Below are 53,879 nucleotides of genomic sequence, written 5' to 3'. Positions count from 1 at the left end.
CAGCTGCTGCTGAACCTCTTCATATGCTGCTTCGATTGCGCGCTGGTCTTGCTTGTCCAGTACTGCTTCGAAACCGGTAATCAACTGCCCTACATGTTCACGCATTTCACCAATGAGTGATTCATACAGCCGCTTGCCACGTGAGATAACTGCGGAATTTCTCGTTTCTTTGCGCGGATGTATCTTTAGTTTCTCTAATATTTCGCGCCGCGATTGCAGTTCGTTATCATCGAGAACGTCCTGGCCAATCAGCATCTGTTTGGTTTGGCCGGTTTCTGGAACGGTTACGTCCACTTCCAACAGACCGCTGACATCATAACTAAATCGGCACTGTATCTCGATTTCGCCTGCCAATTTGGGCGGTACTTTCATGTCAACCATGCCAAGCTTTACATTATCAGCAACGTTCCTGGCTTCGCCTTGATAAATACCGAAAGTAACCTGACGTTGATTATCTTCCAACGTTGAAAATGGACGAACAACACTGCTGGGAATAGGACGATTGCGTTCGATAATTGGGGCAAAAACGCCAAAATGCATACCACCAAATTGATCACGCTCGGTGGTGTCAACTCCCAGAGTAAATGGACAAACATCCGTCATTCTTAATTCTTCCAGGGCGGAATCTTTGGCGCGCAGCCCCGCTTGTACAGCAGCACCAAGTGCCACCGCATGGTCTGGATGCAAGCTATGGTTGGGAAAGCGACCAAACAGGCGGGTTATAACCTTCCGGATTATCGGCATTCGCGTTGCACCGCCTACGAGGATCACTTCTCCCAACATATCAGCACGAAGATTACCGTCCCGGAGTGATCGAAGAATTGGTTCCTTTAGCCGAGTCAACAAAGGTTCAGCATTTTTCTCAAACTCTAACGTGGTGATGATCTCGGAATATTCTTTGCCCTGCCAAACAAACCTAAAAGTAGCCTCATCGGCATCACTCAGCGTGCGGCGAGTGCGCTCACTGGCTTCCATCACAATTGTTTTTAGGGCCGGATCATTCATAGATTCCGAAAAGTCTTCATCAAATTTGTTCATGCCGATAAATGCAATCAGCTCATTAAAATCAATTCCCCCCAAACGAGGATCACCAGATGATGATCGAACTTCAATTATACCCTCAAATATTTCAACGATGGATACATCAAACGTCCCACCGCCCAAATCAAACACCAAAAATGGAGAGTCATCATCCAGCTTATGAATCCCATATCCCAGCGCAGCCGCAGTTGGTTCATTTAGCAATCGACCGACTTTCAACCCAGCCATATCGGCAGCCCGCTGAGTCGCACGTCTTTGTTTGTCATTAAAATATGCAGGGACGGTAATTATAGCTTCATCGATAGTCTCCCCTAGTGCAATTTCCGCGTCCGTTTTGAGACTGTGCAGCAGTCTGGAAGACAAGTCCTCAGGTGTATAGGATCGGCCGGCCAAATTGAATTTGTGTTCAGTGCCTATCAGACGTTTGAAACCGGTTGCTGTGCAATCAGGGTGGGTCGATTGGCGTTCACGAGCGATCATTCCAACAAACAACTCGCCATCTTCGGAAATGCTCACAGCTGAAGGGGTTAAAAGATCGCCCATACTATTGGGTATCAATTCTGATTGACCGTCCCTCCAAACAGCCACTGCGCTGTTAGTGGTGCCCAAATCAATTCCTACTAATGCCATTATTGTGCCCCCACACTAGTCTATTTCTTTATACTGTCAGAATTAGCTGTAACTTCTGTTAGACCAAAGAATTTTAATCAAGCAACAGAAACTTTTATCCTTTCTAATGGGTCAAAGGTTGTTGATCAGCATTCCTAATGTCCGCTTTCGGGATATAGCAGCCACAACGCTAATGTCTGTTATGGGCGCAAAAGCTGACATTGGAATGATCCGTGCAGGGGCTCTTTGGTGTTCTTTTTCATCCTTATCATTTCAATTGGAGAAACCCCGCCTTGAACAGCAGCGCTTTTGCAAGTCTTGCAGCGGTTAGGGCGCAATCGCCATGTCCCTTGTTACCAAACGGTTGAAAGCGTATGCTGATTTTACATGAGGCCATAAAGTGGCTTAACGGGGTACAAGCTGGTGGCATCACATACTGTTTTCCTGAGTTACTCTCGGAAAGATCAAAAAGACGCTCTTTTGATTGTCGAGGCTCTGGAGCAAGCGGGATTTTCCGTTTGGTGGGACGGCTTGCTTGAAGGCGGTGAGCGATTTGCCAATACCACGGAGGCAGAACTGGCAGGCGCTCAGGCGGTCGTGGTCTTGTGGTCAAAGACATCGATCACATCCCACTGGGTTCATGATGAAGCCACGCGCGGGCGCGATAGCGGAAGACTCGTTCCGATCTCTCTGGATGGCAGCGATCCGCCACTGGGCTTTGGGCAGTTTCAGTGCATTGATCTGTCCCGTTCCAAGTCCAAGCCCGACAGCCCCGGAATGCAAAAAATCCTGAAGGCGGTTGCCGCTCTTCATGACGGCGAAGATCAGCCAGATGCGCCGCTCGTATCGTCACCCCCACGGATAGGGCGGAGAAATGTATTGTTGGGCGGCGGTGCGGTTGCATTGCTGGCTGGAGGTTTGTCAGTTTGGCAGAGCGGCATTTTGAGCTCTGGTGATGCAGCCACACCCAGTAGCATTGCAGTATTGCCGTTCGCCAATCTGAGCGGTGATCCTGAACAAGTCTATTTTTCCGATGGCCTAACCTCCGAAATTCGCGCCCAATTGTCCCGCAATCCGTTGCTGCAAATTGTCGGTCAGACATCATCCAATAATTTTCGCGATCATCAAGTCGATGCAAAAACTATCGCGCAGCAACTGGGCGTGTCCTTTTTGCTTGATGGCAATGTGCAAAAGGCGGCAGGCCAATTCAAAATAGCGACCGACCTGATTGATGGACGCACGGGATTGAGCCAATGGACTGAAACCGTTGAGCGGCCAATTGCCGACATATTCAAGGTCCAGTCGGAAATAGCCGCCGCCGTCGCGGCTGCTCTTTCGGTCACGCTAGGCAATGATGCCGATGCCGACCCAGCGAAGCAAACGGGCGGCACAGAAAATATCGCGGCCTTTGATGCCTTCCTTCGAGGTCAGGATCTGTTCGAGCTTCATATAGATGAAACGAGCGAACGCGCGGCTCTGGCAAAATTTGATGAGGCAATTGGCATCGATCCGGAATATGCCGCGCCGCGTGCTGCACGGGCCAGAGTATTAGCTGTCATCGCCAATCAATATGCAAACAGCATCGAGCGTGTGAAGCTATATGACGAGGCGGTGGCCGAGGCGACACGCGCCACCAAAATTGCACCTGAATTTGCTGCGGGATATAATGCCCTGGGATATGGCCTGTTCTATGGGCGTCTGGATGTAAAAGGGGCGCGTACGCCATATGAAAAGGCCTATTCCCTGGCCAAAAGCGACGTTGATGTATTTAGCCGATATGCCATCTATTGCGCGCGAACCGGTCGTTTTGAAGAAGCGTATCGCGTCATCGAACAGACCTCAAAACTTGACCCGCTCAATGCCACGATATTTCGGTCTATGGGCGGCATAAAATATGCAGGTAAGCGATATGATGAAGCTATTCAATCGGCCAGACGTGCGTTGGAAATCAATCCCCAGAGAAATAGCGTGCATGGCGATATCGGGGATTCCTATCTCATGCTTGGCGATCTGGACAAAGCACGGGAAGAGTATGAACTGGAACCCAATAGCCTGATCGCGTTTACCGGGAAAGCGATACTCGATCACCGAGAAGGGAATCAGGCTGGGGCCAAATTGAATTTTGAGAATCTGATTACCGCCCATGGTGACAACGGACTGTACCAGCAAGCCGAAGTGCTGGCGCAATGGGGCAAGGTTGACGAAGCTTTTCAAACATTGGCAGAAGCCAAGAAACTTGGTGACTCAGGCTTGATCTATTTGCTGAACGATCCGTTTCTCGACCCGCTGCGGGATGATCCAAGATTTAATGACTTGCTATTACAGCTTGGGTTTATATGATTTGAGAACAATTTTTGGGGGATGAAAAATGCGTAAGATTTTAGCAACCGGAACAATTACAGCTCTGTCATTGAGCCTTGCGGCCTGCGGCACGCCTGCAGAAGATGCGACGGTAGAAGAGGTGGCCGCAGATGATGCCATGGCGGCTGACGAGGGCGGCGCAGAGGCTTCCAATGATCAAGGAGGGTCAAACGATCAGGGACCAAGTGATCAGGGTTCCAACGATCAAGGTTCCAACGACCAGGGCTCTAATGATCAGGGATCGAATGACCAGGGTTCTAACGACCAATAAGGTAAGATAGACTCGGATTTGAAAGGGCTCGTTAATCGGGCCCTTTTTTATGGTCTAGCGGTGCGTCACGACATCCCCTTCCAGTTGGCTAATGCGTCGTTTTGCTGTGTTTATCCAGTTGGTATATTGAGCCAGATCGACAAATAATGAAGGGTTTTGCTTGCCGTTTTCAATGTCGCCGCACCCGATGCCCCAGACGATTATGCCCACCTGAACTTTCTTCCGGCCAAGCCATCGGATCACCGGGCCACCGCTGTCGTTGGTGCAGCTGAAAGCAGTCTTGCGTCTCTCCGGTGTCCTTGGAGTTTCTGCGCATAGTTTTTTGACCACGACATTACGATAGCCCCTGCGTCCCCGACATTCTGATGATCCCAATATGGCGAGTTCAGCAATTCTGAGCTTTGCCTCATTGGCTTGCCGGCTGCCATCTTCCGCCACCAGCCGGTCATTGCCCCTTACACCTCTTTTGATGACACCAGTATATCCCCAGCCCAGTATCTGTACCCGATCACCCGCGCCAGTTGAGCGGAATCCACGGACGTCACCCGTCAACGAAATAGGTGTTTGCGGTATTCTTCTCGATTTGGGCGTGATCCGCACAAGCGCAATGTCATCCTTGGGATTGCCGGGTCTATATCCCGCATGGACGACGACCGACACGATCCTGTATTTTTCTCCGCCGCGGTCCAGATTCTGAGTTCCTACCAGCACTTCACGCACTTTTAGAACCTTTTTGCCCGCTGTCGGTCCCTTTGCTACGCAATGGGCTGCGGTCAGGACAATATTCTGAGCGATCAACGTACCGCCGCAGCGATGATAGCGCTGAAACGGCTTTTGCTTCCAAAGAAGCTTGCCCCGCGACCCTAATTGTTTGTCGGCCGCGATCTGGGATGCAGTGTAGGTCTGGTTGGAGTAAATCTGAACTTGCCATGGCGCAAACCCATCACCCGCAATTTCTCCGCCGCCCACTGCCTCCGTAGGTGGCCGATAACCGAAATATCTGCTGCGGGTTATGCTCCAGCCCGATTCCGTATCCAAACTGATAACTTTCGGAAGTGTCGGATCATAGACGCCTGTGATGGCTTCGCATAACAACTTCTCCAACAGGCTTGAGCAGGCATTGGGATCAATTGTCCCTGTCCCAGCCGACGCAAAGAGCGCGGGGTTTAGTGGATCGTTCGAGGATATCGTCAGAAAGTCATGGCGGCCCGGGGCCTCGAAGCGGAAACCCTTTTCCCCATAGTCCACATAGAATCTTTGAGCGGGATTGATCGGATTATCGCTAGCGGTCTCGAAAACCCATTGGAGTTCATTGTCGGGTTTGATCATCAGCACATAGACAAATTGTGGCTTTTCGTTACCGCCAAGAACTTCCACCTCCATTGAAAGAGGAATTTCGGTCAGCAGCCTTACGAAGCGTTCCGGTTCAGGGTTTTCGCTCGTCGGTTTATAACGAATGTCTAAAGAGGCTCCGCTCCGGAATGCCGGGCGATTCTCTATCTTTGCCAAGGCTTTACGCCTCTTGATTTTCCGCACTTCGGCGTCGAGATCTGTGGCGAAACTTCCATCATCCAGCCGGCCGACAAAAATGGGCGTGCGGGTATTCAGCCCGTCGGTTGAGGGGCCCTGATCCCATTGCCGATAGGTCTCGCTCGCAGCGTAAAAATCCATGTCGATAAGATAGAAATTGTCTGGCGATTCAGGATCTGCGCTCACCTCATACTCGCTCGGCCAGCCAACCCGGACATGCGGGTTTTCCCGCAATATCCTCTCGATCTCCGGAGCGTTCTCACCCAGTTCTTCACGCAACCCAATGGTGATCTTTCCCGCAGTAAGGTTCGGGTTGTCTTTCGCTATTATGATCGCCGAGGCTGGTGATATCCAGGACATCGCGAGCAGGGCGCAAAGGCCCGCCAGAAACCAGATTTTCAACCGGCCGCCCGTTTCTGCACAGAAGGTGCCTGCTTGCATTCCCATATCACGCCCCCTGGCCACCATAATGGATGTTGCGCAACCCCATCCTCCTTGATGGGTATCACATATTGCAACAGGTTGTAAAATAATAAGAAATTGGAGCGAAGCCCTGCGTCCCGTCGGCTCAGGGCGGTGCTGGCTATCTGTTCAAACAGGGACGGTGATATTCTTCCCGCCGAATACGGCCTGCCAGTTTTCAATTTCTGACGTGACCACTTCGTCGGCAGCATGAACCAGCGCGGTCACGCGGCCATAGTCGAGCGCGCTGTCGGGAGCCTCCAGAAGCAAGCTGGCGCGACTATGTATGGCATCCAGCTTCTCCGCCGTGACCTCGGAAATCGAGGCAAATCTTTCAAAATCGCCAAAATATCTTATGCCGGCCACGGCAGCACCAAAAGTGGGAAAGAATACGCCCAGGACGGTGAAAGTCTTGGAAAGCTTTAGCGCGATTCCACTGTCGATCAGGTTCATCGCTGATGCGCCTTTCAACACCAGATAGATCGCCACTGAAAGCACCGCCAGGCCGAACAGGAATTCGGACAACCGGTCGAGATTATGGTGCACGGCCTTGAGGCGTTTTGATTTATCAGAATGATAATCGCGCTGCTGAACCACATGACATTCCAGAAGGGCGGATAGCGTTGATCGCAAATAGGGGGCAGTGATCTTGGCCCGGGGAAGCCCGATGGTGCGGAGCGATTGGCGGACATACCATTCAGGCCAGGATGTTTCTGTGCCCCGAAGCCATTGCCCCGGTGCCCGCGCCGCGCCGAGTATCAGCAGGAGCGGGCTGTGCCGAAAATATTCCGCCACCCGGCGGGTTTCAAACCAGCGCCCATGCCAGCGATATTTCTGCCCGCGAAAAGTAATGATCACAATCCCCAGCAACAGCAGGAACTCGAACAATGCAAATATCCATTTCTGTTCTGGCGAAACCAGTGGAAGATAGAGAATGCCGCCGACAATTGCGAAGGCTGACAATATGAAATTGACGATCATTCCGCCGCGATAGTGATCCGACAGACGCGACGAGATCCCATCAGCCCAGGCAAAATTCTGCATCGCCATATTGTCTATTTTTTCCGGCAGTTCCGGATCTGAAAAGGGAAGACTTTTCGTCACGTTCAGCAATTGTGCGCCGCTCCCGCTCGCCACCTCATCCGGTTTCTCATAGCGCTGGACCAGTTTTCGGAACGGGTTGCCGCCGCCATCGAACATCGCCTCCACGCGCCGGAAGGCATGGGTCAGACGGGCGCTTTTATCGTGCCACTTTTCATCCAGAAAAGCCGACAGGCCAGCTTCCGGAATATCCTCAGGGCAGACGATATTGCGCACGATTTGCATCAGTGTCTCGCTTCGATCCTGCACATCGCTGTGTTGGGATTGGACCGCAAGAGACTCCGAACTGTACAAGATTGTCCAGTCTTCCGGACTTTGCGGATTCACCCAGATCACCGGTGAGCCGAGGTCCAGCGCCTTGGCCACGGTATAGCCCGTCCCGCCGACATTGGCGGTGCTTTTTCCGTCCCACACGGCGATGATAAGATCGGACTGCTCGATGAGTATCTGTCCGGCAAGAGCGGCGCGACGAGCGCTCTCCTGTTCAAAATCCTGTGCCTTGCCAAAATCATCCGGGGCATCCAGTTTTGCCAGAAACAGAGCGCTTATCTTTTCATCCTGGTCCGCAAGCTCGAATATATGCGCCTGTTCGGATATTGCCCTGATCTCGGCAGCACGCCGATTGGTGGCTGTATCCTCTGCCGGGCCGCCGGTCAGCAAAGCCCGCGCATCGCTGGCATTTTCAGGCAGTGCATTGATCGCCAGATTCAGGTTTCTGCCGAATGGCAGCGGATTGATGACCTCCCAGTCCCGTTTGATGGCGAGATGCGCGGCAACCTGATCAGTTCCGTCAACCAACAGCGTATGAAGCCTTATCGGTGCCGGCGATTCAGGGGCCAACAGCAGAGGCGCAGTTTTGCTTGCCTCTGTAATCACATCCATAATATCGGCCATCACGGCCTCGACCTGTGCGCGATTAGCAGCATAGCCATGATGGGCCTGACGATGACCAGTGACGCCGACACTTACGCGAACCTGTGGAGGGTCGGGTGGCGCAACATCGCTCATGATCCGCTATCTCCGGATCGTATCTGGTGACCGTTTACTCTTCCTGAGGAGACCATATGCGTTCCATCGTGAGGTAGGTAAATGACGCGCTCCAGGCGATCAGGAGTAGACCGGTCAAGGCCTCAATTCCCGCGACAAGCCGCATCGCACCTTCCGGCGTGATATCTCCGATGCCGAGCGTCGTATATGATGCTATCGAAAAATAAAGATAGTCTGCCGCTGTAGAATTATGTGCACCGTTCAGGCTTCCCAGTCCGGTTACGGCCATTATCCAAAAGGCAATCGCGAACAAGACGATCTCGACCAAGTGGGTTACGAAGATCACCGTCATGACGATTAAAATGGGGTAGCGTATATTGTCCTGCAATTGCGGAATTTCTCGTGACGCTTTGCGTAAAACCTTAAAGTGCAGATAAAGACACATCGCGATCAACAGCGCCGAGACGACAAGAGGAACAAAGAGCTCTTTCATGATAACGGCATTGATTCATATGGAGTTTTTGTCAAGCGCGCTGAAAACGCGGCGATTTGAACTGAGTATCTTTGGAAAGCACGTGGCTACTGATCATGATGTGGATACTATAGGCATCTAATGTCCGCTTTCGGGATGAAGCGGACTAGTGAAAGGACCCACTACCCGTGGCCCGATCACCCCTTACTCTTCATCATTTGGATAAGTTGCTGACCAGTTCTGCAGCCAGCGCGGTTCGGCCTGCATGACGACATCTTCCTTGATGGCGTAAACCCGGGGATAGAAGCCTGTACTGTCCAGTTCTCCATTTTTGATCCTGACCAGTTGATCGCGGAGGATTTCGATATCTGCACGAGACTTTATGGGTAACTGGCCATCGTCTCCCGCATGGGCACCGCGCAAGGCGATATCGGGATTGTCGGCTGTGGCCCGGATGATTTTCCGCGCGGATTGCAGATAATCTCCCATGCTGGCGCCGGGATAATAAGCGGAAATATTACCGGCTGACATAAAATCACCGGTAAACATCATGTTATTTGCGTTATCCAACAGGGATATCGAATTGTCGGTATGGCCAGGTGTATATATCAGGGTCAGCTTGCGGTCTCCAAGATCGATTTCCGATCCCGGTTGGACCCATTCGTCAATTTTCCAAGCGGTTGGTTCCAGCCCTTCCGCAACGCCCAAATGTTCGCCCCAGCTGGGTTTGAACATGTCTCCTGTTGCACGTTCCCGCAAATGGGGGAGGTCGACAAGCGCGATGCGTTCGTAACTGCCTTGTCCGGTATGGTCATAGTGCAGATGTGAAGGAATGAAGGTTACCGGCAAGTCAGTGAGTTGCTCCACTATCGGCCGGATGTCATAAAAACCCACGCCTGCATCCAGCAACAACGCACGGTTCGTTCCGGCGATGAGATAGTTGACGTTCTTTGGCCAGGAATAGGGTTCGGCAACAGCAAAAGTGCGTTCATCCAGTTGCACGACATAAAAATAGGCATCCTGTCCAACGGGTTTGCCATTGGCCGGAAGACTGGCTTCTTCAGATGGCAATATCCGCTCACCCGATGTAGCGAGTGGAACCAGAATTCGGTGGCGTTGCCAGATGCCGACAACAAGCAGCAATACGACAATAACTAACGCGATTCCGATTTTCTTTGCCATCGCAGTCTCCTTGGAGCTTTGGATCACTTATTCCGATCGCGACGTCAATGTCTGCTTTCAGGATCACCCCGCCTTTGGCCAGCCCTCACAACCGCCGCCCGGTCCAAACAACCCGGCCGATGATATTCACCTCTTGTGGTTCCACATCATCCCAGTCAGGATAGCGATCATTGTCGCTACGGATCGACAATTTTCCGGAGGGGCGCAGGGCAAGCCGCTTTACCAGCAATACGTCATCCATGCGCAGGACATAGATTCCGTCTCGTAACGGTCGTTCAGCGGCGCTGTGATCGACCATGATATCGTCGCCGTCGCACAAAGTCGGGTCCATGGAATCGCCGTCCACCGAGATAAGCGATAATTTGTCCGGGGCGCTGCCGAGCTGTTTAAGCCATTTTGCACCAAAGGCCATGCTATCTTGCGGCGCTTCATCATCCGCCAGCGATCCGGGACCGGCAGATGCGCCCAGTTGGAGTTGTCGGATTCGCACCATATTAGCCGTGTCATTTTTCAGCGGACTGAAGTTGTTTTTGGAAGCAGCAGCGGTTGCGCCCAGATATTGCTCGTCGACGGCATAAAACTCCGCCAGTTTCCGGCGATCATCCTCGTCCAGTTTGCGCGGCGTACCGCGCTTTATATATTGCTGGATGTAGGCCGGGTTCTTACCCAGCATCCGTGACAACGACGAAAAATCATCGCCATTTTGCCGGATCAACTGCTCCAGATTAGCACGTGGATCGCCACTGGATATGGGTTTTGCTTGAGCCATCACCGGGACTTATCCGTTTTGGCCGAAAATGGCAATAGGAAATATCCTAGACATGTAGGAAATTACATTTCAAATAGGATTTTACCTATCCTTGATCGAGTCGGCGGCGCTGATGAGCAGGATGGGACAGCCAGTTCCAACCGGAGAGAAGCAATGCATTTGTTACGCGAAATCGAAAAATTCATGCGGGAAACCGACATGCCTTGGACCAAATTCGGCCGGCTGTCAGTCCGTGATCCCCGCTTTGTGGAGGACTTGCGCAATGGTCGTCAACCCGGCGAAAAAATTTCGCGGCGTGCGGAACATTTCATGAACAATTGGAGAAATGACCATGCTGCATGAGTCAAATGGATCGAGGAAATTGCTTATCAAACAACGTAGCGATATCGGGGCGCTGCTGGTTGACCAGATTCAATCCCGGATCGGTTCCGACTACAGGGTGAAGATCATACGAGAACGCCCGTGGGCCAGCATTACCTTTTCCGGAACACGGCACAATATCAGTATCACCGGCTCTGTTTCCAATGATATCGAATTTCTCTCCTCATTTGCCACCCAGCTCCAGGAATATAACTTTCACTTACCCGGCCATTTTGTCGCCGATTTGGTGGCGAATATTCCCTATATGCCGCCCCCGGATCATCTTGCACTCGAAATACTGACGATCAAAGACCATGTCGCAAGCTATGACCGGTCGGTCTAGCGCCAGACAGCTTAAGACGGCTCAGCGCTGCGCAGTCATCTTCTCCAGCGTACCCAAAGCCGCTTTCAACGCAGCGTCCATATCCGCTTGACGAACGGCCGCCATGTCTTGCGGTGATTTCTCTACCTCTGAGAGCGGTGGTGATGCCATTACGGGCGCTTCACTGATCGGGCCGGCAGCCGGCTGCGTTTCAACTGTCGGTTGTGTTGACGTCATTTGAGATGACGTCATGACGGTTTCAGCTGGAGCGGGGGTCGCCGCAAAAGTTCCGGCCTCCAACTGCTTGAGACGGCGTAGCCCGGCCTCAAGGCGATCAGTCAACTCGGCAATATTCAAATCCGACAAATCTTCTGCCGGAGGCTGCGCAGCTTCTGCTGGGGCCGCCACGGGCTGCTCCACCGCAGTTTCTTCTGTAACTGCTTGCGGGGTTTCGGCCACGGTTTCGGTCGGGTTGAATGGAATGTCAGCCAGTACCGGCTCTGCTGGTTCTGCTTCTTCAAAAGGCTGGATCGCTTCTGGCAGGGGCGATGGTGCCTCGGCTTCGGCAAATATCGGAGGGCGTTCTGGCGCATCGGCCTCGCTATCGACTTTCCGCAATTGCGGCAAATCGGCAAGGTCCATCACTCTGGCCTTGTTCTTCTTCGGCTTTTTCAGAAACTTGGTCAGCGATTTTGCGTCGAATTTCGGCAGGCTGAACCGGCCCTTCTTGGCACTCGCCTCTTCTTCCAGGTCCAGTTCAATCGGACTGGCGGCATTAATTTGTTCTCGAAGTGCAACGCCCATGTCAGAGCTCCCTTTGCGATTTAGAAAGAAATATATGGCTGATGCGGAGACCAGACCTGCCATGACGGCGATCAGCCCGCGTGCGGTATTGCCCAGCGGCGGTGCTGCTGCCGGAAGGATTTCGGAAAGTCCGGTCGCACCGATAGCGCTTTCCAGATAGACGTGCGGCAGCGTGACAACGACCAGCGCGGCACCAACGCCTGCTGCAATCGCCATTACCGGCTCTTTGAACCGTGCCAGTTTCTGATCCGTGTCTTCCACGCTGTTCTCCGCCATCTCAGGCCGCCCGCTCATAGGATTTATGCGCGATCAACCTTTGGTAAACAGGTTTGTAACGCAAAATGTTTGACGACCAGTTACGATCTGCCTCAACAAATTTTCGTGCTGTCTCAATGGTTTGTGGCCAGAGGGCACGATTTTTCAGCAATTTGTCCAGTTTTTGGGCGATTTTTTCCGGTGAACCGGCCGGAAACAGGGTCCCGGTGACGCCATCCTCAATCAACTCGCGATGGCCGCCAATGTCCGATGCTGCAACCATCCGTCCCTGCGCCATTGCTTCCAAGGGTTTGAGCGGTGTTACCAGTTCGGTCAGCCGCATCGATTTGCGCGGATAGACCATAACATCCATCAGGCCGTAATAACGCTCCACCTCTTCATGCGGCACCCGACCGGTAAAGGTAATTGCTCCGCTTGCGGATGAAGCGTCTACCTGCTCTTTGAGCGCTTGTTCCATGGGACCACCACCGACCAGCAACAAGTGTGCATCTGGAGACAGTTTTTTGAGTGACGGCATGGCGGCAACAAGGTCATCCAGCCCCTCATAATCATAAAAGCTGCCAATAAAGCCCAGCACGGATTTGCCCTTCAGCCCCAATTTGCTGCGCAATTCTTCGTCCGGAGTGCGCGGTTTGCCGAACAGGGCCATATCCACGCCATTAGGCGAAACGGTTATTTTCTCATTGGCAACACCGCGCGCGACCAGATCTGATTTCAGTCCCTCACAAATCACCGCCACGGCATCGGCACCATTTACGACATGGTTTTCAAGCTGCCGCGTCAGCCAATAGCGCGGACTAGCCTCACGGCCCGTCCCGTTACCGACCGCGGCATCTTCCCAGAATGCTCTGATCTCATAGAGCAACGGTAGCCCCGTCTTTTGGGCCACCCGCAAAGCGGCCAATCCATTTAGCGCTGGGCTGTGGGCATGCAGGACATCCGGCCGCCACTCCTGAACCACCTGAGAAATCCGGTCGGAAAAGACCGATATCTCGCGCCACTCACGCACCGGAGATGGACCTTGCACATCCGTCAGAGTGCGAAAGAAATCCAGCCCGTCGGCTTGTTCTAGAGGTGTTTTCGCCTCAAACCCGTGCTGGTCCTGGCGCACGCCGGTCACGCCGGCGACTTGCAGGCCGCTCGCAATCTGGGCCTTCATGATCGCCCGGGTGCGAAAGCAATATCCGCTGTGCAGGGGCAGGCTATGGTCCAATATGTGCAAGATGCGTGTCATCGCACAAGTCCTTGCCTGAAAAGGATTAACGTCCCGTCAACCCAAAGCCTGTATCGCGTGCAGATGTAGATATGAATCTGATGCGTTAGTTGAGGCCGCCAAACTCCATATGATCGATAATTTTTCCATCGCTCTGACGCACGGGTTGCTGTTGATTGCAGTATGGCGGCTGATTCACCGCCCGGACCTCGACCATGAGGACCCGCCTGAACCCGACGCAGAGCCCGAGGGCTTTCACGCCGCCAGAAACCAGTCGCAAAGCCCATCCGATGCGTGATCTGGTCTTTGTCGCCTATCTGCTCGCCCTGCTCTTTCTGGCGTTCAAGCGGCCGTTCATCTTCACTTTGGTCTATGCCTATATCGACATTGTCGCACCCCAGCGGCTGAGCTATTTTCTGCTCAATTCCGTGCCGCTTTCGCTGATCGTGTTCGGCATGGCGTTTCTCGGGTTCATGGTGGCTGATGACAAGAAAGACGTCCGCTTTTCGGTGCGGCAGGGCGCGATGGTCATTCTGCTTATCTATTGCGGTTATACCAGTTTTCAGGGCGCTTTGCCGGAAGATGCGATGGAAAAATGGGACTGGGTCTGGAAGGCCCTGGTTTTTGCCATTTTCCTGCCGCTTACGCTCAGAACCAAGCTGCGTATCGAGGCGCTGACCCTGTTCATGGTGCTCTGTGCCGCGACACTCATCATCACCGGCGGTATCAAGACACTGGGTTCGGGCGGCGGTTATGGTGCACTGGTGCTGCTGATTGACGACAATGCCGGGCTTTACGAAGGCTCGATCATCTCGATGGTGGCGATTGCCATCATTCCGCTGATGCTCTGGCTTTCCAGACATGGCACGATCTTTCCTCCTGACTGGCGGGTCAAATATTTCACTATGGCGCTGGTCTTTGCGGCGCTGCTGATCCCCGTGGGCACACAGGCGCGCACCGGGCTGGTGTGTATTGCCGTGCTGGCGGTGTTGCAGCTGCGCTTCGTCAAATACCGGTTCCTCTACGCCGGGCTGGCGGTGACCGTCGGTTTGATGGCGATCCCTTTCCTGCCGCAAAGTTTTTCCGAGCGCATGGGTACGATCCAGAATTATAAGGCCGATGAGTCCGCCTCGACCCGCATCGCTGTGTGGGAGTGGACAATTGAATATGCCAATGCCAATCCGATGGGCGGCGGGTTCAACGTCTACCGGCTTAACAAGCTGCGTTATGAACTGGCGCCCGACAAAAAAGCCGACGAGCCGGAACAGGAGTATGACTACGAGCTGGAGGATCAGGGCCCGATTGAAGTGGTCGATGAAGCCCGCGCCTTCCACAGCAGCTATTTCGAAATGCTCGGTGAACAGGGCTATCCCGGTCTGGCCCTGTGGCTGTTCATTCACATAGGCGGAATCTGGCGCATGGAGGTGCTACGAAGGCGCTATCGCAAGACGACCAAGGAAAGCGAGATGTGGGTCGCCCCGCTCGCCATCGCGCTGGAAAATGCGCATATCATCTACATGGTCGGCTCGCTTTTCGTAGGCGTCGCGTTCCAGCCGTTCGTCTATATGCTGGTTGCCCTGCAAATCGGTCTCGATACTTACCTTACTCGCCGCTCGCAGGAAGCGAAATGGAACCCGATTGCGAAGCGTGTTCCGGCCGGCAACTGGTCGCAAGCTGCCTCCTGATCTCTGGCCGATCATATCCACCACCACAAAGCAGATGACAGGCGCGCCCCGTCCGCTACGATCATCATATGACATTGCCCGCCGCTCCCCTTTCTGTGTCCGCCAGTGCCGAGCGCTGGCCGGTCAACGGGTCTTTCGTCATAAGCCGCGGGGCCAAGACCCATGTTGATGTCGTCATCTGTACGGTCAGCGACGGGACGCATCAGGGTGTCGGCGAGGCTACCCCGATCTATTATGAGGGCGAAACCGCAGAAAACTGCGTCGCTGCCATAGAAGACTTCGCCAGCGCCTATCCCCAGTTTGACCGGCTCACCCTGCTTGAACACATGCCAAGAGGTGCGGCCCGTAATGCGCTGGACTGTGCGCTTTGGGATCTGGAATGTCGGGAACTTGACCAGCCGCTGTGGCTTCATGCCTCTCTGCCGGAACCCGGGCCGTTGACCACCGCCTTCACCATCTCGCTGGGTGATCCGGCACAGATGGAGGTCGATGCCCGCGCGGCCGCCGATACCCATAACCTGCTCAAGCTCAAGCTATCTGGCAGCGACGACCACGCCCGTGTTGCCGCCGTTCATCGCGGTGCGCCAGATGCCCGCCTGATTGTGGATGCTAATGAAAGCTGGAACGATCTTGATATCGGCGCGGAGGCCGCAGCCTTGGCCCAATGGGGCGTCGAGTTGATCGAACAGCCGGTCAGTGCCGGACGCGACGACCTGCTCGCCGGTCTTCGCTCGCCGATACCGCTCTGCGCCGATGAAAGCTGCCACACCAGCGCCGACATTCCAGCGCTTGCGCCCTACTATCAAGGCGTAAATATCAAGCTCGACAAGGCCGGCGGCTTGACCGAGGCGATACGCATCGCCGATGCCGCAGAGCAGGCGGGGCTGAAACTAATGGTCGGCTGCATGCTCTCAACCTCGCTCGCCATTCGTCCGGCCTTTGCGCTGGCGCAGCGGGCTGACTGGGTGGATCTCGACGGACCGCTGCTGCTTGCGCAGGACCGAGCCGACGCCATGCATTTTGCGGGCGGAGAGGTGATGTTGGGGCCCTGAACCGGGCTAAAGAGGCGACCGGATGTTGGCCGATGGAGCGAGGAAGCGCATCATGGTCGGGACCGTTATATCGCCGCATCACGACCAAAGATCGCGACCCGGTTTTTATGCCGCCCCCAACTGATTAACCCCACTGCGATCATCATTTGTACAACCCCATAAAATAGTAACGAGAACAGCACCATATCGCCAACCGGATCAGGTTCGCCCACTATCGCCGGGAACAGCGATGCCTTGAGCATGATCCCCAGATTAATGTTGCGGACAACCACTTCCATATCAATCGCCGTGGAATCGATGGAGGATAAGCGCAACGTTCGACAAATAAGCCAGCTTGACACTGCCAACACCAAAATCAGCAATATGATCGTCAGCATATTGTTCACGCCGAACGTGCCAACATCCAGCCGTCCGGACATGGAGGAGCCAATGACGATCAATATTATTCCCAATAGAGAGCCCCGCACACACCATTTGGAGAATGTCGCTGCAGAACGCGGGAACAGACGCAAATAAACCATGCCCGCCGCCAGCGGCAGCAAAAGGTTTAACGTGATTTCCATCATGATTTGCCCGCGCGGCATAATAAAGTCATCGGGCATATATTGAGCGATAAGAAATTCGAGGATCAGCGGTGTCGTCACCAGACAGGCTATGGTGGTTAATGCCGTGATGGTGATCGATAATGCCACATTACCCTGGGCAAAGTGCGTAAAGATATTGGAGGTCGTGCCACCCGGAATAGCGGCGATCAAGGCAATCCCGAATGCAACTCCGCCTGCGATGCCAAAAGCGTGAATAAACATAAAGGCCACGGCCGGCACTAGCAGCAGCTGTATCAATGAACCGCTTGTTACGGCTTTTGGTTCGAACAATATCTCTTTAAAATCCCGAAGCGTAAGCGTCGCGCCCATGCCCAGCATCGCAAGTACCAGCTGAAATACGGCGAACCAATATTCGTGCTCGATATAGAAAGTAGCCATTTGATCTCCAGGCTTTGTTGACGCGAGTTGTAGTCGTCAATGACCTGCTTAGCGCAAGTTTGTTTCAAATATCCAGCTATTCAAATCCATCGTCATCAGGTCAAAAAGAATATCAACCGACAGGCCATTTCCATTTTTCACAATTTACTTGGAATGAAGAATTCATGTGATAATATTCTGTTTATGGATGATATCATGAAAAATATTGATGACAACGATCGAAATATCCTGAAAGCTTTGCAGCAGGATGCGAGCTTGTCGCTGGAAAATCTGGCGGCGCAGCTTAGCCTGTCGACCAACGCCTGCTGGCGGCGGGTCAAACGGCTGGAAGCGGACGGCATTATTGCACGGCGGGTGGCGATCGTTGAACCGGAGGCAGTTGGCCTTGGCATGACCGCCTTTGTTGCTGTGCGCACCAATGATCATAGCGACAAATGGCTGGAGAAATTTGCCGCTGCCGCATCTTCGATTGATGAGGTGGTCGAGTTTTACCGCATGGCCGGAGAGGTGGATTATCTGCTGAAACTGCTCGTGCGCGATATGGCGGACTATGACCGGGTATATAAAAAGCTGATCAAGGCGGTGCCGCTGTCCGATGTGTCCGCGAGCTTTGCCATGGAGCGGATTAAATACGAGACGGCGGTGCCTTTATAATTTGACCGCCACCACTTCCTGCCGGATCGCCCCGAAAATCGAATGGCCATCCTCGTCCAGCATCTGCACCTTAACCGTATCGCCAGCGCTCATGAATGGCGTCTTCGCTTCGCCATCGGCAATGGTTTCGATCATCCGGATTTCAGCGATGCAGCTATAGCCGAGACCGCCTTCGGACACCGGCTTGCCGGCGCCACCATCGGCATCCTGATTGGACACCGTGCCCGAACCGATAATCGTCCCCGCACATAGCGGCCGTGTTTTCGCCGCATGGGCGACGAGGTCCGCCAGACTGAAGGTCGCATCCACGCCGGCATTGGCACGGCCAAAGGGCTCGCGGTTATAGTCGACCTGTAGCGGCAGGTGGATCACCGATCCTCTCCATGCATCACCCAGTTCATCGGGTGTCACGCAGACCGGCGAGAAAGCGCTCGGCGGCTTGGACTGGAAAAAACCGAAGCCTTTGGCGAGCTCTCCGGGTATCAGGCCGCGCAGAGAGACATCATTGCACAGCATGACCAGCTTGATGTGATCGACCGCATCATCGGCGCTGACGCCCATCGGGACGTCGTCGGTGATCACCGCAACCTCGCCTTCCATGTCGCAGCCCCATTTCGGATCGCCCAGCGGGATATCCTCACGGGGGCCAAGAAACGCGTCGGAGCCGCCTTGATACATGAGCGGGTCGCTGTAAAAGCTCTCCGGTACTTCGGCGCCGCGCGCTTTGCGCACCAATTCGACATGGTTGATATAGGCGCTGCCATCAGCCCATTGATAGGCCCGCGGTAACGGCGAATGGGCGTCATTTTCATGGAAGCGTTCGCATGGGACAACCTGATGCTCGACATCGCGGTAGAGAGCTTCCAGCTTCGGTGCGCAGTCTTCCCAATTGTCGAGGGCAGCTTGCAGGGTCGGGGTTATATTATTCGCTTCGCAGCAACGGGTCAGATCTTTCGAGACGACGACCAGCCGGCCGTCGCGTGTGTCATTTTTCAGCGTCGCGAGTTTCATAGAGTTCCCATCTTTTGTTGAAAACGGATAGTGCGCCGGAACGCGGCAACAATCAACATGCGCGTTTAATGTTCGTCGCGGGCTTTCTCATGCAGCCATGCGGCATGTTGCGGTGCCTTTTTGGTGCGGCTCCATTCTTCGAGCATTTCGGGCGCAACGCGGCGCAGTTCCTTCATCTCGTCGTCGGTTCCGATATCACAGGCGATTTCCAAACGGTGACCATTGGGGTCAAAGAAATAGATGGACTTGAAAATACCGTGATGGGTGGGACCCAGAACTTCGAGCCCCTCAGCCTCGGCATTGGCCTTGGCAGCCAGCAGTTCCTCCAGCGTATCCACCTTGAACGCAATATGCTGCACCCATGTCGGCGTGTTCGGGTCCTTGCCCATTTCCGGCTGCTCCGGCAGCTCGAAAAAGGCGAGGATATTCCCGCCCCCGGCATCCAGGAAAATATGCATGTATGGATCATATTCGCCCGTGGACGGGACCTCGTTCTCGGCAAAGGCGAGATCAAAATCCATGCCCATCACGCGCTGATAAAACTCTGTGGTTTCCTTCGCATCCTTGCAGCGATAGGCGACATGATGAATGCCGGAAAGATTGGGTGCAGAGGTCATTCTGCGGGTTCTTCCACATTAAGCACGCCGCGCGCAACCTGATCGCGCTCGATGCTTTCAAACAGCGCCTTGAAATTGCCTTCGCCAAAGCCGTCATCGCCTTTGCGCTGAATAAACTCGAAGAAGACCGGGCCTATTTGCGGCTCGGCGAAAATCTGCAGCAGAAGCCGCGGCTGGCCACCTTCTGTGGTGCCATCGAGCAATATCCCGCGACTTTGCAGCGCGCTGGCATCTTCACCATGGCCGGGCAAGCGCTCATCGAGCATCTCGTAATAGGTATTGGGCGGAGCCGTCATGAACGGAACGCCGAGTTTTTTGAGCCGGTCCCAACAGGCGACCAAATCGTCACAGATAAGGGCGATATGCTGAATGCCTTCGCCGTTAAACTCGCGCAGAAATTCCTCAATCTGGCCCTTGCCGCCTTCGCCTTCTTCATTGAGCGGGATGCGGATTTTGCCATCGGGAGCGGTCAGCGCCTTGGACGTCAGGCCGGTATATTCGCCCTTGATGTCAAAGAAGCGAATCTCGCGGAAGTTGAATAGGGTCTCGTAATAATCCGCCCAATAGGCCATCCGGCCGCCATAAACATTATGGGTCAGGTGGTCGATAATGTCGAACCCTGCGCCGACCGGATTGCGGTCAACACCGGGCAGATATTCAAAGTCGATATCATAGATGGACAGCGCATCGCCTCGTTCTTCATCGGCATAGCGATCGACCAGATAGAGAATCGCTCCGCCAATGCCGCGAATGGCCGGGATATGCAGTTCCATCGGGCCGGTTTCGACTGCCACGGGTTCCGCGCCTTTTTCCAGCAGATGCGCGTAAGCTTTTCGTGCATCCTTGACCCGGAAGGCCATACCGCAGGCTGACGGACCATGTTCGCGTGCGAAATACCAGGCCGCCGATTTCGGTTCATAGTTGATGATCAGGTTGATCTGTCCCTGGCGCCACAAATGCACATCCTTGGAACGATGCTGCGCAATGCGGGTAAAGCCCATGACTTCGAAAACAGGTTCGAGCACGCCTTTTTCTGGTGCACAAAATTCCACAAATTCAAAGCCATCAAGGCCAGCCGGGTTTTCGAAAAGATCAGCCATGGATGCATTCCTTACAGAGTAGAGCAATATAGTTACAAATGAAACTATAGCGGAGCCGACCACAGAAGGCAAGAGCGACAAAGCGGTCAATCGTGACTTGATCCGAAGATGGTAAATCGCCAAATGGCAGAATTCAAAGTCAAAAAAGGTACGCCTAGTGATCCAGAAGATCAAAAGCTTGATCGAATCATCCCTGTTTCAAAATGCGATCATGGCGGTGATTGTGATCAATGCGATTGTTATCGGACTGGAAACATCGGCCGGAATGATGGCATCGTTCGGCCCGGTTCTGATCGCTCTGGACCAGATCGCCATCACCATTTTTGTAGTCGAAATTCTTCTGAAGCTGCTGGTTTACCGCATGCAGTTTTTCCGCAGTGGCTGGAATAATTTTGACTTCGTCATTGTTTCCGCTGCGCTGCTGCCACTGGGCGGAAATTTCGCAATTCTTCGCGCGCTTCGCATTGTGCGGGCTTTCCGTCTGGTCTCTGCCATGCCGAAAATGCGTCAGGTCGTGCAGGGCCTGCTTTCCGCGATACCGTCCATGGGATCGGTTATCCTGCTGCTGGGCCTGATTTTCTATGTTGCGGCGGTGATGGCGACGAAACTTTTCGGCGGCTCCTTTCCGCAATGGTTCGGTTCGGTCGGCGCATCGCTTTATTCACTGTTCCAGATCATGACGCTGGAAAGTTGGTCGATGGGCATCGTCCGCCCGATCATGGAAGTCTATCCATGGGCCTGGGCGTTTTTCGTGCCCTTTGTTCTGGTGACATCCTTTGTCGTGCTCAACCTGTTCATCGCGATCATCGTCAATGCAATGCACGAGGAAGCGGACGAAGAACAAAGTGCTCAGCGGGACATCATCCTGGAGGAGATACGCGGACTGCGTCAGGAAGTCGCGGCGATGCGAAGTGACAAGACGAATTGATCACCCCTTGCTGATGCCGGAGCCGATATCCGGCTTTTCGCGATAAAAATGGACCTGCATCTGCATTGGGCCGATCAACGCCACATGATGCAGTATTTCCGGCTCGATCAATTGACGATCTCCCACCGTCATCAGGCGGGTGTCCTGACTTTCTTCAATGACATAATTGAGGCTACCACTGAGAATCTCCAGCACCCCCCAAGCACCGGCTTTAGTGCTATGGGCTGCTTGCAGGGCTTTGGGCAGGCTTGTTTCATCAAAAACTGGCGTCGAACTATAGGGTTTGGGTGCGCTCATATCGTTCACATGACCGCAAAGCGGATGATTGCGATACCAAGGCCAAATAGAGCGAAAACTATCGGCACAACCAACATCTGCCCATAGACGGCACCAAAGCTCATCCGGCCGGTATAGGTATCAAACTTGCTATTGGTCCACTGGCTCTTTTGTTTCGTGCGGTCCGATGCTGCCAAGCCGTTCAGGACAAATGCGGTACCAAAATACATAATGGCATAGAGCATGCTGATGGCGATCATGAACAAGGCGCGGCCGTCATGGCCCGTGCCCAGGATGAGACCGAAAAAGAACATGGCATAGCTTGCAGCCATACTGCCCCAGATCACTGCGGGAATACCGAAGGTGCGCGCTTCGGGTTGAGTGGGAGTGGCAAGCGCAACCAGCTTGTGAGGCGCAGCTTCGTGATAATATTCATCGCTTTGGACGGCCATATTATTCTCATCGAGTAACATTATTCGTCTCCTTCTTTTGCTTTTTGGTGGGCAGTCAATCGCGATGGATGGAAATGCCGGTCATCAGGCTTTCAGCAATTCGAGCCGCACGTTCGGACAGAAATTGGCAGGCAGCGGCGTTTGGCATCAACTCAGGTAATGTCTGGTCAAACAGAGCAAGCCAGTGATTGAAATGGGAGCGTTCGATATCCGGGATCGCCAGATGCTTTATCATTGGATTCCCATGAAACCTGCCCGATTCAATCGCGATCGACGTCCAGAAGTCTTTCATACGCACAAGATGAGGCGGCCAGTTGGTGATCTTCTCATTGAATATCGGCCCCAGCAAAGCATCGCTGCGGATCTTTTCATAGAAGCCTTCTACCAGATCGGAAATCCGCTCTTCGGTAATCCCAAGGGCTTCTGCATGGGCGGCTTTTTCTTCTCTGGCAGCAATGGTGTGCGCATGTGGCATCGTGAAACTCGTTTAAAGAGGTATATAATATGCCTCTTATACCGGCCTTGAATTTAAAAGCAATATATAATATGCATGTTTAATGAGATTGACGACACAGACCGATTACGCGCTGCGGACATTGATGTTCCTGGCATCACAGGAAGGCAGTCAGACAATTGACGATATTGCCTCCGCCTACGGCATTTCAAAAAACCATTTGATGAAAGTCGTGCAGCGTCTGGCCAGTGAAGGCTTCATCATCAGCCAGCGCGGGCGAGGCGGGGGATTGACCCTGGCCCGTGATCCCGCAGAGATTAACATTGGCGCCGTCGTCCGCGCGCTTGAAGAGGTCAGTCAATTTGTCGAATGCAGCCCCGGCTCGACCAATAATTGTATCGTGACGCCGGTATGCGGCCTTTCCCATATGCTGACCGATGCCGTGGAGGCCTTTCTATGCCATCTTGATCAGTTCACCCTGTCTGACGCGATGGGCAAGAAGAACAGATTTGCGGATATATTCGAGGTCGCTTTGACCTGAACCTGAAGGACCTCAGCCGGTAAATCGCTGCCCCAGTTCATGCATGGCAACAGCCGCTTTGGCTGCTTCTCCGCCTTTGTCTTTCTGTCCTTTGTCGGCCCGAGCCAAAGCCTGTGCTTCATTCTCAACCGTGATGATTCCGTTGCCGATCGCCGCTCCGTCGAGTGTCAGCGCCATGATACCGCGCGCGCTTTCATTGGAGACGATTTCAAAATGATAGGTTTCCCCGCGCAGGACCACGCCGAGCGCGACAAAGCCATCATATTCTCCGCTATCGATCGCAAGGGAGATCGCGCCGGGTACTTCCAGCGCACCAGGGACGGTCAGCATCTCATGCTCATGGCCAGCTGCTTCCAGAGCGGCCTTGGCGCCGTCCAGCAGCATGTCATTCAAATGGTCATAAAAACGCGCTTCAACGATCAGGAATTTGGCCATCATGCAGTCTCCAGTTCTTTGGCATCAGCCGTGGGTATGGCCCGCTGACCAACAATGCGCAGGCCATAAGCATCCAGTCCGACCAGGTCATGGCTGGTGTTGGATAGCAATTCCATATCGCTCACTCCCAGCTCGGTCAGGATCTGCGCCCCGACACCATAGTCGCGAAGTTGATCCATATCCGCCGGTTTTTCGCCTTTCAGCCGTGCGACCTGACGGGAATAGAAATCCGGTATCCGCGGGCTGATAAAGACGATAATGCCGGAGCCAGCCTCACCAATAATCTTCATGGACTCAGCCAGCGTGCCGCTATGCGCACCGGTCTTGCCAAATACATCACTGAAAATCGCGGTGGCATGCATGCGGACCAAGGTCGGGCTTTCCGGATCGACATGGCCTTTTTGCAATACGATCTGTTCCGACTCCGTTGCGGTGTTGAAGAAAGTAATCGCCTTCCACTCGCCGCCCCAGCGGCTTTCAAATGTCGCTTCGGCTCGCTTCTGCGCCAGATGATCATGGCGCAGCCGGTAAGCGATTAGATCGCGGATCGTACCGATTTTCATGCCGTGATGCTGCGCAAATTCGATGAGATCATCGAGCCGTGCCATTTCGCCATCATCTTTCATGATCTCGCAGATCACCCCAGACGGGTTGAGACCGGCCAGCCGCGACACATCTACCGCTGCTTCGGTATGACCTGCACGCACCAGCACACCGCCATTGCGCGCCTGTAGCGGGAAGACATGACCCGGCGTCACAATTTCGCTTTTGTCCTTGGTGCCATCAATCGCCACCGCCACGGTGCGGGCGCGGTCTGCGGCCGAAATACCTGTGGTCACGCCGTCGCGCGCCTCAATCGAGATAGTGAAGGCCGTTTCATGGGCGGTCCGGTTATTCTGGCTCATCATGTCGAGACCCAGTTCCTCAACCCGGTCCCTGGCCATCGCCAGACAGATAAGCCCGCGGCCATATTTCGCCATGAAGTTGATCGCGTCCGGTGTCGCCATTTGCGCCGGGATGATAAGATCGCCCTCATTCTCCCGGTCTTCGTCATCAACCAGGATATACATGCGTCCGTTGCGCGCCTCGTTGATAATTTCTTCCGCCGTTGCCATCACGCTGTTGCCGCCGCTCGCGAGATATTTCTCCAGCTTGCCCAAAGTCTCGGCCGTCGGATTCCAGTCCGCCTCACCCAGCCGCCGCAGGCTGTTGGAGTGAAGGCCGGCAGCGCGGGCCAAGCCAGCGCGCGTTTCCTTGCCGGAATCGATCAATTCAATCAGTTGTTCTATCAATATCTTGCTCATGGAAGCCGCCTGTCTGTTATCTATGTCGCGTTGGTATCACACTGTAATGTGATACGTCCAGAGCTTTATCACATCAAATGTGATAGTCTGTGATGCGAGACTGGGTTCAGGGATGTCGAACCTGATTCAGCATGATAAATTATTAGCCGTGCGGGCAGCTACAGAAACGCCCTGAGCTCTCCGACAAACTGGTCGAACTGGTCATGATGCAGCCAGTGACCGGCATTGGCAAAGCTTTTGACCGATACGTTATCGCCAAAATATTGCATCCGGCCATCCTTCTGGGGATTGCTGGCCCAGCTGTCATCGCCATAGTGCAACTGAGTCGGGCAGGTGATATTGCCCCATAGTTGCTGGATATCGGATTGTTGCAGATCAATCGAATCCCAATGCTGTACATAAGGGTCGAATTTCCAGCTGTAACTGCCATCCTCATTGCGGATCACCGCATGCGTGGTCAGGTGCCGGGCCTGTTCGTCGGACAGGTGACCATTGGCGTCCTGCATCCGTTTGAGCGCATCCTCAAAAGTGGCATAGCGCTTCACCTGCCGTCCGGCGGCCTTGCGCTTTTCGTCGATGCTGTTGCGGACCCGTTGCAGCTGGCCGGTTTTCTCACGCTCGGCGAGCATTTCGGGACTGGGACCCAATCCTTCAATTGCGACCAGCTTCCGCACCGTATCGGGATAGAGCCCCGTATAACGCAGGGCGATATTGCCGCCCATGCTGTGCGCGACAATCGTCACCGGGGACAGGTCAAGCTGGTGGATCAGCTGCGCCAGATCCGTCACCATCGCCATGGTGGTGTAATTGCCATCGGTGCTCCACTGACTGTCGCCATGGCCGCGGACATCAGGCGCGATAATATGCCAGTCACTACGCAGCGCCTGCGCCACCCAATCCCAGTTGCGGCAATGATCCTTGCCCCCGTGCAGCAGGATGAGCGGCGGCTTTTCGGCATTGCCCCAATCGGCATAATGCAGCCGAAGCCGCTGGGAGAAATAGCTATGTGAAGCGGGGCCGACCAGATCCATATTCTATCCTGTTTGCTTGTGCGATGAGAAACGCGAGACCAATAACCGGATATTCCCTGGTCAAAGATCACAGATGACCCTTCCTTTAGTCCGCCGGGGATGGTTCGACAAGCATCGCAATTGTTAGATGGCAGTCAGACCGATCATGTCAGTGGAAGCGGACCCAAAACTCTGCAGGGTTCGCCGACCGCGATTTTGCACCACCACATTTGGCAAAATGTGTGTCCTTCAAAAAATGATCATGGAAGTCCGCAATATCCCGAAAGCGGACGCAAGTTGATCCAGATTTTTTTGAGAAACCTAACTCACCATTCTTTTCAACGCGGCGTCGTGCTTATCTAAGAAATGATGCTTTAACGCGCCAAGGATATGAGCGCCCAATATGATATAGAGCAGATACGGCAGAATATATTTATGGAAAGTTCCCCAAATTATATATGCGTCGCTCTTTCCCCAGAACGGCTCAATTTCCAATCCGAAGAAATAGGTTGGATATCCATGAAAACTGGTCATCACATAACCCGTAACAGGCACGGCAATCATCATAACGTACAACATGATATGTACGCGATGTGCCCATCTATGTTCAGCCGGTTTGAGTGAAGCATCGAGCGCCGGATGCTGTGATCGTCTGTTCCAGAACAAACGGACTAAAAGCAGGACAAAAACCAGCACACCTATTGTTTTGTGCACGACATAATAGTGATTTCGGAACCATGTATCCTCCGGGATCATCGATGCGAAGATTCCCATGGGAATAAGGGCAATGAACAAAATCGCCGTTGTCCAATGAATCATTCGCGAAACAAATCCGTAGCGATCAGGTTCGTTTTCTGCAGGCAACTCCAGTACTTCGCTGCTCTTAGTTTGCCGATAGGCAGCAATGAACAGCATCAACCCAGCCACCAAAGCCACGGCTGCCTGCATCCAAAGCATGGCGGGTTTCGCAGAGTCCATCGGCGTCTGATTGGGTTTTGGATTTTCCAGGATGCCGGTCCCCAATATATTTGCGAACCATGTGACGATTGCAAAACACCCCAGTGCCGCCAGCAACGTGCCAAATGCCCGAACCTTGGGCGTGCGATAGTTCATGAACCACGCAGTTAAAACCGATGAGACTACGATCGCCAGTGCAATCCAACTTTCACCATTTGAAACAGTCATTGATTTTCCTTGAGAATTGGAATTTGCTGAAAGCGCTCTGGCCTTGTTCCGGATCGAAAACCAGCGGCACTCTAATCGACTTGAGTCACCATGGTTTCGCGTGACTTGCGCACTTTTGCCATCGGTAACAACCAATCTCCCGCTGGATCACGATAGCCCAGAGGTAAAAGGACAACCGAACGTAACCCGCGTTCTCTCAAACCGAGGATTTTGTCCACCGCTGGGGGATCGAAGCCCTCCATCGGCGTGCTGTCGACTTCTTGTTCGGCGGCGGCTACCAAAGCTACGCCCACGGCAATATAGGCCTGGCGGGCTGCATGCGCATAATTCACCTCTGCATCGCGTGGAACATAGTTGGACTTCAGGTTGCCATAATATTGATGAATCAATGGTATTTCGCCGCGCGCTTCGATATTTAACCGAGTAACGTCGTCGATACGCTCGTCTGTATAGTTATCCCATGCCGCGAAAACCAATAGATGAGAACCATCGGTAATCGGCGACTGGTCGCCAGCGGCCGCTCGAACTTCAGCTAAAACATCGGGATTGGTCACCAGAATAAGTTCAAACGGCTGCGTACCGCTGGATGTAGGTGTCATACGAACCGCCTCCACGATTGCATCAACCTTTTCCTGTGGAACGGCCTTTGCCGGATCCATTTTCTTTGTGGCATAGCGCCAGTTCAAATGTTCAATCAGGGTCTTGCCGGCCATTTCTTCACTCCTATTGTCAGTGCTCGCACGCACTGGTATACTTTTGTGACTAACGATATATTGGGAACCTAAATTTCCCGCAAGAGGGCACAATTATGAGCCTCGGTTACATAAAGGGAACCACCATGCCGAATTCAGATCCAGATTCACAGCAATGCCCCAATTGCAAACGTATCAACGAAGTCCTGACACGTGTTGGAGACCGTTGGAGCGTCCTCGTGATTATATCGCTTTCCAATTATGGAATCCTGCGCTTCAATGAACTGAAACGGAATCTGGGAATTTCACAGCGGATGCTCAGTCGCACTTTGCGCGAATTGGAGCGGGACGGCCTTGTCAATCGTACTTACTATCCGACCATCCCGCCCAAGGTGGAATATAGTCTAACTCCGATGGGTGACTCATTTCGAGAGCCCGTAAACGCACTGGGTTGTTGGGCGCTTGAGAATCTCACGAATATTGATGCGGCCCGTGAGAGTTACGATGTTGCGTCAGAAAGGCAAATGGCAGCTAGCTAACGTCCGCTTTTGTGCCCAAAAAGGACGTTGAAGCATCACCGCCCGATCTGCTCAACCACCCTTCAACTCATTCCCGCTCAACCGCACAACGTGCAGCAAGTTGGTCGATCCCGGTGTTCCAAAGGGTACACCGGCGCAGACGATCAATCGCGAGCCGGCCTCGCCCAGCTTGTGGCGCAGGGCCATCCGTTTGGCCTTGGCGATCATTTCCTCAAAATCGCTGACATCGCGGGTGACGACGGCATGGGCACCCCATAGCAGGCCAACGCGGCGCGCGGTCTGGCGATTGGGGGTGAGGACCAGCAAGGGCACTGAAGGCCGTTCTCTTGCCATACGGCGCGCGGTCGAGCCGGATGTCGTGAAACATACGATGGCCGACGTCTCTATTGTCCGCGCAATATTATAGCTCGCAGCGGCCAGCGCATCGGCGGTTGTTTCATCCGGCACGGTTTCGGTGAAATGCACGCGTTCGGCATAAGAGGGATCATTTTCGACCTGCGCCGCTATCCGGTCCATCATCGTTGCCGATTCAATCGGCCAATCGCCAACGGCGGATTCCGCCGACAGCATGATGGCATCCGCGCCGTCATAGATGGCGGTGGCGACGTCAGAGACTTCGGCCCGCGTCGGCGTTGGCGACTTGATCATCGATTCCAACATCTGGGTCGCGACCACCACCGGACGACCCAGCTTGCGTGCTGAGGCGACAATCTGTTTCTGTAATGGCGGGACCTGTTCTGGAAGCAATTCGACGCCCAGATCACCCCGCGCGACCATCACCGCGTCGGATAGCTCCAATATCTCATCCAGCCGGTCTATCGCGGCCGGCTTTTCAATCTTCGCTAGCAAGGCCGCCTTGCCGCCAATCAGTCGCCGTGCTTCGGCAACATCTTCGGGGCGCTGTACGAAACTCAGCGCGATCCAGTCGACATTCTGTTCCAGCGCAAAGGTCAGGTCCCTGCGATCCTTGTCGGTGAGGGAGCTGACAGGTAGCACCACTTCAGGGACATTGACGCCCTTGCGATCCGAAATTGGTCCGCCGACAACTACCTTGGTCTCGACGCTCTTCCCATCGGCTTTGGTAACCTCCAGCCGGATCTTGCCGTCATCCAGAAGCAGCGTATGGCCGGGCTCCAGCGTCTCGATAATTTCGCGGTGCGGCAGGTTGACCCGCTTGGCATCGCCCTTTTTCTTTTGCAGATCGAGGGTGAATTTCGCTCCCGTTTTCAGTTCGACAGGCTCCTTGGCAAAGGTTCCGATGCGTAGTTTCGGACCTTGCAAATCAGCCAGGATTGTAATCGGCCGCCCGACTTTTTTCTCCAGCGCGCGGATTGAATCGACATTTTTGGCATGGGCCTTGTGTTCGCCATGGCTCATGTTCATGCGAAACGCATCCACACCGGCCTTGTACATTTTTTCGATCATGGCCGGACTGCCGCTGGCCGGACCAAGGGTGGCAAGCACCTTTACTTTGCGGTCGCGGGAGAACATATGCGCTGCCATCGAAAATTCCTGTTTTGGTGCTTTAAATTCACGCCTGTTAGCCCCAAATCATGACAGGATAAAAACAAAAAGCAACGGAAGCATTTCACATGACAGAACAAATTTCTGATGCAGCGGCTGCGGCGGCCTTTCGCCGCCTGGTCAAGCATTTGCAGCACCGCCATGATGCGGAAAATATCGACCTGATGGGGCTTGCCGGTTTCTGCCGCAACTGCCTGGCCGACTGGGTCATGGAAGCAACCAATGATGTGGGCGGAAACATGACCAAGGAAGAGGCCCGCATGGCCATTCACGGCATGCCGTCATCCGAATGGAAGAGAAAGTTCCAGACAGAAGCGACGCCAGAAAAACTGCAGCGGATGAAGGAAAGCGTAGCCAAGAATGAGAGCGTCGACTAAAGCGGCTACACGAATCCAAAAACATATTTTCTGGAGAATTTGAGAATGAGCGAAGGCAATGTTGCCGCAGACCAGCTGCGTCTGTTTATTGAACGTATCGAGCGGCTGGAAGAAGAGAAAAAGGGCATTGCCGACGATATTCGTGATGTCTATTCCGAGGCGAAATCACAGGGCTATGATGCGAAAATCATGCGCCAGATCGTCCGCCTGCGCAAAATGGAAACCCATGACCGTCAGGAAATGGAAGCCATACTCGACACCTATAAGTCGGCGCTTGGTCTCGCCTGAACGATCCGCTAACATCCCGGCTTTCACATCGGGAGAGCAAGCATGATTGTCACGACAACACCCAGTATTGAAGGAAAAGCGATCCGCGATTATCGCGGCATCGTTATTGGCGAGGTGATTGTCGGCGCGAACCTGTTTCGCGACCTGTTCGCCAGCATTACCGATATTGTCGGTGGCCGCTCCGGCAAATATGAAAATGTCCTGAAACGCGCGCGGGATGAGGCCTTGCTGGAAATGCAGGCCGAAGCGGCTAAGCTCGGCGGAAATGCGGTGGTCGGTGTGGATCTCGACTACGAAGTGGTTGGCGACAAGGGATCGATGCTGATGGTATCCGCGTCGGGAACTGCAGTCGTCACAGACTAGAGAATGTCCGGCCGCGTCAGCAGGACGTAGACCAGACCGCTAGTCGCGATCAGGTTATAAGCCATGTGCATCGCCATATTGGCCCACCAGCCATAACGGATTCTGGCATAGCCCCAGATCAGACCGCCCACTGTCTGTGGCAGTACAAAGGGTAGCAGCGCAGCCGGATTGTCACCGGCATAGTTGAACACGTGCACGGAGCCAAAGAGCAGCGCCTGGCTCCAGAAGACCAGTGGGAAAATCCGAATATACCATCCCGGCACCGGCCGTTTCCAGAATATGATTACACCAATCAACACGGCAGCGGCAATCACGGCCAACAAAACCGCGGTGCCCATGGAAGCGGGACCGGGCCACCCCAATTGCTCATAACTATATGTCAGTCCCATCCACAGAAGCAGCCCGGAGACGGGGATAAGCAGCCGCGGCGAACCACTGAGCCACGAGCGGAACATCAGCTCTTCAACAATTGGTCCGGCGATAACAACGATCAGCAAAAGCTGCCAGATCGGTCGCTCGAACAGGCCTGCCATGCTGTTCGACATTGAGACATCAAAGGCCAGCATGACCGGAAATAGCAGGATCGCGAGTGCGGCGACGATCATGCAGTTGACCGCGAAAAGCCAGATGAGATCAGCTGGTTTCCCGGTCCTTTGCAATTCGTTATCCGCCAGTTTCGGCGCGCGCAGAAAGGTAAGCAGATCGCGGGTGGTCGCCATCAGACGGCCGGTTGCCCATCCAATGGTTGAGTTGGGTTCGAACATGCGGCAAAGAGCCTCAATAACAATAATTCAGGTACGGACGAATCATATGGCAGGCCATAGTAAATTTGCAAATATCAAACACCGCAAGGGCGCACAGGACAAGAAACGCTCGGCGATGTTCTCGAAACTCAGCCGCGAGATTACCGTGGCGGCAAAGTCCGGCATGCCGGACCCGGACATGAATCCGCGCCTGCGCCTCGCGGTGAACAACGCCAAAGGCCAGTCCATGCCCAAGGATAATATCCAGCGTGCGATCGATAAGGCATCAGCCAGCGAAGGCGATGACTATAAGGAAGTTCGTTATGAAGGCTTTGGCCCCGGCGGCGTTTCGCTGATCGTTGAAGCGCTCACCGACAATACCAATCGCACTGTGACCAATGTGCGCACCATCTTTTCCCGCAATGGCGGCAATATGGGCGAGAGCGGCTCGGTCGCTCATGGTTTTGAACGGGTCGGTTACATCGCCTATCCCGCCAGTGCCGGTGATGAGGACACGGTGATGGAAGCGGTGATGGAAGCCGGCGGTGATGACATTCAATCCTCCGAAGACGGCCATGAAATCTGGACCGCGATGGAAGATCTGCACGAAGTTGCCGGTGCGCTGGAAAAATCTCTTGGTGAAGCGGAGAGCGTGAAGCTGGCGTGGAAACCGTCGGTGGAAGTGGAAGTCGATGCGGCGCAGGCGGAAACACTGCTGGGCCTGATCGACGCGCTGGAAGATGATGACGATGTCCAGGCGGTGCACGGTAATTACAGCGTGTCCGATGAAATCATGGAACAACTGAACGCCGGGTGATCATGAAGCCATGATCATCCTCGGCCTCGACCCCGGTCTTGGTACCACTGGCTGGGGCGTTATCAGCGCCGAGGGTAATCGGCTGTCGCATATTGCCAATGGCCAGATAAAGACCGATCCGAAAATGCAGCTGGCAAGCCGGTTGCTGAAGCTCGATCTGGAACTGACCGACTTGCTGCTGGAATATAAACCGGACGCGGCGGCGGTTGAGGAAGTGTTCGTCAACTCCAACCCGCAAAGCACGCTAAAGCTTGGGCAGGCGCGCGGCGTTGTGCTGCTCGGTGCGTCGCGTTCCGGGATTGAGGTCGGAGAATATGCCGCGCGAGCGGTCAAGAAATCGGTCGTCGGCGTGGGTAAGGCGGATAAGGATCAGGTGCAGGCCATGCTCAAAATCCTGCTGCCCGGCGTGAAGCTGGTTGGCCATGATGCTGCTGACGCTTTGGCCGTGGCGATTACGCACGCGCATCATCGAAAGCGTTGAGGGCAAAAAAGAACAAAACAAAAACTCGACAGATTCGCCAGTCGCGCTAAAACACTATCATGATTGCAAAACTCACCGGTATTATCGACGAAATCGGCACGGATAATATTGTGCTGGATGTGAATGGCGTGGGCTATCTGGTCTTTGCCTCGTCGCGGACCATTACCGCCATTGGCGGGGTTGGCGATGGCGCGACCATCTATACGGAAATGCAGGTCAGCGAGAATGATATGCGCCTGATGGGTTTTGCCAGCGGGTCTGAGCGCGACTGGTTCCGCTTGCTGATCTCTGTCCAGGGTGTCGGTGGTAAGGTTGCTTTGGCGATCCTCTCCGCACTCGAACCCGGCGAGATCAGCCGCGCCGTGGCGACCGGCGACAAGGCGATGGTCGCGCGGGCCAATGGCGTGGGGCCAAAACTGGCGCTGCGCATTGTCAACGAGCTGAAAGACAAGGTCGGCACCATCGCGACCGACCCGATTGCGGGCAGCGGCAGCGCGGTTCATGCGCCGTCCAATAACAGCGCCGATGCGGTGAGCGCGCTGCAAAATCTGGGCTTCAAACCAGCCGAGGCGAGCGCAGCCGTGGCGGCGGCCGATGCCGAGGTAGGCGATGGTGTGACATTGGATGCACTGGTGCGGCTGGCGCTGAAAAAGGCGGCGAAGTGATGACGGACCCTGACCGCCTCTCATCGCCCGAACGCAAGGTCGAGGATATCGATGCCGCGTTGCGCCCGAAATCGCTTGATGAATTTATCGGGCAAGAAGCGGCGCGGTCCAATCTGCGCGTGTTTATCGAGGCCGCGAAAAGCCGGAGCGAGGCGCTGGACCACACGTTGTTCTTTGGTCCGCCGGGGCTTGGCAAAACCACGCTGGCGCAGATTATCGCGCGTGAGCTCGGCGTCGGTTTTCGCGCGACATCCGGCCCGGTCATTGCCAAATCGGGTGATCTCGCGGCACTGCTGACCAATCTTGAGGAAGGCGATGTGCTTTTCATCGATGAAATTCACCGGCTCAATCCGGTGGTCGAGGAAGTGCTCTATCCGGCAATGGAGGACCGCGCGCTCGATCTGATCATTGGCGAAGGGCCATCTGCGCGCAGCGTGCGGATCGACCTGCCGCAATTCACCCTGATCGGTGCGACGACGCGGCAGGGACTCCTCACCACGCCGCTGCGCGACCGTTTCGGCATTCCGGTGCGGCTGAACTTTTATACCACCGAGGAACTGGAAAAAGTCGTCCACCGCGCGGCGAAATTGCTCAGTCTCGACATCGCGCCCGATGGCGCCACAGAGGTCGCCCGCCGCGCCCGCGGAACGCCGCGTATCGCCGGGCGCCTGCTCCGCCGCGTGCGGGATTTCGCCAATGTGGCGGGGGCCGCCACGGTGGACCAGAAAACCGCCGACGCCTCGCTCACGCGGCTGGAGGTGGACAGTATCGGCCTTGATGCCATGGATCGCCGCTATCTCCATATGATCGCTGATATTTACAAGGGCGGCCCCGTAGGTGTGGAAACGCTCGCGGCTGGCCTCAGCGAACCGCGCGATACGATCGAGGAAGTGATTGAGCCCTATCTTATCCAGCTCGGCTTGGTCGCCCGTACGGCCAGAGGCCGCGCCCTCAATGATCGCGGCTGGCAGCATCTCGGGCTGAAACCGCCACCGGGCAAGGAAGTGGACGGGCAGCTTTTTGACTAGCGCCATGCTTGGGGGAGCACATCATGATCTCACGCCGGAATTTTTCAAAACGCGCGAGCGCCTTGGGTGCACTCGCGGTATTTCCCGGTATTGCGGCTTGCACCGCGCCCGCTGAAATGACCGGTTCCGCTTTCTGGATGCCCGAAGAGGCCGATCCGCACGAACGCACTTTCATGCAATGGCCGGTCAGCCGCGTGGTGCATTCTGATCCGGTCTTTCTGAATATGCTGCAACAATCCATTGCTGATGTCGCCAACGCCATTGCCGAATTTGAACCCGTAGTGATGTTGATGGACAAGCGGTTTGAGTCAAAGGCGCGCCGCAAATTGTCAGACGGCGTCGAAATCTGGAACATTGCCACAGATGACCTGTGGTGCCGCGATTCCGGGCCCTGTTTCGTGCGCGATGAAGCCGGGACATTGGCGGTGCGGCATTTCAACTTTAATGGCTGGGGTAACAAGCAGGTTCATGACAATGACGGCAAGATTGCTGCCGCTGTCGCGGAGCGATTGGGACTGGAGCTGCTCGACAACGGTCTGGTTGGAGAGCCGGGCGGACTGGAGTCCGACGGCGTCGGAACCGTGATCGCGCATGAATCGAGCTGGGTGATCGCCAATCGCAACAAAGGCAGCAAGGCGGATATCGAAAAAATGATCCTGGAAGCCGTCGGCGCAGATAAGATGATCTGGGCGCCCGGCCTGAAGGACAAGGATATAACGGATTATCATATTGATGCGCTGGCGCGTTTTACAGAGCCCGGCACGATTTTAATCCAGCTTCCCGGCGAGGAAGAATATCCCGGTGATCCGTTCACCAACGCGGCGCATGAAACCTATGAGATTTTGCGCAACGCCAGCGATGCGAACGGGAAACCGTTTGACCTGGAAATATTGCTGGAACCCTATGATATCAGGGTGAAGGCGGAAGATTTTGTGGCTTCCTATGTCAATTATTATGTCTGTAATGGCGCGGTGATCGCAGCGCAATTTGGCGATACGGAAGCCGATACCAAGGCCAAGGAGATGCTCGCGCGGCTATATCCGGGGCGCGAGATCGTCATGCTGAATGTTGACCCGATTGGTGAATGCGGCGGCGGTATTCACTGCGCGACACAGCAGCAGCCCAAAATTTAGGCCGCCCCGATCTGGTCCGCCGAAGCCCAGGTGGCGTGGGTGCCGCTGCTGATCCGGTGGGGCAGGATGATCGTGCAGACCGGGCCGGCTGATATGTCCTTGGCATCGACGATGATACACTCGCTGCGGTCCTGCGCCATGTCGGTGATGAAGCTGATCAGATAACCGTCATCCTCCGATTGCGGGTTTTTGGACGGAACGAATGGCGCTTCCGAACCAAAGCGGTCATCGCCAAAATAGAACCGTTCCGCCGTGCCGGTTTCCAGATCATGTTTGACCACACCGTTGAACAGAAACCAGCCGGGGTGACCGGTAACGCTGTAGACATAGCGATAGGGCTGCCCTGCGATTTGCTGATTGAACATGCCAAACTCGACTGGATAGTCATCAAACAGCGTTTCTTCACGCGTCTCGCCGGTTTTCAGGTTGAACCGCCAGCGGTGCAGCTCTGGCTGAAAACTGTGGAGATCGATGCTCGCGCCCATGCTTTCGTAGCCGGACGGGAAATCTGTCAGCGGCTTTGGCACCGGCTGATTCTGGAAATAGCCGTCGAGCACCAGCTCATCGCCCTCTTCAAAGGCATTGGCCCAGTGTAGCACATAGGTCGGTTTGGCATCAAACCACTTTATGTCTTCCGGCTGCCCCATGCGCGGGATGATCCCGAATCGCGTGGGCTCGTCGGGATGGTAAGACGGGACATAGAGATTCTGCTCGATCAACTCCGGCTTCCAGTAGAGCGGGCAGTCGTTGAAGATCGCATAGTTTTCGGAAAATGCCATGTCATGCGGCAGGCGTGCGCCGGGTAATTCGACCGGAATGAAATGCTTAAGCTGATCATCCGGACCGACGACGCCATATTGGAGATAGGGCGCCTTGGTGCTGTAATTAAAGAACAATAACTCGCCGGTTTTCTCATCCACTTTGGGATGGGCCGAAATACCGTCTTCGGGCACCCAGTCGGCAGTGCCCAATGTGTCCAGTGTTTCAGGATCAAGCTGGTAGCCTTCGCCGCACTGGTAGAAGGTGGAGAGGATTTTCCCGGCATGAACGACAACGTCGGTCGAGCTGCTATCCTTCACGCTGCCATGCGCGCCCCAGCCAGGCCGTTTGGAATCGCTGGGCCTGCCCATGATCCCGACCCATAGAGGTTCACCCGCCTCCTGCTCGGCCTCAAATCCCTTGGTACGGACAAAGCGGTTGCGATAGCTGGCCTTGCCGTCCCTGATGCGAAGGGCATGGATCATGCCGTCACCGTCAAAGGGATGATAGCGGCCGATACTGTCATGCACCGGGTTTTCGGTGTTGCGGATGTAAACGCCGTCTATGTCCGCCGGGATCTTCCCGATAACTTCGAGTCTGTCCGTGTCCAGTTCTTCAAATACCGGTGTCCAGGCGCCGTTGCGATAGGGATGGTCATTCGCCTCCAACGTAGTCTTGATCTGGTTCACCGGTATGTTCATCAATCCCTCAGCAGTTCATTAATCCCGGTCTTCGAACGCGTTTGCGCATCAACGGTTTTGACGATCACGGCGCAATAAAGCGATGGACCGGGGACGCCATCAATATTGGCCTTGGGCGGTGTCGCGCCCGGTACAACAACAGCATAAGGCGGAACTTCGCCGATGTGAACCTTGCCGGTTACTCGGTCGATTATCTTGGTAGATGCGCCGAGATAAACACCCATAGAGAGCACAGCGCCCTCGCCCACGCGCACGCCTTCTGCAACTTCGCTGCGCGCCCCGATAAACGCGCCGTCTTCGATGATCACAGGGCCTGCCTGCAATGGTTCAAGGACGCCGCCAATGCCGGCGCCACCGGAAATATGGACATTCTTGCCAATCTGCGCGCAGCTGCCGACGGTAGCCCAGGTGTCGATCATGGTACCTTCATCAACAAAGGCACCGATGTTAACGAAACTTGGCATCAGCACGGTATTGCGGCCGATATGCGAGCCTTGGCGTACAACCGCGCCGGGCACGGCACGGAAACCGGCTTCGCGAAAACGGTTCTCGCCCCAATCGGCAAATTTGCTTGGCACCTTGTCCCAATAGTTTGCGCCGCCGGGTCCTTCGATGACCTGATTGTCGTTCAGGCGAAAAGATAGCAGCACCGCTTTTTTCAGCCATTGGTTGACGACCCAATTGTCGCCTTGTTTTTCGGCGACACGGGCGCTGCCATTATCAAGGCTGGCGAGCGCGGCATTGACCGCATCGCGTTCCGGCCCCTGACTGGTGATGCTCAGCGAGTCGCGTTTTTCCCAGGCGGCTTCGATGGCGTTTTGCAATTCGGTGGTCATGGTGATGTTTCTTCCCTGTTCAATGAGAGGCCAGTTACCCAGCTTTCCAAGTCGGTAATTTCATGATCGATATAGTCCGGAGCATGATCGCGTGCGCCCCATTCCGAACCGGTATTGACCCAGATGGTGGTCATGCCCAAATCTTTGGCCGGACGCAAATTACGCGCCATATCTTCGACAAATAAAGATCGTTTCGGATCAATGCCGGTGGTGTTGATCAGGCTGTGATAGGCGGCTTTTTCCGGCTTCGGAACCAGATCAGTGGCGAGCACATCGTGAATCTGGTCAAACAGTCCGCCAAGACCGCGATTATCCAGCACCCGCTCGGCATAGGGCCGGTCGCCATTGGTAAAGACCAGCTTCTCGCCGGGCAAAGCCGCAATCGCGCTGTGTAGGTCTGGTGCATGAGACAGGCGGCTCATGTCGATATCATGAACATAGTCCAGAAAATCCTTTGGATCGGTGCCGTGATGATGCATCAACCCCGCAAGTGTCGTGCCATGGTCGTGAAAATAGGTTTTCTGAATTTTCTGCGCTTCGGCGATATCGCAACTCAGCATTTCGGCGACATACTGCCCCATTTTTATGTCGATTAGCGAGAATAAATCGCATTCTGCCGGATAAAGGACGTTATCCAGATCGAAAATCCAGTGGTCGATATGCGAAAATTCCGGTGGCATGGCCACAGCGCCTAATCACTCCGCCGCACGTCCGCAAGCGCTGATCGATGTTAAGCTGTCGGTAACGCAGATTGCCTATAGCTTTTTGGTTAATCGGGAAGACGGGGTAATATGAAAAAGCATCTGGCGGGTCGGGCGACTTATTTTGCAGCAGTGGTAACACCACTGATCCTCTTGTCAGCTTGTGGTGGTGGAGGCGGCAGCGACGCCAGACCATCGCCAACGCCGGCACCTCCTACGACGGCGCCGACCCCCACGCCAACACCGACTCCAACGCCTACTCCCACTCCGACACCAACACCGACCCCTACGCCAACGCCTCCAGCGACCAATTTCAACACTGCCGAATTTCGCCGATCCGATGGTCCAACCCAACATGGCGCGATATCCGCGTATAATGCCGGCGCGACGGGCGATGGCATTATATTGGGCGTGATCGATAGCGGCGTAAACGCGAACAGTGCCGAATTTACCGGACGCATCCATCCCGATAGCGGTGATTTTGCAGGCACGCGCGGTATTGGCGATGAAGGCGGCCATGGATCAGCGGTGACATCCGTTGCTGCTGGCAGCAAGAATGACAGCGGAACGCACGGCATCGCATTTGACACGGATATACTGGTCCTGCGTACAGACAGTCCCGGCAGCTGTGCGATGGATGATCCCGATGATCCGGATGATGACGGTTGCAGTCATAATAGCGGCGCGATTGCATCGGCGATCAACCAGGCACGGGTTAGTGGTGCACGGGTGGTCAATATTTCCCTGGGCGGGCCGGATATCTCAAACAGCGTGCGCAATGCGGTTGCCAATGCCGCCGCCGCCGGGGTGGTCGTCGTCGTTTCTGCCGGAAATGACGGCACAGCCACACCCGATGGCTTTGCGGCGGGCATCGCCGATAGTGGCAACGGGCATGTGATCATAGCAGGCTCTGTCGGAGCCAGCGAGAATATCTCGACATTCAGCAACCGCGCGGGAAGCCAGGCCGCCAACTATCTGGCGGCGCTCGGTGAGCGGGTGCGGGCCGATGACAATCAGGATACCGCTTTTCTGTGGAGCGGTACGTCTTTCTCCGCGCCGCAGATTTCCGGCGCCGTGGCGTTGCTGGCGCAGGCTTTTCCCAATCTGACCGGTGCACAGATCGTCGATCTTTTATTTACCAGCGCACGTGATGCAGGTGATGCGGGAAATGACGCGGTCTATGGCAACGGCGTGCTCGACATCGCGGCGGCCTTTCAACCGCAGGGACAAAGCTCTTTGGCTGGCAGCCGTCAGGAAGTCGATCTTTCTGCGGCCGGTGGCCAAACCTCTGCCGCAATGGGGGATGCCGCGCTGCAGGGGCAGAATGTCGGCGCGATCATATTGGACGGCTTTGACCGGGCTTTTGCGCTGAACCTCGCGCATGACCTGAAGGTGGCGGTGCCGGAATATAAGTTAACCGGCGCGCTTAGCGGAGACCGCCGTAATATGGTGGCATCGAGCGCGGGCATGCAGATAGCGGTAAATATCCGGCGTAATCCGGTCGGGTTGATCGGGCGTGATAATCTGACGCTGTCGGACAGTAACGCACGCAAGGCGCGGATGCTGGCTGCATCGGTGATGACACAGGTTTCGCAAGAGATGAAGGTGGCCTTCGGATTCCGGAAAAGCGCCAGCGGGCTGGTTGCACAGATGCAAGGTGCAAGCCGGCCGGCCTTTCTGGTTGCGCCAACGCCGACGGGAGAGCGCGGTTTTACCGGACAGGTCAAAAGCGCTCTGGCCATGCGGCGCGAGATTGCGGGCTTTGGCTTGACCGCGAGCGCCGAAAGCGGCGTTGCCCGGGTGGATTCGGATGAAGATCGGCTGGATGACCTGACTGGACTGGGCCGCCAACGTTACCGGTTTAGCGGGCTGGGTCTGGCGATTGATCGCCGGATTGGTGCCGCATCGCTCAGCATTGCCGCCAATTGGCTCAGTGAAGGTGACACGATTTTGGGCTCGCGTTTTGTCGACACTATCGGTGCGCGCGGCGCGCAAAGCTGGTTTGTCGATGGGCGTGCCGGATATGATATAGGCAATGGCTGGCGCGCCGGGGCAAGTTGGCGGCAAGGCTGGACGCAAGTGGATAGCGCTAGTCTGGTCACCGGCGGAACGCTCAAGACCTCCAGCTTTGCGGCTGATCTCAGCAAGACCGGACTGTTCAGCACTTCCGACCAGATCGCGTTCCGCTTTGCCCAGCCGCTGCGCGTTTCATCGGGCGGGTTGAACCTCAACCTTCCGGTTGGTTACAGCTATGAAACCCTGCAAACCGAATTTGGTCAGCGGACGCTGAATCTGGCTCCGCAAGGCCGCGAACTGGTCAGCGAACTTGTCTATGCGACACCGCTTTGGGGCGGGTATCTCAACACCAACCTGTTCTGGCGGCAGGAGCCGGGGCATTTTGAGGCGCTTAACGATGACTTTGGCGCGGCAGTGCGGTTTCAGCTGAAGTTTTGAGGAGGTTTTTTTAGACCTCAAGCGCCGGGCGCGGGCATCCGCCCGCTTGGCTTTCCTCGCATAAGCTCGGGCGCGCAGTCGCGCTTGCCTCCGCTATGCGTCGGATCAGCGCGACCTTCTACACAAGTCTCAAGAGCATCGTCCGAGCGTAGCGAGGCAAGGCCGACTGGCCGCCGCGCCCTATGGCGCGATAGCCAAGCGGGCGGATGCCCGCGCCCGGCGCTTGAGGGCTTAATAAATCAAGCCCGCGCGCCGGTTTCCTCTATACTGGCGCTGTTATGCCGCAGCGCTTTCAGCACCGTGTCGACAATACCATCGGCGTCGAGGCCGGCTTCGGCATATTGCACGTCCGGTTTATTCTGTTCCTGAAATGCATCCGGCAAACGCATGGTGCGGATTTTGAGACCCGCGTCGGTCAGACCCGTGTCGGATGCTAGTGTCAGGACATGCGCGCCGAGCCCGCCAACTGCGGCTTCTTCGACAGTTACCGCCACCTCATGGGTAGTCAGCAATTTGCGGATCAATTCCTCATCCAGCGGTTTGGCAAAGCGCAGGTCCGCCACGGTAGTGCTGAGCCCTTTGGCATCGAGACGGTCGGCGGCTTTCTGCGCCTCGCCGAGACGCGCACCGAGTGACAGGATGGCAACCTTGCTGCCTTCGCGTACGATACGGCCCTTGCCAATTTCCAGCTTTTCCAGCTTTTCCGGTATCTCCACGCCCGTGCCATTGCCGCGAGGATAGCGGAAGGCAATCGGACCTTCGTCATATTCTACGGCGGTGTAGGTCATGTGGGCCAGTTCAGCTTCATCCGATGCCGCCATTACCACCATATTAGGCAAGGTCGCGAGATAGGTAATGTCAAAACTACCCGCATGGGTGCTGCCATCCGCGCCGACTAGGCCCGCGCGGTCAATCGCAAAGCGCACTGGCAGGTTCTGGATCGCGACATCATGCACAACCTGGTCATAAGCACGCTGCAGGAAGGTTGAATAGATTGCTGCAAAAGGTCGCATCCCTTGTGCGGCCAAACCAGCCGCGAAGGTCACGCCATGCTGTTCGGCAATGCCAACATCAAAGGCGCGATCTGGATGGGCCTTGGCAAATTTGTCGACGCCGGTGCCGGATGGCATGGCGGCTGTGATCGCGCAAATGCGCGGATCATTGTCAGCCAGCTTGGCCAGCGTCTCGCCAAAAACATTCTGATAGGCTGGTGGTCCGCCGCCCGGCCCCTTGTCCTGCTTGCCGGATACCACATCAAATTTAGCAACACCGTGATATTTGTCCGCCGCCGCTTCAGCAGGGCCATAGCCTTTGCCCTTTTGCGTAACGCAATGGATTAGGACCGGCCCCTCGGCATTATCGCGGACATTTTCCAGCACGGGGATTAACTGGTCCATATTATGACCATCAATCGGGCCGACATAATAGAAGCCCAATTCTTCAAATAACGTACCGCCCATCGCCATGCCCCGCGCATATTCTTCGGCTTTTTCCGTTGCACCATGCAGACGTCGGGACAGTTTCGCGGTAAGCTTGCTCGCAAATTTGCGGATGCCGAGATATTCGCTGGAGGAGACTAGCCGGGCAAGATAGCCGGAAAGGCCCCCCACTGGGGGTGCAATCGACATGTCATTATCGTTCAGGATCACAACCAGACGGTTGCCGGCTGCCTGCGCGTTATTCATCGCTTCATAGGCCATGCCCGCGCTCATCGCGCCATCGCCGATGACGGCAATGCCCCGGCCCGGTTTGCCCGCCATCTTGTTGGCAACCGCAAAGCCCAGAGCAGCGCTTATAGAGGTGGAGCTATGTGCTGCACCAAACGGATCATATTCGCTTTCGGTGCGCTTGGTGAAGCCTGACAGCCCGCCGCCCTGACGCAGCGTGCGGATACGGTCGCGGCGGCCGGTGATAATTTTATGTGGATAGCATTGATGGCCGACGTCCCAGATCAGGCGATCTTCGGGCGTGTTGAACACATAGTGGATAGCAGCAGTCAGCTCGACCACGCCCAGTCCGGCGCCCAGATGGCCGCCAGTGACGGAAACTGTGTCGATAACTTCGGCGCGCAGCTCATCAGCAAATTGTCGCAACTGCTCCGGTTTCAATTTTCTCAGATCCGCTGGAAACGATACTGTATCCAGAAGCGGTGTTTTTGGATCTGGCATATTTACTCCCTGTTTCGACCCAGTTTTAACGAACTTGGCCGATAATGTCGAACTTTCAGCAGAAAGCCCCTGAATATTTGCTGACGATGGATTGTAGACGACTCTATTCTTGGTCGTCAAAAATTGCCTTTAGCTGCATTTCTGGCAGATGCCACGCACTTCGATCACCGGCCGGATCGAGCTGAAACCCTGTTCCTGCGCCACGCCGCGCACTTTTGCCGATAGGACGTCATCATCAATATGGGTTGCCTCTCCGCATGTGTCGCAGACAAGGAACATGCAGTCATGCTCACAGCCGGGGTGGCTGTTGGCGAGATAGGCATTGGCGCTTTCCACCCGCATGGCGAGGTTCTTGGCAACGAAAAGATCGAGAATGCGGTACACGCTGTTGGGCGCAACGCGTTTTCCGCGTGCGGCCGATACCAGCTCGGCTATGTCATAGGCCGAGGCCGGACGTGAAAAACCGGCTAGTGCCTCGAAAATCGCTGCGCGTGTGTCGGTCCATTTTTCGCCGGCAGCCTCAAGATTATGGCGCGCGGCATCAGCGAGAGACTCGCCGTGATGTTCATGATGATCATGTTTTCCCATGGCTGTGATTTAGGGATTTTTGGGTGCGGGGGCAAGAGGTGGAGTCTTTATTTGACCTCAGGCGCCGGGCGCGGGCATCCGCCCGCTTGGCTTTCCTCGCATAAGCTCGGGCGCGCGGTCGAGCTTGCCTCCGCTTCGCGTCGGATCGGCGCGATCTTTTATGCAAGGTCTGTGAGCATCGTCCGAGCAAAGCGAGGCAAGGCCGACCGGCCGCCGCGCCTTATTGGCGCGTAGCCAAGGGCACGGATGTGCCCGCCCGGCGCCTGAGGGACTAAAATTAATGCGTCGCGCGGTAGTTCAGGTCGTGGCCCAATGCCAAAATCCCGACACCCACCATAGTGAACAGGATTTCACCACTGCCGTGATCGCCCTGGTGGCCTATGGTAATGGCGCCTGCCATGATGCCGAGGCCGAGACCGCCGATCGCGGCTGGCATGATATAGCCATGATCCATTACGCCGCGGCCGAGGGTGAACAGACCGAGAGCAATGGCCACGCCAATGCCGATTTCATGGACGATCGGATCGAGCAATGCGCCCGCCGCCGATGACAGCAAAGCAACAAATACCATCGTGGATATGCAATGGACCAGACACAGGCCAGAAACAAGCACCGCGATACGGTCCCATAATCCATCCTTGCCCAAAAGGCCGTCTTTGTTCCAAAGGTTCGACGTCGTAAACACGACTCAGCTATCCATTACATTGTTTGTTTATTCAGATATAGGCCGCCAAGTGTTAAGATACAACATATCATTCTGCAATATGTGTCAGTTTTTGGAGTGCAATACTTGCCAGGCAGTGGTTTTGGTATCACATAGCCGATCATGAGCAGTTTTGCCCAGTCTCAGGCGCCTCTAAACGGCGCGTCGCAAAGTCGGCCGATAGCTATTGCCAATTGGCTGTTGTCGGTCGCTTTTCTTGTTTTTGTCATGGTGATTGTCGGCGGTATTACGCGGCTGACCGAATCCGGTCTTTCGATTACCGAATGGAAACCGATCATGGGCGCAATCCCGCCGCTCAATGAAGCGGACTGGCAGTCGGAATTTGAAAAATACAAGCAGATCCCCGAGTATATCGAAATAACCGGCCCAGCGGGCATGACTCTGTCGGATTTCAAGTTCATCTATTTCTGGGAATGGGTACACCGGCTGCTCGGTCGGGTGATCGGCTTGGCCTTTGCGCTGCCATTCCTCTATTTCGCGGTGAAGCGCGCCATTCCGGCTGGCTATGGCTGGCGCTTGACCGGCCTGCTGTTTCTCGGCGGCCTTCAGGGTTTCATTGGCTGGTGGATGGTCAGTTCCGGTCTGTCAGAACTGACCGATGTCAGCCATTTCCGGCTAGCGACCCATTTATTGATGGCTTTGTTCATCCTTGCCTGCCTGGTCTGGACGGCGCTTGATCTGAAGCGCCTGGCTGGCGGCGCGGCCAAGCCGTCTCGTATGACGGGCTTCGGTCTGGCGGTCGCATTTGTCCTGTTCCTGCAATTGCTCTTCGGTGCTTATGTGGCTGGCCTCAACGCGGGCTATGTCTCCAATACATGGCCGCTGATGAATGACCATTTTGTGCCCAAAGGCATCGACTTCACTTTCGGTGCATGGGCGGCGATAAATAATGACCCCTATCTCACGCACTTCATTCACCGCTGGTGGGCGTGGATCACGGTCGGCTTTCTTATCGTGCTAGCGCGCAAGGTTCGCGGACAATCGCGCATGGCATCCGTCGCCATTCACAGTGCGTTCGGCACCCAGATCTTGCTCGGTATCGCGACTGTGATGACCGGGATGGATATAACACTGGCGGTGCTGCATCAGGCCGTTGGCGCGCTGGTCGTTGCCTCGACCGCTTGGGGAATACATATATTGGGTCGTGATAATCCTGCTATAGTGAAGGCATGACCGATAAACCGGCCCAGATTTACACAACATTCGGATCAAGCGCAGAAGCCCATCAGGTTGCGCGGACATTGCTGGACGAGCAGCTAATCGCCTGCGCCAATCATCTGGCGCCAGCTGTTTCGCAATATGTCTGGGAAGGGGAGTTTTGCGAGGAACGGGAATATCCGGTCCTGCTCAAAACGATGGAATCAGCGGCGAAAGCCGCAATGGCGCGGCTAAAAGCGCTGCACAGTTACGACACGCCAGCGATACTATGCTGGTCCGCCGATGACAGTGACGCCGACTATGCAAAATGGCTTGCCGGACAGATCGCGAAATAGGTTGCGGTATTATTATACCCGTCAGCAAAGCCGCAGTTTCGCTTGACTTGAGGCGGAAACATGGTCATTAGCGCCGCATCGGCCGGGCTTTGCGCTCGGCTTTTATCATTTTGATTCGTCGCTCTCCTGAAAAGAGGGCTCCAAAGGAGTAAATCCCATGAAGGGTATCACCAAACAGACGCAGTCGGTCAAACCCGCAGACGTCGAAAAGAAATGGCATATTATTGATGCCGAAAATCTGGTTGTTGGCCGTGTTGCCACGATCATCGCCAACATCCTGCGTGGCAAGCACAAGCCAAGCTACACCCCGCATGTGGATTGCGGCGATCATGTCATCGTGATCAATGCTGGCAAAGTGAAGTTCACTGGCAACAAGACCAAAAACAAAATCTATTACAAGCACACCGGCTATCCCGGCGGCTTGAAAGAGCGCACAGCGGAAAAAGTCCTCGAAGGTCAGTTTCCTGAGCGCGTATTGGAAAAAGCGGTTGAGCGCATGATTCCAAAAGGCCCGCTGGGCTTTGCGCAAATGCGTAACCTGCACCTCTTCAATGGCACCGAGCATCCCCATGCTGGCCAAGACCCACAGCCGCTCGACGTGGCTTCCATGAACCGCAAGAACAAGGTGAGCGCATAATGTCTGATGTAAAAACCGATCTCGCTGATCTTAAAGAAATTGCCGGCGACGCCGTAACCGATGCGCCTGCTGCTGAAGGCGGCGCAACCGATACAGCTGAGCCACCCGTATCAACCATGCCACTGCGCGAGCAGGAGCTGGATCAATATGGCCGCGCTTATGCAACAGGTCGTCGTAAAGACGCAGTTGCACGTGTCTGGCTGAAGCCTGGCAAGGGCAAGATCACGGTCAACGGTCGCGATCAGGAAACCTATTTCGCACGGCCAACCCTGCGTCTGGTTCTCAACCAGGTTTTCGCGATTACCGATCGTGAAGGTCAATATGATGTTGATGTTACGGTCAAAGGCGGCGGTCTTTCCGGCCAGGCTGGTGCTGTGAAACATGGTATTTCGCAGGCCCTGACCAAATATGAGCCAGCCCTGCGCTCCACGGTCAAAGCGGCAGGATTCCTGACCCGCGATAGCCGTAAGGTTGAGCGTAAGAAATACGGTAAAGCGAAAGCGCGTAAGAGCTTCCAGTTCTCAAAACGCTAAACCGCGATACCATATCCAAGTTTCGAGAAAGGCGGCCCGAGGGTCGCCTTTTTTATGCCTTCTCCACGTTTGCTGCCGGGGTGCATTGGGCATGTTGTGATCGGGGCCCACAGGTACAAAAGAAAACAGGCCGGATCGCTCCGACCTGTTCCCCTGTTATTCTGTGAATGTGACGACACTCACTGAATCATCCGTTTCCCAGGTAGATGGCGGGTCACCATGGTTGACGGGAAACTTGTTTGTCGTTCCGAACAATGACCGTCAGTTGGGGGTGGGGGGACGCGTCATCGTTCTGCTTGGATGGATACAGCCAAGCTATGATTGCCAATTGGAAAAAATGGACATGCAAGTCATTGCAAAAATGACGTTTTTATCCCATTTGGCGATTAAGTTGATGAAAAAACAATAAATATTCCGCAGGAATTGGCTTTACAAGAAAAGTGTTATCTCTTTGATATTATTCAGGAAAAAATTCGCTGCTATATGCGATTGGCCTTCAGAACCTTAAACTAGCCCGAGTTTCGACAGTTCGCCAAGCATTTCGGCGGGCATTGCCTCGGCCCCTTCTGCGCCTTCGCCCAAATCAGGCGGTGCATCCTTTTCTTCCAGATAACGCCAGCCCTGATGCGCACGGCGCGGTATGGTCTGTACGGCGATTAGCTTGGGTTCGAGCCGGATCCATTGGCGGCCTTCGCCATTTTCCATGAAACCGATAATTGGACTGCGCCCGACGATCTTCTTCTGGTGAATCCAATAGAGCGATCCACCGATCATTTCAGCATGACGCTTGGGCAAGTAGCGCGTTGTCAGCCGGGCCTCACCCTGTTCCGCGTGTGATTCCAGCCAAGCCCGCAACGTCGCGGGACTCTCGCTGCGAAACGCGATTTTGGTCATGTTGAGCGGCATGGAGCTTATGTGTGGGGCCCGGCCGAATTAGTCAAGCGGCCTTCGGATTTGGGATGCCGCTTGCAGCCTCGAAAGCTCTATTCATCGCATAGTCGATATTTTAGTTGCAAATGATTATCAATATCATACATTCAGAATCCTATCTGAAAGAGGAGAAGCGCATATGGGATTATGGTCGGGAAGGTCGGAGCCGGAAAAATCGGGAACCGGGAAATCAGAGATAAGCAATCTGAGGGCCGGCAGTCTCGCAAAACTGATAACGCCTTTACCCGACTTAATGTCGCTCGCTGCCTCAGAGGCAAGGATCATCATGTCATTGCGTGTCGCGGTCATGAGCCAGAAATGCTATCGTGACTCACGTCCCTATTTACAGGACCGTCTTGGCGGGGAGCTTGCGGCAAACCGTTTTCTAATCCTGGTTGAAGCCATTGGCGAAGCTTGGCCAGAAAGCGTTAAAATCGCTCGCGCCTGTTGTCCGCACACGATGCCGGACGAGATGTTGCTGCTGAACATGCTATGCTGTGTCAGGCAAGAGTGTCGGCCCGGTTTCGATGCGCTGATCTGTGAGATGATTGCGCCATGCGGACGCGATCGCATTTATACCGATATGCGTAATTTTGCTTCGGTCTATAAGCCTTGGCTGGTCGAAAGCCGTTCAGGATGAAGGCCGGGAATTATGACCTTTTTCGGTTGATGCGTTCAAACATTATAACGTCGCTATCCTTGTAGCGGCTGATCTCCGTCTCCCGATATCCCAGCTTGCCTGCCAGTTTTATAGACGGACCATTGTCTGGGCTGATGATACACACTGTTTTTTGCGGAGAAAATTTCTCATCCGCCCATTTTTGTGCCGCGGACATGGCTTCAAAAGCATATCCCTTGCCCTGACCAGCGGTTGAGAACATCCAGGCAGCCTCGTGAAAAGGGTCAAAATCCGGGCCCAGGCCGCGACGGAAATCACTGAAGCCGGCATCTCCAATATATAGATCGGTTTCTTTTTCAATGACAGCAAACAGCCCGTAACCGCAAAATGCCCATCGACCGGAATGCGCCAGAAAACGAAGCCATGCCTCGTCATCTTTCGACGGCTCCCGTCCAATATATCGCATAACTTCTGGATCCTGCGACATGGCTTTGTAAGCTTCAAAATCATCAGCGATATGAGGGCGCAGAACCAGCCGCTCTGTTTCAATTTTATGCATGCGCTAGAAACCAACCATCCCGCTTGCCACTGCAAGGCCGAGGAAAGCCAAAAAGCCCATTGTATCGGTGATCATGGTGACGAAGACGGATGATGCCAATGCCGGATCCTGTTTCATCCGTTCCAGCATGACCGGAACAAAAATCCCAGCAAAGCCAGCGATCACAATGTTAATAAGCATGGCCGCTGCTATGACCCCGCCGAGCATCGGATTGCTAAAAACCAGGGCCGTACCGATACCAATCAGCACGGCTATCGTCCCGCCATTCAGCATTGCTACGCGAAATTCGCGTATGATCACCCTGCGCGTATTGGACCGGGTCAGTTCGTTCATCGCCAGCGCGCGCACGGAAACCGCCATGGTTTGGGTACCTGCATTGCCGCCAATTGAGGCCACTATCGGCATGAGGACGGCGAGTGCGACCATCTGTTCGATGGCGGCGCCGAATATCGAGATTACGAAGCTCGCAATCATCGCGGTGGCGAGGTTGGCAATCAACCACTTTACACGTGATTTATAGCTGTCGCGGATCGGTTCGTTAATATCGCCTTCGCCAGCACCGGAGAGCAGCAGGACATCCTCACTGGCTTCATCTTCGACAATGTGGAGGATGTCATCCACCGTGATCATGCCGATCAACCGGCCGTCTTCGTTGACGACAGCAGCCGAGATCAGATTATATTTCTGGAATCGCAGCGCCACTTCTTCCTGATCCATGTCGACCGGGATCAAGGTCTGTTCCCGCTTCATGATATCGGCAACCGCAATGTCCCGGGGCACCCGTAAAATCCAGCTAAGCTGACAGGTCCCGACCGGTTTATAGGATGGATCGACTACATAGACTTCCCAGAATTCGGTGGTCAGGTCCCCATGTTCGCGCAGATAGTCAATCAGCTGGCCGACATTCATATGCTCTGGCACGGCGACCAGATCCCGCTGCATGATGCGGCCTGCGGATTCCTCGGGATAGGTAAGGGCACTCTCGATAACCGCGCGGTCTTCGTCATCCAGCTCGGCCAGAACAGCTTGTTGTTCGCCTTCCTCAAGGTCCTCGATAATCGCGACAGCATCATCGGTTTCGAGCTGTTCCGTAAGGTCTGCAATCTGGCCAGGTTCCAGAATCTCGATCAGATCTTCGCGAACATGCTCGTTCATTTCCGACAAAACATCGGCGCTGACCAGATCGCCCAGTGCCCCGGCTAGCGGCGCGCGCTCATCCTCGTCGATCAACTCGAACAGATCGGCAATATCGGCATTGTGCAACGGGTTGACCAGTTCCTGCGCGAGATTGGCATTGCCTTCGTCCACCGCCTCGGAAACTGAACGGACAAATTCGTCGGTCAGGCGGTTGTCTTCATCCAGGCGTGGTGGTGCAACATCTTCCACTTCAGGAGCGTCTGTCATCTCGGTCATGGCGATGCTCCCCTTTTCTGGTCATTGGCGTCACATGAGGCGGGTTTGTAATAGCTGTGCCGGTATAATTGCAATCTTTTGTGACATTTATCGAAAGCAGCGGGTGATTTTTACGAATGATCCCCCTATATGCAGGGCCATAGATTTTATCACCGAAACATAAATCACAAGGAACAACCCATGGCGCATGAAAAAATGACCCTCCACCTCAATACCGGCGATGTTGAAATCAAACTACGCCCCGATCTGGCACCCGGCCATGTTGAGCGGATTACCGAGCTGGCATCGGAAGGCTTTTATGACGGTGTTGTTTTCCACCGTGTGATTGACGGTTTCATGGCGCAGGGTGGTGATCCAACCGGCACAGGCATGTCCGGTTCCGACAAGCCGGATATTCCGGCCGAGTTCAGCGATGCTCCGCACAGTCGCGGCGTTTGCTCAATGGCTCGTACAATGGATCCAAACAGCGCGAACAGCCAGTTTTTCATCTGCCTCGACGACGCGGGCTTCCTTGATGGCCAATATACTGTCTGGGGCGAAGTGACGAGTGGTATGGATGCTGTTGATGCCTTGCCCAAGGGTGAGCCACCAGCAGAGCCCGGCTCGATCAAGAGCGTGACACTGGGCTAAAGGCCAAGCGGCTCAACTGTGAAAAACGCCTTCCTCTCCGGCCTCGCATTGATCAGCCCGTTGCTGGTGTCCTGTGCGGCCGGAGATGATGAATCAGACAGCGCTGAAATTCAGGTAACGACACCCATTGATCCCGCCGCCGCCGAAACCGGTCCCCTTGCCGACATGCAGGGGCAATGGGTGTCTGACAACAATTCCGCAGATACTATCTTGGTGGAGGGCAGCAGCTTCCAAACCCTCCGGAATGGTGAACTGCAAGGCGAAGTATCGATCATTTTTGTCGATAGCTGCAAGACACGCGTGCCCGACATGGGTGGTAAAGCATTCGTTTTGCGCGGAAAAGAAAAACAAACCTGCTATCTGCTCTATTCCGTGTCAGAAGAAAAACTGAGCTACATTGATGGCACTCGCGGGAGAACATCGCGTTTCACGCGGAAAGAATAGACTGGCAATTGGAGACTGAAGCAATGACCGACAAACCGGCTGAATATACCCCACCTAAAGTCTGGACATGGGATAGTGAAAGTGGCGGGCGTTTTGCCAATATCAATCGCCCGATTGCAGGCCCGACCCATGACAAGGAACTGCCGGTCGGCAAACATCCGTTTCAACTCTATTCGCTGGGCACACCCAATGGGGTGAAGGTCACGATCATGTTCGAAGAGCTTTTGGAAGCCGGAATCAGCGCAGCAGAATATGATGCGTGGCTAGTCAACATTGGTGAAGGCGCACAATTTGGCAGCGGCTTTGTCGATATCAATCCGAACAGTAAAATTCCTGCATTGCTGGATCACAGCACAACCCCGCCAACCCGGCTTTTTGAATCCGGTTCCATGTTGATCTACTTGGCCGAGAAGTTTGACAAATTTCTTGCAAAGGAAGGCGCGACACGTGCGGAAACAATCAACTGGTTGATGTGGCAAATGGGCAGCGCGCCCTTCCTCGGCGGCGGGTTCGGCCATTTCTACGCTTATGCACCGGAAAAATATGAATATCCGATCAACCGCTATGCAATGGAAGTAAAGCGGCAGATGGACGTTCTTGATCGTCATCTGGCGGACAATGAATATTTCGCAGGCGATGACTATAGTGTCGCCGATATGGCGATCTTCCCCTGGTATGGCGGGTTGGCACGCGGTGTTCTCTATGAAGCCGGTGAATTCCTCTCGGTTCAGGACTATAAAAACGTCCAGCGTTGGACCGCACAAGTGGGTGAGCGGCCAGCGGTCAAGCGCGGCATGATGGTCAACCGGCCTTATGGCGAACCGGAAACACAGTTGCACGAACGCCATGATGCAAGTGACTTTGAAACCAACACGCAGGACAAGCGTATCGCGCGCGGTGAAGTCGAAGCGCCGGAATAATGCGCCTCGGTAAGCCTCGCATCGCTCCGCTATCCGATACGGATATGGACGACGAGCAAAAAGCGATGCTGGGCGAGCGTTTCCAGCAAGGCCCGGTCTTCAATATTTTTCGGACACTGGCCCGCGCACCAAAAGCGTTCAAGGCCTTCATGTGGTGGGGCGGCTATATGCTGTCGCGCCACAACAGCCTGCCGGAGCGTGAACGGGAAATTATTATCCTGCGGACCGGGTTTAACTGGAAATCCGGTTATGAATGGGCGCAGCATGTTCGCATCGGTAAAGATGCCGGGATAACCGATGAAGAGATTGAACGGATCAAACAAGGACCGGATGCACCGGGCTGGACGCCTCTGGAAGCCGCGATGCTGCAGGCGACGGATGAATTGACGAGCGACAGCTTTGTGACCGACGAAACCTGGTCCGCACTGTCTGAACTCACCGAGAAACAGCGTATGGATCTGGTCATGACCGTTGGCCAATATACCCAGGTTTCGATGATGCTGAACAGCTACGGAGTGCAGCTGGATGAAGGTTTGGAACTGGACCCGGATTTAAAAGCTTAGGCTGAGTTTCAAGCCGGCAAGACTCCGAACGGAACAACCTTGTTGTCCACATCATGACCGATATCCGCTCCGCCCAGATAGGGAATGGCATAGCGATCACATAGGCGCTG

59 protein-coding genes and 1 pseudogene (2 of these 60 cut by a window edge) are annotated in these 53,879 nt (G+C 54.8%); 28 read left to right on the top strand and 32 right to left on the bottom strand.

Annotation, left to right across the window (positions count from 1 at the left end; translation table 11 throughout):
* Positions 1–1,671 carry the 5' portion of an Hsp70 family protein gene (locus AC6I9Z_RS01105; protein ID WP_461457797.1) on the bottom strand. Its footprint begins 30 nt before the window's first position, so 1,671 of the gene's 1,701 nt are visible here — the first part of the coding sequence; the start codon lies at positions 1,669–1,671; its stop codon lies off the left edge, out of view.
* 402 nt (positions 1,672–2,073) lie between these two features.
* Here AC6I9Z_RS01105 and AC6I9Z_RS01100 point away from each other — a divergent pair, with 402 nt between their 5' ends.
* Together AC6I9Z_RS01100 and AC6I9Z_RS01095 are read left to right on the top strand one after the other, a co-directional pair.
* A complete protein-coding gene (locus tag AC6I9Z_RS01100; RefSeq protein WP_461457799.1) occupies positions 2,074–3,990 on the top strand; it encodes a TIR domain-containing protein in 1,917 nt (638 codons plus the stop codon).
* Between the two features lie 28 nt (positions 3,991–4,018).
* A complete protein-coding gene (locus tag AC6I9Z_RS01095) occupies positions 4,019–4,282 on the top strand; it encodes a hypothetical protein (RefSeq protein WP_461457801.1) in 264 nt (87 codons plus the stop codon).
* Positions 4,283–4,336: 54 nt separating this feature from the next.
* On the opposite strand, the gene AC6I9Z_RS01090 is transcribed toward AC6I9Z_RS01095, so the two are convergent.
* From AC6I9Z_RS01090 to AC6I9Z_RS01070, 5 genes are all read right to left on the bottom strand, one after another.
* Positions 4,337–6,259, bottom strand: a complete 1,923-nt coding sequence (locus AC6I9Z_RS01090; protein ID WP_461457803.1) for a S1 family peptidase — start codon at positions 6,257–6,259, stop codon at positions 4,337–4,339.
* A 144-nt stretch (positions 6,260–6,403) separates the two neighbouring features.
* Positions 6,404–8,383 (bottom strand): hypothetical protein, encoded by a 1,980-nt coding sequence (locus tag AC6I9Z_RS01085; protein ID WP_461457805.1) that lies wholly within the window; start codon positions 8,381–8,383, stop codon positions 6,404–6,406.
* Between the two features lie 34 nt (positions 8,384–8,417).
* The gene (locus AC6I9Z_RS01080) at positions 8,418–8,855 is read right to left on the bottom strand and encodes an ion channel (protein WP_461457807.1); all 438 of its coding nucleotides are present in this window, start codon (positions 8,853–8,855) and stop codon (positions 8,418–8,420) included.
* A 183-nt stretch (positions 8,856–9,038) separates the two neighbouring features.
* Positions 9,039–10,016 carry an MBL fold metallo-hydrolase gene (locus AC6I9Z_RS01075; protein ID WP_461457808.1) on the bottom strand — a complete coding sequence of 326 codons (978 nt, stop codon included), beginning with the start codon at positions 10,014–10,016 and terminating at the stop codon, positions 9,039–9,041.
* A gap of 85 nt (positions 10,017–10,101) precedes the next feature.
* A complete protein-coding gene (locus AC6I9Z_RS01070; protein WP_109354363.1) occupies positions 10,102–10,785 on the bottom strand; it encodes a S24 family peptidase in 684 nt (227 codons plus the stop codon).
* Positions 10,786–10,938: 153 nt separating this feature from the next.
* Here AC6I9Z_RS01070 and AC6I9Z_RS01065 point away from each other — a divergent pair, with 153 nt between their 5' ends.
* Positions 10,939–11,127, top strand: a complete 189-nt coding sequence (locus AC6I9Z_RS01065; protein WP_109354362.1) for a hypothetical protein — start codon at positions 10,939–10,941, stop codon at positions 11,125–11,127.
* Positions 11,117–11,488, top strand: a complete 372-nt coding sequence (locus AC6I9Z_RS01060; protein WP_461457811.1) for a hypothetical protein — start codon at positions 11,117–11,119, stop codon at positions 11,486–11,488. The genes AC6I9Z_RS01065 and AC6I9Z_RS01060 overlap by 11 nt, the downstream gene beginning before the upstream one ends.
* A gap of 21 nt (positions 11,489–11,509) precedes the next feature.
* Here the strand turns inward: AC6I9Z_RS01060 and AC6I9Z_RS01055 are convergent, their stop codons facing one another.
* Positions 11,510–12,547 carry a hypothetical protein gene (locus AC6I9Z_RS01055; RefSeq protein WP_461457813.1) on the bottom strand — a complete coding sequence of 346 codons (1,038 nt, stop codon included), beginning with the start codon at positions 12,545–12,547 and terminating at the stop codon, positions 11,510–11,512.
* Between the two features lies 1 nt (position 12,548).
* Positions 12,549–13,781, bottom strand: a complete 1,233-nt coding sequence (locus AC6I9Z_RS01050) for a TIGR04063 family PEP-CTERM/XrtA system glycosyltransferase (RefSeq protein ID WP_461457815.1) — start codon at positions 13,779–13,781, stop codon at positions 12,549–12,551.
* A 269-nt stretch (positions 13,782–14,050) separates the two neighbouring features.
* Between AC6I9Z_RS01050 and AC6I9Z_RS01045 the strand changes: the two genes are divergently transcribed.
* Entirely contained in the window at positions 14,051–15,445 is a 1,395-nt protein-coding gene (locus tag AC6I9Z_RS01045) for a putative O-glycosylation ligase, exosortase A system-associated (protein ID WP_461458237.1), read from the top strand.
* Positions 15,446–15,513: 68 nt separating this feature from the next.
* Positions 15,514–16,497 carry an N-acetyl-D-Glu racemase DgcA gene (gene dgcA / locus AC6I9Z_RS01040; protein ID WP_461457817.1) on the top strand — a complete coding sequence of 328 codons (984 nt, stop codon included), beginning with the start codon at positions 15,514–15,516 and terminating at the stop codon, positions 16,495–16,497.
* Positions 16,498–16,562: 65 nt separating this feature from the next.
* Here dgcA and AC6I9Z_RS01035 read toward each other — a convergent pair.
* Positions 16,563–17,495 (bottom strand): annotated as a pseudogene (locus AC6I9Z_RS01035) (bile acid:sodium symporter family protein); the annotation flags it as partial.
* A 180-nt stretch (positions 17,496–17,675) separates the two neighbouring features.
* Between AC6I9Z_RS01035 and AC6I9Z_RS01030 the strand changes: the two are divergent.
* Positions 17,676–18,134 (top strand): Lrp/AsnC family transcriptional regulator, encoded by a 459-nt coding sequence (locus tag AC6I9Z_RS01030; protein ID WP_174209008.1) that lies wholly within the window; start codon positions 17,676–17,678, stop codon positions 18,132–18,134.
* Here the strand turns inward: AC6I9Z_RS01030 and AC6I9Z_RS01025 are convergent.
* The 3 genes from AC6I9Z_RS01025 to hppD all read right to left on the bottom strand — a co-directional run bounded on the left by AC6I9Z_RS01025 (position 18,129) and on the right by hppD (position 20,862).
* On the bottom strand, positions 18,129–19,145 hold the full coding sequence (locus tag AC6I9Z_RS01025) for a fumarylacetoacetate hydrolase family protein (protein WP_461457819.1): 1,017 nt from the start codon (positions 19,143–19,145) through the stop codon (positions 18,129–18,131). The two genes, AC6I9Z_RS01030 and AC6I9Z_RS01025, sit on opposite strands and share 6 nt — an antisense overlap.
* 65 nt (positions 19,146–19,210) lie before the next feature.
* Positions 19,211–19,762 carry a VOC family protein gene (locus AC6I9Z_RS01020; RefSeq protein ID WP_461457821.1) on the bottom strand — a complete coding sequence of 184 codons (552 nt, stop codon included), beginning with the start codon at positions 19,760–19,762 and terminating at the stop codon, positions 19,211–19,213.
* Complete coding sequence (hppD, locus tag AC6I9Z_RS01015) at positions 19,759–20,862, bottom strand: 4-hydroxyphenylpyruvate dioxygenase (protein ID WP_461457823.1); 1,104 nt, start codon at positions 20,860–20,862, stop codon at positions 19,759–19,761. The genes AC6I9Z_RS01020 and hppD overlap by 4 nt, the downstream gene beginning before the upstream one ends.
* A 178-nt stretch (positions 20,863–21,040) precedes the next feature.
* On the opposite strand from hppD, the gene AC6I9Z_RS01010 reads away from it, so the two are divergent.
* On the top strand, positions 21,041–21,790 hold the full coding sequence (locus AC6I9Z_RS01010) for an ion transporter (RefSeq protein ID WP_461457825.1): 750 nt from the start codon (positions 21,041–21,043) through the stop codon (positions 21,788–21,790).
* Here AC6I9Z_RS01010 and AC6I9Z_RS01005 read toward each other — a convergent pair whose 3' ends face one another.
* The 3 genes from AC6I9Z_RS01005 to AC6I9Z_RS00995 are packed head-to-tail and all read right to left on the bottom strand — an operon-like array spanning position 21,791 to position 22,993.
* Positions 21,791–22,087, bottom strand: coding sequence for a TehB family protein (locus AC6I9Z_RS01005; protein WP_461457827.1), 297 nt, complete (start codon positions 22,085–22,087; stop codon positions 21,791–21,793).
* 5 nt (positions 22,088–22,092) lie between these two features.
* Positions 22,093–22,539, bottom strand: coding sequence for a hypothetical protein (locus tag AC6I9Z_RS01000; protein WP_461457829.1), 447 nt, complete (start codon positions 22,537–22,539; stop codon positions 22,093–22,095).
* A 34-nt stretch (positions 22,540–22,573) separates the two neighbouring features.
* A complete protein-coding gene (locus AC6I9Z_RS00995; RefSeq protein WP_461457831.1) occupies positions 22,574–22,993 on the bottom strand; it encodes a group III truncated hemoglobin in 420 nt (139 codons plus the stop codon).
* 82 nt (positions 22,994–23,075) lie between these two features.
* Here AC6I9Z_RS00995 and AC6I9Z_RS00990 point away from each other — a divergent pair, with 82 nt between their 5' ends.
* Positions 23,076–23,513 (top strand): RrF2 family transcriptional regulator, encoded by a 438-nt coding sequence (locus AC6I9Z_RS00990; RefSeq protein ID WP_461457833.1) that lies wholly within the window; start codon positions 23,076–23,078, stop codon positions 23,511–23,513.
* Between the two features lie 12 nt (positions 23,514–23,525).
* Here AC6I9Z_RS00990 and ribH read toward each other — a convergent pair whose 3' ends face one another.
* From ribH to AC6I9Z_RS00965, 5 genes are all read right to left on the bottom strand, one after another.
* Positions 23,526–23,948 (bottom strand): 6,7-dimethyl-8-ribityllumazine synthase, encoded by a 423-nt coding sequence (gene ribH, locus AC6I9Z_RS00985; RefSeq protein WP_461458238.1) that lies wholly within the window; start codon positions 23,946–23,948, stop codon positions 23,526–23,528.
* Positions 23,948–25,252 (bottom strand): 3,4-dihydroxy-2-butanone-4-phosphate synthase, encoded by a 1,305-nt coding sequence (ribB, locus tag AC6I9Z_RS00980; RefSeq protein WP_461457834.1) that lies wholly within the window; start codon positions 25,250–25,252, stop codon positions 23,948–23,950. The genes ribH and ribB overlap by 1 nt, the downstream gene beginning before the upstream one ends.
* A gap of 158 nt (positions 25,253–25,410) precedes the next feature.
* Complete coding sequence (locus AC6I9Z_RS00975; RefSeq protein WP_461457836.1) at positions 25,411–26,283, bottom strand: alpha/beta fold hydrolase; 873 nt, start codon at positions 26,281–26,283, stop codon at positions 25,411–25,413.
* A gap of 300 nt (positions 26,284–26,583) precedes the next feature.
* Positions 26,584–27,447, bottom strand: a complete 864-nt coding sequence (locus AC6I9Z_RS00970) for a cytochrome b (RefSeq protein WP_461457838.1) — start codon at positions 27,445–27,447, stop codon at positions 26,584–26,586.
* 71 nt (positions 27,448–27,518) lie between these two features.
* The gene (locus AC6I9Z_RS00965) at positions 27,519–28,160 is read right to left on the bottom strand and encodes a nitroreductase family protein (RefSeq protein ID WP_461457839.1); all 642 of its coding nucleotides are present in this window, start codon (positions 28,158–28,160) and stop codon (positions 27,519–27,521) included.
* Positions 28,161–28,285: 125 nt separating this feature from the next.
* Between AC6I9Z_RS00965 and AC6I9Z_RS00960 the strand changes: the two genes are divergently transcribed.
* Positions 28,286–28,678, top strand: coding sequence for a winged helix-turn-helix transcriptional regulator (locus AC6I9Z_RS00960; protein ID WP_461457841.1), 393 nt, complete (start codon positions 28,286–28,288; stop codon positions 28,676–28,678).
* 51 nt (positions 28,679–28,729) lie between these two features.
* Here AC6I9Z_RS00960 and pyk read toward each other — a convergent pair whose 3' ends face one another.
* Complete coding sequence (gene pyk / locus AC6I9Z_RS00955; protein WP_461457843.1) at positions 28,730–30,181, bottom strand: pyruvate kinase; 1,452 nt, start codon at positions 30,179–30,181, stop codon at positions 28,730–28,732.
* A gap of 89 nt (positions 30,182–30,270) precedes the next feature.
* Between pyk and AC6I9Z_RS00950 the strand changes: the two genes are divergently transcribed.
* The 3 genes from AC6I9Z_RS00950 to AC6I9Z_RS00940 are packed head-to-tail and all read left to right on the top strand — an operon-like array spanning position 30,271 to position 31,230.
* The gene (locus AC6I9Z_RS00950; protein WP_461457845.1) at positions 30,271–30,579 is read left to right on the top strand and encodes a DUF1244 domain-containing protein; all 309 of its coding nucleotides are present in this window, start codon (positions 30,271–30,273) and stop codon (positions 30,577–30,579) included.
* 45 nt (positions 30,580–30,624) lie between these two features.
* A complete protein-coding gene (locus AC6I9Z_RS00945) occupies positions 30,625–30,867 on the top strand; it encodes a DUF2312 domain-containing protein (RefSeq protein WP_074203789.1) in 243 nt (80 codons plus the stop codon).
* Positions 30,868–30,909: 42 nt separating this feature from the next.
* A complete protein-coding gene (locus tag AC6I9Z_RS00940; protein WP_229955082.1) occupies positions 30,910–31,230 on the top strand; it encodes a heavy metal-binding domain-containing protein in 321 nt (106 codons plus the stop codon).
* Here AC6I9Z_RS00940 and AC6I9Z_RS00935 read toward each other — a convergent pair.
* Positions 31,227–31,994 (bottom strand): CPBP family glutamic-type intramembrane protease, encoded by a 768-nt coding sequence (locus tag AC6I9Z_RS00935; protein WP_461457848.1) that lies wholly within the window; start codon positions 31,992–31,994, stop codon positions 31,227–31,229. The genes AC6I9Z_RS00940 and AC6I9Z_RS00935 overlap by 4 nt on opposite strands.
* A gap of 46 nt (positions 31,995–32,040) precedes the next feature.
* Between AC6I9Z_RS00935 and AC6I9Z_RS00930 the strand changes: the two genes are divergently transcribed.
* The 5 genes from AC6I9Z_RS00930 to AC6I9Z_RS00910 are packed head-to-tail and all read left to right on the top strand — an operon-like array spanning position 32,041 to position 36,097.
* Positions 32,041–32,790, top strand: coding sequence for a YebC/PmpR family DNA-binding transcriptional regulator (locus tag AC6I9Z_RS00930; protein WP_461457850.1), 750 nt, complete (start codon positions 32,041–32,043; stop codon positions 32,788–32,790).
* A 10-nt stretch (positions 32,791–32,800) separates the two neighbouring features.
* Positions 32,801–33,271, top strand: a complete 471-nt coding sequence (gene ruvC / locus AC6I9Z_RS00925; RefSeq protein WP_461457852.1) for a crossover junction endodeoxyribonuclease RuvC — start codon at positions 32,801–32,803, stop codon at positions 33,269–33,271.
* 59 nt (positions 33,272–33,330) lie between these two features.
* Positions 33,331–33,936 carry a Holliday junction branch migration protein RuvA gene (gene ruvA / locus AC6I9Z_RS00920; RefSeq protein ID WP_461457854.1) on the top strand — a complete coding sequence of 202 codons (606 nt, stop codon included), beginning with the start codon at positions 33,331–33,333 and terminating at the stop codon, positions 33,934–33,936.
* Positions 33,936–34,964: a Holliday junction branch migration DNA helicase RuvB gene (gene ruvB / locus AC6I9Z_RS00915; protein ID WP_461457856.1), complete on the top strand. Its 1,029-nt coding sequence runs from the start codon at positions 33,936–33,938 to the stop codon at positions 34,962–34,964. The genes ruvA and ruvB overlap by 1 nt, the downstream gene beginning before the upstream one ends.
* A gap of 23 nt (positions 34,965–34,987) precedes the next feature.
* Positions 34,988–36,097: an agmatine deiminase family protein gene (locus AC6I9Z_RS00910; protein ID WP_461457858.1), complete on the top strand. Its 1,110-nt coding sequence runs from the start codon at positions 34,988–34,990 to the stop codon at positions 36,095–36,097.
* On the opposite strand, the gene AC6I9Z_RS00905 is transcribed toward AC6I9Z_RS00910, so the two are convergent.
* From AC6I9Z_RS00905 to AC6I9Z_RS00895, 3 genes are read right to left on the bottom strand one after another with little or no spacing between them, the layout of a single operon-like run.
* Positions 36,094–37,557, bottom strand: coding sequence for a carotenoid oxygenase family protein (locus tag AC6I9Z_RS00905; RefSeq protein WP_461457860.1), 1,464 nt, complete (start codon positions 37,555–37,557; stop codon positions 36,094–36,096). The genes AC6I9Z_RS00910 and AC6I9Z_RS00905 overlap by 4 nt on opposite strands.
* Positions 37,557–38,393 (bottom strand): 2,3,4,5-tetrahydropyridine-2,6-dicarboxylate N-succinyltransferase, encoded by an 837-nt coding sequence (dapD, locus tag AC6I9Z_RS00900; protein ID WP_461457862.1) that lies wholly within the window; start codon positions 38,391–38,393, stop codon positions 37,557–37,559. The genes AC6I9Z_RS00905 and dapD overlap by 1 nt, the downstream gene beginning before the upstream one ends.
* Positions 38,390–39,073 (bottom strand): pyrimidine 5'-nucleotidase, encoded by a 684-nt coding sequence (locus AC6I9Z_RS00895; RefSeq protein ID WP_461457864.1) that lies wholly within the window; start codon positions 39,071–39,073, stop codon positions 38,390–38,392. Before AC6I9Z_RS00895 ends, dapD begins: the two co-directional genes overlap by 4 nt.
* 111 nt (positions 39,074–39,184) lie before the next feature.
* Between AC6I9Z_RS00895 and AC6I9Z_RS00890 the strand changes: the two genes are divergently transcribed.
* The gene (locus tag AC6I9Z_RS00890) at positions 39,185–41,548 is read left to right on the top strand and encodes a S8 family peptidase (RefSeq protein ID WP_461457866.1); all 2,364 of its coding nucleotides are present in this window, start codon (positions 39,185–39,187) and stop codon (positions 41,546–41,548) included.
* Between the two features lie 239 nt (positions 41,549–41,787).
* Here the strand turns inward: AC6I9Z_RS00890 and dxs are convergent, their stop codons facing one another.
* From dxs to AC6I9Z_RS00875, 3 genes are all read right to left on the bottom strand, one after another.
* Complete coding sequence (dxs, locus tag AC6I9Z_RS00885) at positions 41,788–43,716, bottom strand: 1-deoxy-D-xylulose-5-phosphate synthase (RefSeq protein ID WP_461457868.1); 1,929 nt, start codon at positions 43,714–43,716, stop codon at positions 41,788–41,790.
* A gap of 129 nt (positions 43,717–43,845) precedes the next feature.
* Positions 43,846–44,304 carry a Fur family transcriptional regulator gene (locus tag AC6I9Z_RS00880; RefSeq protein WP_109354311.1) on the bottom strand — a complete coding sequence of 153 codons (459 nt, stop codon included), beginning with the start codon at positions 44,302–44,304 and terminating at the stop codon, positions 43,846–43,848.
* A 277-nt stretch (positions 44,305–44,581) separates the two neighbouring features.
* The gene (locus AC6I9Z_RS00875; protein ID WP_229955110.1) at positions 44,582–44,989 is read right to left on the bottom strand and encodes a MerC domain-containing protein; all 408 of its coding nucleotides are present in this window, start codon (positions 44,987–44,989) and stop codon (positions 44,582–44,584) included.
* Between the two features lie 141 nt (positions 44,990–45,130).
* On the opposite strand from AC6I9Z_RS00875, the gene AC6I9Z_RS00870 reads away from it, so the two are divergent.
* The 4 genes from AC6I9Z_RS00870 (at position 45,131) to rpsI (ending at position 47,691) form a co-directional block, all read left to right on the top strand.
* Positions 45,131–46,201 (top strand): COX15/CtaA family protein, encoded by a 1,071-nt coding sequence (locus AC6I9Z_RS00870; protein WP_461457871.1) that lies wholly within the window; start codon positions 45,131–45,133, stop codon positions 46,199–46,201.
* Positions 46,198–46,521, top strand: a complete 324-nt coding sequence (gene cutA, locus AC6I9Z_RS00865; RefSeq protein ID WP_461457873.1) for a divalent-cation tolerance protein CutA — start codon at positions 46,198–46,200, stop codon at positions 46,519–46,521. Before AC6I9Z_RS00870 ends, cutA begins: the two co-directional genes overlap by 4 nt.
* 157 nt (positions 46,522–46,678) lie before the next feature.
* Positions 46,679–47,158: a 50S ribosomal protein L13 gene (gene rplM, locus AC6I9Z_RS00860; protein ID WP_461457874.1), complete on the top strand. Its 480-nt coding sequence runs from the start codon at positions 46,679–46,681 to the stop codon at positions 47,156–47,158.
* Positions 47,158–47,691, top strand: coding sequence for a 30S ribosomal protein S9 (rpsI, locus tag AC6I9Z_RS00855; RefSeq protein WP_109354307.1), 534 nt, complete (start codon positions 47,158–47,160; stop codon positions 47,689–47,691). Before rplM ends, rpsI begins: the two co-directional genes overlap by 1 nt.
* Positions 47,692–48,195: 504 nt before the next feature.
* On the opposite strand, the gene AC6I9Z_RS00850 is transcribed toward rpsI, so the two are convergent.
* Positions 48,196–48,597: a DUF1489 family protein gene (locus AC6I9Z_RS00850; protein ID WP_461457877.1), complete on the bottom strand. Its 402-nt coding sequence runs from the start codon at positions 48,595–48,597 to the stop codon at positions 48,196–48,198.
* A gap of 310 nt (positions 48,598–48,907) precedes the next feature.
* Between AC6I9Z_RS00850 and AC6I9Z_RS00845 the strand changes: the two genes are divergently transcribed.
* Positions 48,908–49,261 (top strand): hypothetical protein, encoded by a 354-nt coding sequence (locus AC6I9Z_RS00845; protein WP_497811105.1) that lies wholly within the window; start codon positions 48,908–48,910, stop codon positions 49,259–49,261.
* A gap of 10 nt (positions 49,262–49,271) precedes the next feature.
* Here AC6I9Z_RS00845 and AC6I9Z_RS00840 read toward each other — a convergent pair whose 3' ends face one another.
* Together AC6I9Z_RS00840 and mgtE are read right to left on the bottom strand one after the other, a co-directional pair.
* Positions 49,272–49,799, bottom strand: a complete 528-nt coding sequence (locus tag AC6I9Z_RS00840; RefSeq protein ID WP_461457881.1) for a GNAT family N-acetyltransferase — start codon at positions 49,797–49,799, stop codon at positions 49,272–49,274.
* A gap of 3 nt (positions 49,800–49,802) precedes the next feature.
* On the bottom strand, positions 49,803–51,212 hold the full coding sequence (gene mgtE / locus AC6I9Z_RS00835) for a magnesium transporter (protein ID WP_461457883.1): 1,410 nt from the start codon (positions 51,210–51,212) through the stop codon (positions 49,803–49,805).
* A gap of 180 nt (positions 51,213–51,392) precedes the next feature.
* On the opposite strand from mgtE, the gene AC6I9Z_RS00830 reads away from it, so the two are divergent.
* Genes AC6I9Z_RS00830 through AC6I9Z_RS00815 form a run of 4 tightly spaced genes read left to right on the top strand, consistent with a single transcriptional unit; the run spans position 51,393 to position 53,769 of the window.
* Positions 51,393–51,842: a peptidylprolyl isomerase gene (locus tag AC6I9Z_RS00830; RefSeq protein ID WP_461457885.1), complete on the top strand. Its 450-nt coding sequence runs from the start codon at positions 51,393–51,395 to the stop codon at positions 51,840–51,842.
* A gap of 18 nt (positions 51,843–51,860) precedes the next feature.
* The gene (locus AC6I9Z_RS00825; protein ID WP_461457887.1) at positions 51,861–52,286 is read left to right on the top strand and encodes a hypothetical protein; all 426 of its coding nucleotides are present in this window, start codon (positions 51,861–51,863) and stop codon (positions 52,284–52,286) included.
* Positions 52,287–52,309: 23 nt separating this feature from the next.
* Positions 52,310–53,206, top strand: a complete 897-nt coding sequence (gene yghU / locus AC6I9Z_RS00820) for a glutathione-dependent disulfide-bond oxidoreductase (protein WP_461457889.1) — start codon at positions 52,310–52,312, stop codon at positions 53,204–53,206.
* Positions 53,206–53,769 (top strand): carboxymuconolactone decarboxylase family protein, encoded by a 564-nt coding sequence (locus tag AC6I9Z_RS00815; RefSeq protein WP_461457891.1) that lies wholly within the window; start codon positions 53,206–53,208, stop codon positions 53,767–53,769. Before yghU ends, AC6I9Z_RS00815 begins: the two co-directional genes overlap by 1 nt.
* Positions 53,770–53,777: 8 nt before the next feature.
* Here AC6I9Z_RS00815 and AC6I9Z_RS00810 read toward each other — a convergent pair whose 3' ends face one another.
* A protein-coding gene (locus AC6I9Z_RS00810) for an LD-carboxypeptidase (protein WP_461457893.1) crosses the window boundary here: on the bottom strand, positions 53,778–53,879 show its final stretch. The gene runs 732 nt beyond the window's last position; only the last 102 of its 834 coding nucleotides appear in the window; the start codon falls outside the window, past its right edge — the gene reads right to left on this strand; its stop codon occupies positions 53,778–53,780.

The organism is Parasphingorhabdus sp. (assembly GCF_059726685.1).
This window is presented reverse-complemented; position numbering and strand designations above follow the sequence as displayed.

What these genes read in the sequence shown, in the direction of transcription:
- AC6I9Z_RS01055 (WP_461457813.1), bottom strand. Translation starts at nt 12,547, where the DNA reads ATGGCGGAGAACAGCGTGGAAGACACGGATCAGAAACTGGCACGGTTC.
- AC6I9Z_RS00840 (WP_461457881.1), bottom strand. Translation starts at nt 49,799, where the DNA reads ATGCATAAAATTGAAACAGAGCGGCTGGTTCTGCGCCCTCATATCGCT.
- dxs (WP_461457868.1), bottom strand. Translation starts at nt 43,716, where the DNA reads ATGCCAGATCCAAAAACACCGCTTCTGGATACAGTATCGTTTCCAGCG.
- AC6I9Z_RS01005 (WP_461457827.1), bottom strand. Translation starts at nt 22,087, where the DNA reads ATGAGCGCACCCAAACCCTATAGTTCGACGCCAGTTTTTGATGAAACA.
- AC6I9Z_RS01045 (WP_461458237.1), top strand. Translation starts at nt 14,051, where the DNA reads ATGCGTGATCTGGTCTTTGTCGCCTATCTGCTCGCCCTGCTCTTTCTG.
- pyk (WP_461457843.1), bottom strand. Translation starts at nt 30,181, where the DNA reads ATGGCAGCGCATATGTTCTCCCGCGACCGCAAAGTAAAGGTGCTTGCC.
- AC6I9Z_RS01050 (WP_461457815.1), bottom strand. Translation starts at nt 13,781, where the DNA reads ATGACACGCATCTTGCACATATTGGACCATAGCCTGCCCCTGCACAGC.
- AC6I9Z_RS01020 (WP_461457821.1), bottom strand. Translation starts at nt 19,762, where the DNA reads ATGACCTCTGCACCCAATCTTTCCGGCATTCATCATGTCGCCTATCGC.
- AC6I9Z_RS00965 (WP_461457839.1), bottom strand. Translation starts at nt 28,160, where the DNA reads ATGGCCGGCAAGACCCTGATTGAACATTTGAACTGGCGCTATGCCACA.
- AC6I9Z_RS01085 (WP_461457805.1), bottom strand. Translation starts at nt 8,383, where the DNA reads ATGAGCGATGTTGCGCCACCCGACCCTCCACAGGTTCGCGTAAGTGTC.
- AC6I9Z_RS00905 (WP_461457860.1), bottom strand. Translation starts at nt 37,557, where the DNA reads ATGAACATACCGGTGAACCAGATCAAGACTACGTTGGAGGCGAATGAC.
- AC6I9Z_RS00815 (WP_461457891.1), top strand. Translation starts at nt 53,206, where the DNA reads ATGCGCCTCGGTAAGCCTCGCATCGCTCCGCTATCCGATACGGATATG.
- AC6I9Z_RS00945 (WP_074203789.1), top strand. Translation starts at nt 30,625, where the DNA reads ATGAGCGAAGGCAATGTTGCCGCAGACCAGCTGCGTCTGTTTATTGAA.
- AC6I9Z_RS00960 (WP_461457841.1), top strand. Translation starts at nt 28,286, where the DNA reads ATGCCGAATTCAGATCCAGATTCACAGCAATGCCCCAATTGCAAACGT.
- AC6I9Z_RS01070 (WP_109354363.1), bottom strand. Translation starts at nt 10,785, where the DNA reads ATGGCTCAAGCAAAACCCATATCCAGTGGCGATCCACGTGCTAATCTG.
- AC6I9Z_RS00970 (WP_461457838.1), bottom strand. Translation starts at nt 27,447, where the DNA reads ATGACTGTTTCAAATGGTGAAAGTTGGATTGCACTGGCGATCGTAGTC.
- AC6I9Z_RS00895 (WP_461457864.1), bottom strand. Translation starts at nt 39,073, where the DNA reads ATGCCACCGGAATTTTCGCATATCGACCACTGGATTTTCGATCTGGAT.
- AC6I9Z_RS00830 (WP_461457885.1), top strand. Translation starts at nt 51,393, where the DNA reads ATGGCGCATGAAAAAATGACCCTCCACCTCAATACCGGCGATGTTGAA.
- AC6I9Z_RS00940 (WP_229955082.1), top strand. Translation starts at nt 30,910, where the DNA reads ATGATTGTCACGACAACACCCAGTATTGAAGGAAAAGCGATCCGCGAT.
- cutA (WP_461457873.1), top strand. Translation starts at nt 46,198, where the DNA reads ATGACCGATAAACCGGCCCAGATTTACACAACATTCGGATCAAGCGCA.
- ruvB (WP_461457856.1), top strand. Translation starts at nt 33,936, where the DNA reads ATGACGGACCCTGACCGCCTCTCATCGCCCGAACGCAAGGTCGAGGAT.
- AC6I9Z_RS00995 (WP_461457831.1), bottom strand. Translation starts at nt 22,993, where the DNA reads ATGCCACATGCGCACACCATTGCTGCCAGAGAAGAAAAAGCCGCCCAT.
- rplM (WP_461457874.1), top strand. Translation starts at nt 46,679, where the DNA reads ATGAAGGGTATCACCAAACAGACGCAGTCGGTCAAACCCGCAGACGTC.
- AC6I9Z_RS00880 (WP_109354311.1), bottom strand. Translation starts at nt 44,304, where the DNA reads ATGGGAAAACATGATCATCATGAACATCACGGCGAGTCTCTCGCTGAT.
- AC6I9Z_RS01025 (WP_461457819.1), bottom strand. Translation starts at nt 19,145, where the DNA reads ATGAAACTCGCGACGCTGAAAAATGACACACGCGACGGCCGGCTGGTC.
- ribH (WP_461458238.1), bottom strand. Translation starts at nt 23,948, where the DNA reads ATGGCCAAATTCCTGATCGTTGAAGCGCGTTTTTATGACCATTTGAAT.
- AC6I9Z_RS00975 (WP_461457836.1), bottom strand. Translation starts at nt 26,283, where the DNA reads ATGGATCTGGTCGGCCCCGCTTCACATAGCTATTTCTCCCAGCGGCTT.
- AC6I9Z_RS00910 (WP_461457858.1), top strand. Translation starts at nt 34,988, where the DNA reads ATGATCTCACGCCGGAATTTTTCAAAACGCGCGAGCGCCTTGGGTGCA.
- AC6I9Z_RS01090 (WP_461457803.1), bottom strand. Translation starts at nt 6,259, where the DNA reads ATGGGAATGCAAGCAGGCACCTTCTGTGCAGAAACGGGCGGCCGGTTG.
- AC6I9Z_RS01060 (WP_461457811.1), top strand. Translation starts at nt 11,117, where the DNA reads ATGCTGCATGAGTCAAATGGATCGAGGAAATTGCTTATCAAACAACGT.
- AC6I9Z_RS00990 (WP_461457833.1), top strand. Translation starts at nt 23,076, where the DNA reads ATGAGATTGACGACACAGACCGATTACGCGCTGCGGACATTGATGTTC.
- AC6I9Z_RS01065 (WP_109354362.1), top strand. Translation starts at nt 10,939, where the DNA reads ATGCATTTGTTACGCGAAATCGAAAAATTCATGCGGGAAACCGACATG.
- AC6I9Z_RS01075 (WP_461457808.1), bottom strand. Translation starts at nt 10,016, where the DNA reads ATGGCAAAGAAAATCGGAATCGCGTTAGTTATTGTCGTATTGCTGCTT.
- ruvC (WP_461457852.1), top strand. Translation starts at nt 32,801, where the DNA reads ATGATCATCCTCGGCCTCGACCCCGGTCTTGGTACCACTGGCTGGGGC.
- AC6I9Z_RS00930 (WP_461457850.1), top strand. Translation starts at nt 32,041, where the DNA reads ATGGCAGGCCATAGTAAATTTGCAAATATCAAACACCGCAAGGGCGCA.
- AC6I9Z_RS00890 (WP_461457866.1), top strand. Translation starts at nt 39,185, where the DNA reads ATGAAAAAGCATCTGGCGGGTCGGGCGACTTATTTTGCAGCAGTGGTA.
- AC6I9Z_RS01095 (WP_461457801.1), top strand. Translation starts at nt 4,019, where the DNA reads ATGCGTAAGATTTTAGCAACCGGAACAATTACAGCTCTGTCATTGAGC.
- rpsI (WP_109354307.1), top strand. Translation starts at nt 47,158, where the DNA reads ATGTCTGATGTAAAAACCGATCTCGCTGATCTTAAAGAAATTGCCGGC.
- mgtE (WP_461457883.1), bottom strand. Translation starts at nt 51,212, where the DNA reads ATGACCGAGATGACAGACGCTCCTGAAGTGGAAGATGTTGCACCACCA.
- AC6I9Z_RS01080 (WP_461457807.1), bottom strand. Translation starts at nt 8,855, where the DNA reads ATGAAAGAGCTCTTTGTTCCTCTTGTCGTCTCGGCGCTGTTGATCGCG.
- AC6I9Z_RS00950 (WP_461457845.1), top strand. Translation starts at nt 30,271, where the DNA reads ATGACAGAACAAATTTCTGATGCAGCGGCTGCGGCGGCCTTTCGCCGC.
- ribB (WP_461457834.1), bottom strand. Translation starts at nt 25,252, where the DNA reads ATGAGCAAGATATTGATAGAACAACTGATTGAATTGATCGATTCCGGC.
- AC6I9Z_RS00850 (WP_461457877.1), bottom strand. Translation starts at nt 48,597, where the DNA reads ATGCCGCTCAACATGACCAAAATCGCGTTTCGCAGCGAGAGTCCCGCG.
- AC6I9Z_RS01000 (WP_461457829.1), bottom strand. Translation starts at nt 22,539, where the DNA reads ATGTTACTCGATGAGAATAATATGGCCGTCCAAAGCGATGAATATTAT.
- AC6I9Z_RS01030 (WP_174209008.1), top strand. Translation starts at nt 17,676, where the DNA reads ATGAAAAATATTGATGACAACGATCGAAATATCCTGAAAGCTTTGCAG.
- ruvA (WP_461457854.1), top strand. Translation starts at nt 33,331, where the DNA reads ATGATTGCAAAACTCACCGGTATTATCGACGAAATCGGCACGGATAAT.
- AC6I9Z_RS00870 (WP_461457871.1), top strand. Translation starts at nt 45,131, where the DNA reads ATGAGCAGTTTTGCCCAGTCTCAGGCGCCTCTAAACGGCGCGTCGCAA.
- dapD (WP_461457862.1), bottom strand. Translation starts at nt 38,393, where the DNA reads ATGACCACCGAATTGCAAAACGCCATCGAAGCCGCCTGGGAAAAACGC.
- AC6I9Z_RS00935 (WP_461457848.1), bottom strand. Translation starts at nt 31,994, where the DNA reads ATGTTCGAACCCAACTCAACCATTGGATGGGCAACCGGCCGTCTGATG.
- yghU (WP_461457889.1), top strand. Translation starts at nt 52,310, where the DNA reads ATGACCGACAAACCGGCTGAATATACCCCACCTAAAGTCTGGACATGG.
- AC6I9Z_RS00845 (WP_497811105.1), top strand. Translation starts at nt 48,908, where the DNA reads ATGTCATTGCGTGTCGCGGTCATGAGCCAGAAATGCTATCGTGACTCA.
- dgcA (WP_461457817.1), top strand. Translation starts at nt 15,514, where the DNA reads ATGACATTGCCCGCCGCTCCCCTTTCTGTGTCCGCCAGTGCCGAGCGC.
- hppD (WP_461457823.1), bottom strand. Translation starts at nt 20,862, where the DNA reads ATGGCTGATCTTTTCGAAAACCCGGCTGGCCTTGATGGCTTTGAATTT.